Raw genomic sequence first — 52,967 nt, 5'->3', positions numbered from 1 at the left:
GTTTCAATCCACGCGCCCGCACGGGGCGCGACAGGCCGATGGCTACGATGCCGAGGGCCTGGACGAGTTTCAATCCACGCGCCCGCACGGGGCGCGACGAGCGGTGCACCATGACGGACCCGGGTGTGGTGATGTTTCAATCCACGCGCCCGCACGGGGCGCGACGATCCCTTCGCCCCGGCCCCCCAGACCGCGGCGTTTCAATCCACGCGCCCGCACGGGGCGCGACGCACACCCGCCACCAGGAGCATGCCGCCGTAGTAGCCGTTTCAATCCACGCGCCCGCACGGGGCGCGACCGGATCGCTTCTACCAAGGCATGCGCGCACTGGTGTTTCAATCCACGCGCCCGCACGGGGCGCGACAGGCCGATGGCTACGATGCCGAGGGCCTGGACGAGTTTCAATCCACGCGCCCGCACGGGGCGCGACGAGCGGTGCACCATGACGGACCCGGGTGTGGTGATGTTTCAATCCACGCGCCCGCACGGGGCGCGACGATCCCTTCGCCCCGGCCCCCCAGACCGCGGCGTTTCAATCCACGCGCCCGCACGGGGCGCGACGCGCGGGTGAAGGCGGTGTAGGCAGCGAGCGAGCTGTTTCAATCCACGCGCCCGCACGGGGCGCGACGCACCAGCATGTCGGAGCGGTCGCTGCGCGTGAGTTTCAATCCACGCGCCCGCACGGGGCGCGACATTCAGTTGGGTAGGCCACCAGCACTTCGAAGTTGCTGTTTCAATCCACGCGCCCGCACGGGGCGCGACGTGGGGCGTTGCGTCGTGCTGCGGCTCGGCGATGCGGTTTCAATCCACGCGCCCGCACGGGGCGCGACCCACGAATCCAAGCGCCCCCACGGTGGCCAGGTAGTTTCAATCCACGCGCCCGCACGGGGCGCGACGTGCAGAGGCCGAGCAAGCGAGGGAGCCGTCATGTTTCAATCCACGCGCCCGCACGGGGCGCGACTTCCAAAGTCCTGCTCGCAACCATGCCGCCAGCAGTTTCAATCCACGCGCCCGCACGGGGCGCGACCGACACCATCGCCAGCGGCGCCCGCCGGTTGCTGTTTCAATCCACGCGCCCGCACGGGGCGCGACCGAGGGCCAAGACGGCGCCCACGGGCAGCATGGCGTTTCAATCCACGCGCCCGCACGGGGCGCGACGGCCACGCAACCCGCGCATGCGCAGGACAGCTATCGGGTTTCAATCCACGCGCCCGCACGGGGCGCGACCTATTTGTGGGAAGCAGCCTACGAGGAAGGCGTGTTTCAATCCACGCGCCCGCACGGGGCGCGACTGTGGTCGGCGCAGGAGTGGGACGTCTTCGGGGCGTTTCAATCCACGCGCCCGCACGGGGCGCGACCACCAAGCCGGCATCGATGGCCTGCTGACCCATGTTTCAATCCACGCGCCCGCACGGGGCGCGACCAGCGACTGTCGGCGCATCCGTCATCGTTTAAGGTTTCAATCCACGCGCCCGCACGGGGCGCGACCAGTCCATGCCGGGGTAGCCGCTAGCCGCGATGTAGTTTCAATCCACGCGCCCGCACGGGGCGCGACGCCCTCAACAAGACACTTGAAAGGCTGTTTTCATGTTTCAATCCACGCGCCCGCACGGGGCGCGACCAGTTCGGAACCCCGGAGGCTACACGTTTGGTTGTTTCAATCCACGCGCCCGCACGGGGCGCGACCGCGTGACTTGGGCGCCTTCGATTCGCTGGAATGGTTTCAATCCACGCGCCCGCACGGGGCGCGACCGGCTGTGATGGCGCGCGGCTGTGCCAGGCAACGTTTCAATCCACGCGCCCGCACGGGGCGCGACTCGGGTAGATGTTGCGGTGCCGGCGCGGCTGGGTGTTTCAATCCACGCGCCCGCACGGGGCGCGACCTATGGTTCGTTCAGCAACCGAGGACCGAACCATGTTTCAATCCACGCGCCCGCACGGGGCGCGACCCGTGAGCGCTACAAGTTCTTCGAGGTCGCCGAGTTTCAATCCACGCGCCCGCACGGGGCGCGACCCATGACCGGCGCAGCGATGCCGAGGACCACATCGTTTCAATCCACGCGCCCGCACGGGGCGCGACCTGGATCAGGGTGGAGAAGTCGATGACGGTGGAGTTTCAATCCACGCGCCCGCACGGGGCGCGACACGGCGGCGGGGTCCACCTCGAACACGTCGCTCACGTTTCAATCCACGCGCCCGCACGGGGCGCGACGTCAGGCGGTAGGTGTACTCGGCCGAGTAGGTCTCGTTTCAATCCACGCGCCCGCACGGGGCGCGACAATGGTTGCGCGCTGGCAGATGGAGGCTCGCATGTTTCAATCCACGCGCCCGCACGGGGCGCGACGCCAGGCCCGCGCCACCCGCGCCCGCTTCGCGCAGTTTCAATCCACGCGCCCGCACGGGGCGCGACCTGGTCGGCGCTCAGGGTTTCCCATCCCTGTTTGTTTCAATCCACGCGCCCGCACGGGGCGCGACATCGAGTAACCGAACCGGTCGGCAAGCAACGCGTAGTTTCAATCCACGCGCCCGCACGGGGCGCGACCGCGGCAGAGGCCCCGGCATTCGACGCCGTAGGCGTTTCAATCCACGCGCCCGCACGGGGCGCGACCAGTAACAAGCATGGGAATGGCCATGCACCTAAGGTTTCAATCCACGCGCCCGCACGGGGCGCGACTGGGCGCTTGAGCAATCGTGCCGCTGAAGCTAGCGTTTCAATCCACGCGCCCGCACGGGGCGCGACCTGCGCAGCCACCTGTACCGGCCCCCCCTCACGCAGTTTCAATCCACGCGCCCGCACGGGGCGCGACGCGGCCTACCTGGACAAGGGCGTGCAGCTCAAGTTTCAATCCACGCGCCCGCACGGGGCGCGACGCGCACGCCCCGGTGGTAGATCACGATGCGCTCGTTTCAATCCACGCGCCCGCACGGGGCGCGACGCTGGTGTTCGCCCTGGGCCTGCAGAGCCAGCTGGTGTTTCAATCCACGCGCCCGCACGGGGCGCGACGTTGTTGTCCTGGTCACGGAACAGGGCGGTGTCCATGTTTCAATCCACGCGCCCGCACGGGGCGCGACCCTCAAACGTGGCCTTGGAAAGATCGTTCTTCGTGTTTCAATCCACGCGCCCGCACGGGGCGCGACACGGCGGCTGAGGTTCTGGCCGGCATCATCACGGTGTTTCAATCCACGCGCCCGCACGGGGCGCGACACCGTCACCGGGGAATCCGCCTGCGCATCGCCGGTTTCAATCCACGCGCCCGCACGGGGCGCGACTCAGTCTTGGTCTGGCATTCCGCCTGCAAGCAAAGTTTCAATCCACGCGCCCGCACGGGGCGCGACGTTCTTAGCCGCGTCTTTGGCCTGAGCGAACTGTGTGTTTCAATCCACGCGCCCGCACGGGGCGCGACGCTCCCACTTGTCGCAGGAATGCCGCGCCGGGATGTTTCAATCCACGCGCCCGCACGGGGCGCGACCTGAGGGATTTTCCGTCTCTAAATTTCTGTTCGGGTTTCAATCCACGCGCCCGCACGGGGCGCGACGTGGTCTTCTCATCTACTACCCACACAGCACCAGTTTCAATCCACGCGCCCGCACGGGGCGCGACACGACGCATCAGCTCGTTCGCCAGCACATACTGGTTTCAATCCACGCGCCCGCACGGGGCGCGACTAGGTCCATCGGCTCGACTATAGGGATTAAGACTGGGTTTCAATCCACGCGCCCGCACGGGGCGCGACTAGTCTTGGGTTGTAGATATCCGCGTGTATTGGATTGTTTCAATCCACGCGCCCGCACGGGGCGCGACGAAGAGGAAGGAGAAAGAAGAAGAGAAGTAAGAGTAGTTTCAATCCACGCGCCCGCACGGGGCGCGACATGTCGAATCGGGCAGTCATCTCGGCCAGCCACGTTTCAATCCACGCGCCCGCACGGGGCGCGACCGCACGTTTATAACTCCGTGTGCCACAAGCAAAAAATGCCTGATTTCAGCGAACCGGAGACGGAGCACTGACCACAACGCGGGAGAGTTTCCGCTTGAGTCAATAAATCAATACAAATCAATGGGTTGGAGTTCTGCGAACCGCAAAGGCAACGGCCGATCGCTTGAGTTTCGCAAGATCAGAAGATCAGCGGGCCGTTCATATCGACAGCCGGTTTGGCGCCTATATGTTCCACTTTGGACTGCCAGTTCTTGCCAAGGTGGTAGAACCGCAAGCTGTCGGTCGCCGGGTTGATCAGTTGGTCAAGGCGTGCCCGCAGCAGCGTCCACTGCGCGGGGTCGACCTCAATCTCGAACACTGAGAACTGCACTCGCTGGCCATGGTCCTGGCAGGCCTTGGCAACTTGGCGTAGCCGGCGTGCACCGGCCTTGTCCATGGTGCTCACATCGTAGCTGACCAGCACCATCATGGCGGCGACCTCATTTCCACAGAAACGGCGGGTAGGCGTCCAGGTCGCCGCGCAGATGGCGTGCGAGCAGTTGCGCCTGGATGAAAGGAAACAGGCCGATCGGCGCCTTTTCCTCCAGGAACGCGTGGCGTAACTCCTCGCGCTTGCGCTCCTGGTAAGCGGTCAGAACGGTTTTGCGCGAATCCTCTCGCAGCAGGACCGCCCCGCCTTCCATGACCTGAAAATCGCGCTCATTCAACTGCTTGCGGTTGATGAGCGACAACGCCAGGCGATCAGCGAGCAGTGGCCGGAACTCCTCCAGCAGGTCCAGTGCCAGGCTCGGTCGTCCCGGTCGATCGCGGTGCAGAAAGCCGACGGCGGGGTCCAGGCCCACTCCTTCCAGGGCCGAACGGCAGTCGTGCGTGACCAGGGTGTAGAGGAAGGACAGCAGCGCGTTGACTGCATCTCGCGGCGGCCGGCGGCTGCGGCCGCCAAAGCGAAGCGCTGGCTCGTCGACTCGGATCAGATGGTCGAACACGCCGAAATACGATTGCGCCGCCTCGCCTTCCAGCCCGCGCAGCAGATCAACCGATGTCTCCTGAGGCAGTTTGTCGGCGATGCGCTCCAACCGATGGTGGGCCTGTGTCAATGCCTTTGCTTCGTCTTCCTTCAGTTTCTCTGCGTGGTCGCGCAAAGCACGCCCCAGCACGACGCGCTGGTTGTACAGCTTGCCCTGCAACAGGTTCCGCACGATGGCGGCGCATCGCGCGGCGTCGTCGCTGCAGCGGTACTGCTGTCGCCGCAACAGCACGTTGCCTGACACGGGCCCTTCCACGCGCGCCAGGAATTTTCCGTTGGGTGTCAGAAAGCTCACGGTGATGCCCTGCTCCGCGCAGTAGCCTAGCAAGGGTGGGGAAGCCATCACACGGCCGAAGCACACCAAACTTTCCAGCATGTGTACCGGCAGCCGTGCGCGGATTTCGCCATCCACCTCCATGACGATGTTGGCGCCATCCTTGCGAAGCCAGGCACCATCGGTGGTCACATACAGTGTGTTGAGCTGGCGGCGCACGTCAGTCTTCCTTCAATTGTCGAGCCAACCATGCATCGACTGTCCCGCGTCGGCCAAGCAGACGGGGCTGACAAAGGTCGAGTAGCGAGCACCCGTCGCAGCGACGGGGCTGGTAGTCGGCCGTGGGTGTGGTGCCTGCGCTCAGCATGGCGCGCACTGCCGTCACGGTGTTGAACGTCAGCTGGCGCAACTCGTCATCGAATGCCACATCCGTTCGGCGCCGTGCTTCGCCGTAGAAGAGCGCGCCGGCAGGGATGGACTTCCCGGTCATCGCCTCCAGGCACAGCGCCTGTGCGCAGAGCTGCACCTCGTCCGCCCGATGCGCCTTGGGCCGGCCCCGCTTGTACTCCACCGGAACGATGCGTTCGCCCTCGGGCGTCTGATGAAACTCCACCACGTCGGCTACGCCGGCGATGCCCAAGGCCTGATGGGCCAGTGGCATCGCCGTTACCGCCCGTACGCCTCGCCGCCGCTCGGAGCGCGGCTGGTCTGCCCGTTCGTGCAGCAGGCGCCCCTCGGCCGTGCGCACGTTCTCGGCCCAGAGCTGCTCGACGTGGATCAGGGCGCACTGACGCGGGCAATAAAGGTAGTGCTGTAGCGCCGAAAGGGCGATGAAGTGATCGTCTTCCATGCGGTCGGCACGGCGTGCGTTGAGGCTGCGTCGGTCAGAGCATTTCGTGCACGGTCACTCCGGCGGGAATGGTGGCGTGGTCGACGGCAACCCGGTAGTCCGCAAAGCCGCGCGGAGCCTGGGCGGCGTCGGCCTGCGCAGGGCTGACCTTGACCGCGTCGAACAAGAGGTGCGCTGGCGCATTGCCCATCGCGCTGTCGTGCTTGAACACGATGAGCTTGCGGGCCGACATCTCGCCCCGCGCGGCCGAGCGGTCATGCTCGAACATGTTGATCAGCGCGCGCCAGAGCAGTTCCAGGTCGTCGTTCGAAAAGCCCGTGCGTTCTGCCAGCTTGGCGGAGACGAAGCCATGGGCGCGGTACAGGCCATAGGGAATGATGTGCTTGCGGCCCATGGTGCGGTTGTCGCCGCTTTGCGCCTCGGCTTCTTTTTCCGTCGTCACCGCCATGCGGGTGATCGAGATTTCCAGCGGCACCACGGGGTCGATGGAGGTAGCGAAGGCCATTTGCACCGGCCCACGCACCTGGCCCGCGTTTACCCCCGTGGTCATCACGGCGCCGAAGGTGCGCACGTCGAAAAAGTTATTGCACATCCAACTTGTGATCGCCCGCGCCTTTTCTTCTTCCTTGGGCAGCTTCTTGTCTTCGGGCTTAAGCGAGTTCGCGTCGTATGCCTTGCGATGCTGGTTGTTGAGAACGGCCTTTTCCTGCATGTAGATCGCATAGCTAGAAGCGTCTTCTTTGTCCAAGCTCACGAAGTTTCGTATCTTGCGCTTGAGGCACACGTCCGTGACCAGCCCGCGGTTGGTTTCTGGGTCCAGGCGCGGCAGGTTGCCTGCGTCGGGGTCGCCATTGGGGTTGCCGTTGGTGATGTCGAACAGGTAGACGAACTCGTAGCGGTGGGCGATGGCGGTCATGCGGTGGCTCCCTCGGGGGTGTCGGCGGTGGAATCGGTGTCGTCGTCGGATGCGTCGGTCTTGGCGAAGCGGCTTTGCGACTGGTGGTAGTAGCCGATGGCGAAGCGGCCCTGGTCCTCGATGCGCAGGCTGCGCGGGAAGCTGTCGGACAGGCCCTCCACGATCTCTCGGATGTCCTTTTCCAGCATCACGGCCAGGCCCGGCTTCTCCTTGCGCAGCTTGCCCAGGTGGTTCTGCGTGTTGCGCAGCAGCACCGGGAATACAGATGCTGGCGTAGCCGATGCCGCGCCGTAATAGCGGTCACGGATGGTTGCATTGACCTGTCCGCCCAAGGCGCTGCGCTGTGCGGCCTCCAGCACAGCGAACAGGCGACCCAGCCGATAGCCGGGATGCGCGGATTGCTTGTCAAGACTCACGGGTACCTCCTCGTTTTGGATGTTGATGCCCAGGCGCCGCTCCCGCGCCAGGATGCCCTTGCAGATCGCCGCGCGCAGGCCCGAAAGATTGCCGTCCGTGCGGATGCGCATGAGGGTGTTGGCCAGCAGGCTGCGCGGGTAGGGCGCGCCGCTCAGCACCGCACGCATGAATTCGCCCACCAGGTTGTTGAAGGCGTCGTCCATCTTCGGCGCGGTACGTTCGCGGTTGGGCACCGTGGCCAGTACCACTCGGCGCGCGGCGGGCGCAGTTCTCCATGGCAAGGGCTCGATGCGGAAGTCGCGTTCGTGTTGGGCCAGACGTTGTGCAAACAGCCCCAGGGTTCCGGTTTCCCAGAAGCGGATGGAGATACGCGAGGCGTTGGGCGCCAGCCCGAGCACGAACATGCGTGTGCTGTCTTGCAGCTTCGGGCTCAGTTCGCTCAAGGGGCGGCCCTTGGCCACTTGATCCAGCACGTCGCGCACACGTGCGGCTTCCTGAGAATCATCGGGCGGGGCATTGAGCAGAAGCTCGAAAGTCAATTCGGCTTCTTGCGCCTGCTCCGCATCCACCGCTTCGGCCCAGAACACCACGCTCGCATCGCCGATCTGGATGCGCTGGCGGTTGTGCTCGCTGCGACGCAGAAGGTGGTTGAGCACGGTGGTGTAGGCGAACGCTGCCTGCTCCGACACGGGGGCGTTTTCGCCCTGAACCTTGCCGTAGGAGGCGAACGATTCGAGGTTGAACGACACGATGGAGGCGCCTGAGCTTTGCGCACCGGTTACGCCCTTGATGGCCGGGTGCAATCGCGCCATGGGCGTGCGATCGCCGGTGACGAGGCAGTCGGCCAACAGGGTGGATTCATCTTCGCCGCCCAGCAACTGGGCGCGCACGCGCTGCGCCGCTGGTCGTTCGTGCAGGTAATGCGTTTCGCCATCCAGGCGGAAGACGACATTCGCATCCAGCATTTCTTGCTTGAAGGGGGCTGACGCAAAGCGCTCCGGCGTCCAGGCCGCCAGAAAGGCCAGCAGGGCCTTCAGGCCCGCATCAGTGGTGCCGGTCAAGCAGTGCTGATGCAAGGCCTTGAAGGCCTCATGCTCCTTGTCGGCGCGCTTGCTGCTGGCGCTAACGCCGAGCACGTAGCTGGTCTTGTCCCAGAGGAAATTGGACTTGATTCCTACTGTGCGCTTCTCGGGTTGCGGCACGTTCATCACGCGCGGCGTGGGCTTCTTGCCAGAGGTGTCGCGGATGTCGTTCACATCCACCACCCGGCCATCGGGCGCCAGCAGGATTTCGTAGCTGATCTTCTCGGGGCTGTAACCAAAGGGCGAGAGCCCTTCCTCGCCCCGTTCCAGAAGGCGCTGGTAGTAGCTGTTAAGTGCCTGGAGGATCATGCCTTGACCTCCTCGCTGTGCCAAGGTGGCACCTCGATCACGCCGCTGGCCATCCGGGCGCGGAAGAAGCGCGGCGTCATGTTCTTTTCGAAGTCGATGTCGTGCAGCATCCAGCCCAGGTCACGCAGGTCCAAAAGGCTGTCGTGCTTATCGGGGAGGGCCTCACCGTCCTCCAGCAACTGGAAGTTCGCCGGGAATTCGCGCACGCCCATGCAAGGCATCTGGAAGCACTGTCCCTTGCGAGCGCGGCGGTTGAAGATGTCCAGGTGCTTGCCGATCGAATCGTCCGGACCAGCCTTGGGCGTGAGGTCGAAGTGCGCCTCGATCACATAGGCCACGTCGCGCAGGATGGTGGCGGCGCGCTGCTGCCGGTCTTCGTCGACGTAGTTCGCGAGCCCCGCTGTCGAGTTGGCCTTCATGGCCTTGGCGACGCTGGCCGGCGAGAGCTTGCCGCCGACCTCGTTGCGGCGGACGGACTCGAAGCGAATCGGCTTGAGAACATGAATGCGGTCCACATGCCAGCGGATGGCTGGTTTCCAGTGGATTGCCTCGAGGATGCCGCGCGCGGCGGAAGGGGTGATGACGTCGTAGGAGACGCGCTCCACTTTCATCTCGGGGCGCGTGAAGCAGGCGCGTTCGCCCCACACCGAGATACGGACTCCGAATGTCATTGTCTATTTCTCCCTATCTTTTATGTTGTTCTCGGATGCCGGAGCCTTTTGCCGAAATGCAGGCCATCGGTTGTAACCGATGGACGGGTCATTCGACCGCCAAGCCGTGATCAATTCCACTTCTTTTCGACTGACTTCTTTGGGGGTGGCGTCCTCAGACTCCCAGAGAATTGTTCTCCGGATGCTGAAGTCCTGGCGTTGTGCATCGTCAAAATCCAGCGAGATCAACCGGCTGTCCGCGCTACCGAAGTAGTTGATGCTGTTGGTCAGATCCTTGCCGATATAGATCTTGCCGTTGGGGTACGTGATCATGTAGATGACCTTCTTCATGGCTGTTCCCGCCGCGCTCCTACCATGTCAGACGCTCAGAATGAACAAAACTCGGGTTGTCCCAGTGCAGCCCAAGCCGACTGTCATACAAGTCGATGTGCATCAGTTCCATGAACTGCTCCCCCCACTTCTCCGGCGCCACTGGCTGAACGGCGCCTGCACTGCGTAGTGCACCAAAACCCTGACGTGGCAGTTGCACCAGATAGGGTTGCAGGCGGCGAGCGATGCCAACGCTGCCCTCAGCGTAGCGCAGCTCTTCCAGGGCTTTGCGGGCAGTATCGTCATACGGCACGATTACCGGCATCTGCATACTGTCGATCATGCGAAACTTCGTGGCCAGGGTTTCCATGGGCAGGCTGTCCTGGCGGCTGTCCTTGAGCAGGCCCATCAGGTTTGGCACGTCGAGCTGCTGGCGGCCCTTTTGCCAGTACAGCAACCCGAAATAGCGGCGGATGGCTTCGGGCGACAGCGGGTCACCATTGAACTGGCGCAGCACTTCGCGTGCGGCCTGGGCGTATTGCTTGAGTTCGGGCGGCGGTGCCCAGTCCTCGTTCTCAGTGGCGAATACCAGTACTTCGCTGGAATCGACGGGCCATTCGGCATTTCGATTGCAGCGTCCCGCAGCTTGTGCGATGGAGTCCAGACCGGCCTCGGCCCGTAAAACGGCAGGCAGGCTGATGTCGACGCCTGCCTCGATCAAACTCGTGCTGACGAGTCGGCATGGCTTCCTGTCCAGAAGCATCTGCCTCACCTCGGTCAGAACCTCGCTGCGATGCTTGGCGCACATCAATGTTGTCAGATGCCGCGCGCCGGGCAAGTCGGCCATGGCCTGGTACACCGCGCGGGCGTGGCGCCGGTTGTTGACGATGCACAGCACCTGTTCGCGCGAGCGCATTTCGGTAGCCAGAGCCTCGTCGCTCAAGGTGCCCGCGTGCCGTATGCGCACCCGTTCGAGTTGCTTGAAGAGCTGAGACGGTTCGGGCGCAAGTTCGCGCACGCCCGTTAGTCCGCCCTCGAAGGCGGGCGCCTCCAGCGCAGGCTGCGTGGCCGTGCATAGCACCACGCTGGCGCGGTAGTTGCGGGCCAGCTCGTCGATGCTGGCCACACAGGGGCGCAACAGCTTGAGCGGCATGGTCTGCGCCTCGTCCAGGATCACCACGCTGCCCGCGATGTTGTGCAGCTTGCGGCACAGTGAGGGCTTGGCCGCGAACAGGCTTTCGAAGAACTGCACGGCGGTGGTGACGACGATGGGCGCGTCCCAGTTCTCCATGGCCAGCCGCAGCTTCTGTACCGACTGGTATTTCTCCGGGTCGTCGCGCGGGGGCGGTTGCTCCACGAAGGCGCTGTGGTGCTCCAGCACGGCGGCGTCGCCCAGCGGCCCCAGCGCGCGGCGGAACACGGCCGCGTTCTGCTCGACGATGCTGGTGAAAGGGATCACGAAGATCACGCGCCGCAGACCGTGGTGGATGGCGTGGTCGAGCGCGAAGGCCAGCGATGCAAGCGTCTTGCCGCCACCCGTGGGTACCGTAAGCGAGAACAGGCCAGGCGCATGATCAGCTTGGCTGCGCACATGGCGCAGGATGTCGGCGCGCAGGCGGTTCACATCGCTGTCGGAGCTGAAACCGCCGAGGTGGCGGTCGAGTTGCTCACGCATCATGGATAGGCTGGGCGCCGGCACGCTGGCATTGCGGTGATCCGGACGGTTTCCGACCGCGTTGTAAAAACGCTCCGTGTCCAGAAAATCCGCATCCACCAAGCAAGAGAACAGCATGCGGGTCAGGAAAGCCAGTTGGAAGGGCTGGCGATCCTTGGCCTGTTGGCGATCCTGGCTATAGAGCCTGAAATCCTTGGGGGGTGCGAGCCGTTCGGGCAGTGCGATGTCGCTTTCCCATGCGGCCTGGAGGTCGGGTAGCTCCGCGACCAGCCGCTCATTCAACGGCGTGCGCTCACCTTCACCTTGCCCATTGGCCAAGCCTGCATGGTGGCCTGCGATGCCGTAGGCCAATAGTTCGCCCATGGGACCCAGGCGCTCATGGGCGATGCGCGCACCCCAGGTCGAATGGTCAACCCGGTGTGGATCACCATTCAGCCTGGCTTGAAAGGAGAGGGTGTACTTGCCCAAGTCGTGCAGCAGGCCGGCGGTGCGGGCCAACGGCGCGGCATTGAAGACGGCGGCGCATGCTGCGGCGATGTCGCCGACAGCATGCAGGTGGTCGGGCAGGCGCTGCCAGTCGCTGCGGTCCTGGCGCTCGGTCGAATGCGCGTAGTAAATGCTCGCGGCCGATGCTGGCGGCGCAGCGGTGTCCAACTGCATGTGCTTGCACCTTCATTATTTTTTTGAAGGCCCTCCCCTGTGAGAGCAGCTTAGATTGCAGTTGGTTACATGTCAATGGAATGGGTCGAGTGCCTCAATACGGGTTGGCGTAGCCCAGGGCGCCCATCAGCAGCACTTCCAGGGCCTCCATCTCGAGCGCGTCGCGTTCGTTGGTCTCGTGGTCGTAGCCCTGGGCGTGCAGGGTGCCGTGCACCAGCAGGTGGGCGTAGTGCGCCTCTAGCGACTTGCCCTGCTCGCGTGCCTCGCGCTCGACCACCGGGGCGCACAGCACCAGGTCGGCCGCGACCACGGGCTCGCGCGCGTAGTCGAAGGTCAGCACGTTGGTCGCGTAGTCCTTGTGCCGGTAGGCGCGGTTGAGCGCCCGGCCTTCCTCGGCGTCGACGATGCGCACCGTGATCTCGGCGTCGCTCCTGAGCGCGTGGCGTATCCAGCGCGCGACCTTGTGGCGGGGCAGGGCGGCGCGGTGGCGCGCCGCGTCATCGAGCGCGCCGAACTGTAGCGAGAGCTGCAGCTGATGGAGTTCCATGGGCAGGTCCCGGCTCAGTCGGCGCTCTTGCGCGCGGCGCTGGCGCGTCCGCGCGCGTCGTAGGCGTCGACGATGCGCGCCACCAGCGGGTGGCGCACCACGTCGGCGCTGGTGAAATGGCTGATGGCGATGCCCTTCACGCGCCTGAGCACGCGCTCGGCGTCGATCAGGCCGCTCGGATTGCCCTTGGGCAGGTCGATCTGGCTCACGTCGCCGGTCACCACGCACTTGGCGCCGAAGCCGATGCGGGTGAGGAACATCTTCATCTGCTCGGGCGTGGTGTTCTGCGCCTCGTCCAGGATCACGAAGGCGTTGTTCAGCGTGCGCCCGCGCATGAAGGCCAGCGGCGCGATCTCGAGCGCGTTGCGCTCGAAGGCCTTCTGCACGCGGTCGAAGCCCATCAGCTCGTACAGCGCGTCGTAGAGCGGGCGCAGGTAGGGGTCGACCTTCTGCGTGAGGTCGCCGGGCAGGAAGCCCAGGCGCTCGCCGGCCTCCACCGCCGGGCGCGTCAGCACGATGCGCTGCACGCTGCTGCGCTCCAGCGCGTCGACCGCGCAGGCCACGGCCAGGTAGGTCTTGCCGGTGCCGGCCGGGCCGATGCCGAAGGTGATGTCGTGGTGCGCGATGTTGTCCAGGTAGAGCGACTGGTTGGGCGTGCGCGCGCGCAGGTCGGCGCGGCGCGTGTGCAGCACCATGCGGCCCTCCTCGTCCTCGCTGATCGAGGCGTCGCCGGCCAGCATGAGCTGCACCGTCTCGGCCTTGATCGGACGCTCGGCCATCTCGTACAGCGCCTGCAGCACCTCCATGGCGCGCGTGGCCGCTGCCTTGGGGCCGTCGACCTTGAACTGCTCGTGGCGGTGCGCGATGCCGACCTGCAGCGCGACCTCGATGCTGCGCAGGTGCTCGTCGGTGGGGCCGCACAGGTGCGACAGCCGCAGGTTGTTGTGGGGGGTGAAGTTGTGTCTGAGAATCAAGCTGATAATTCCGTCGCGCGGTTTCAAAGTGAAACCGCATCCCCCAATGATAGGCACACAGAGAGACTGTTCCCCATGATCGGACGACTGCAGGGCATCCTGGCCGAGAAGAACCCGCCGCAGGTGCTGCTGGACTGCCATGGCGTGGGCTACGAGGTCGACGTGCCCATGAGCACCTTCTACAACCTGCCGAACACCGGCGAGCCGGCGACGCTGCTGACCCATTTCGTGGTGCGCGAGGACGCCCAGGTGCTGTTCGGCTTCGGCACGGCGGCCGAGCGCGACGCCTTCCGCCAGCTGATCAAGATCTCGGGCGTGGGCCCGCGCACCGCGCTGTCCGTGCTCTCGGGCATGAGCGTGGCCGAGCTGTCGCAGGCCATCACGGCGCAGCAGGCTGGGCGCCTGGTCAAGGTGCCAGGCATAGGCAAGAAAACCGCCGAGCGCCTGCTGCTCGAGCTCAAGGGCAAGCTCGGCGCCGACCTGGGCGCGCCGGTGACGGCGGCCAGCGACGCCCAGGCCGACATCCTGCAGGCCCTGGTCGCGCTGGGTTACAGCGACAAGGAAGCCGCCGCGGCGCTCAAGGCCCTGCCGGCCGAGGTGGGCGTGAGCGAGGGCATCAAGCTGGCGCTCAAGGCCCTGGCGAAATGATATGACCATCCGTACCGACGATTTCCTGCCCGACCCGCCGCCGCCGCCGCGCGTGGTCTCGGCCGCGCCCGCCTCGCCCAACGAGGAGGCGATCGAGCGCGCCCTGCGCCCCAAGCTGCTGGACGAGTACGTGGGCCAGACCAAGGTGCGCGAGCAGCTCGAGATCTTCATCGGCGCGGCCAGGAAGCGCGAGGAGGCGCTGGACCATGTGCTGCTGTTCGGCCCGCCGGGCCTGGGCAAGACCACGCTCTCGCACATCATCGCGGCCGAGCTCGGCGTGAACCTGCGCCAGACCTCGGGCCCGGTGCTGGAAAAGCCCAAGGACCTGGCGGCGCTCTTGACCAACCTCGAAAAGAACGACGTGCTGTTCATCGACGAGATACACCGCCTCTCGCCGGTGGTCGAGGAAATCCTCTACCCGGCGCTCGAGGACTACCAGATCGACATCATGATCGGCGAGGGGCCGGCCGCACGCAGCATCAAGCTGGACCTGCAGCCCTTCACCCTGGTCGGCGCGACCACGCGCGCCGGCATGCTGACCAACCCGCTGCGCGACCGCTTCGGCATCGTCTCGCGGCTGGAGTTCTACACGCACGAGGAACTGGGGCGCATCGTCACGCGCAGCGCCGGCCTGCTGAAGGCGCCGACCGATCCCGAAGGCGCCTTCGAGATCGCGCGCCGCTCGCGCGGCACGCCGCGCATTGCCAACCGCCTGCTGCGCCGCGTGCGCGACTACGCCGACGTCAAGGGCACGGGCCGCATCACCCAGGCCATCGCCCAGGCGGCCCTGACCATGCTCGACGTCGACCCGGAAGGCTTCGACCTGATGGACCGCAAGCTGCTGGAGGCCGTGATCCACCGCTTCGACGGCGGGCCGGTGGGCCTGGACAACATCGCGGCCAGCATAGGCGAGGAGGCGGGAACGATCGAGGACGTGATCGAGCCCTACCTGATCCAGCAGGGCTACTTGCAGCGCACGCCGCGTGGCCGCATCGCCACGCTGGCGGCCTTCCGCCATCTCGGCGTGACGCCGCCCAGGAACGCAGGCGAACTGTTCGACTGAAGCCTGTCGCTGCGCCTCAGGGCTCGGTCTCGTCCAGCGAGCCGTCCTCGAGGTGCGTGGTGTCGGCCCAGCCGACCAGGGTCAGGCCCTGGGGCGTCCAGAGCAGGCGGTTGACCGCCGTGTTGGCCACCTGCCAGGTGCGCGGCGACTGCAGGTCCTGACCGGTGGCGGTGCGGTAGAGCAGGTCCATCACGCCGCCGTGGGCGACCACCAGGATCTGCTCGCCGGGATGGCGCGTGGCCAGCGACTGCAAGGTCCGGATCACGCGCTCGCGCATCTGCAGCAGCGATTCGCCGCCGGGCGGCGCCCAGCCGGGCTCGCGGCGGCGCCAGCGCCGCGCGTCCTCGGGCCAGGCGGCCTCGATCTCGCCGAAGGTCTTGCCCTCGAACACGCCGAAACCGCGCTCGCGCAGGCCGTCATGCGTGACCGCGCGCTTGCCGAGCGCCTGGCTGACCGACAGGGCCGTGTCCCAGGCGCGCAGCAGGTCGCTGGTGTAGATGGCGTGGATGGGGTCGCGCGTGGCCAGCGAGCGCGCCAGGCGCTGGGCCTGCTGGCGTCCGGTCTCGTTGAGCGGGATGTCGAGCTGGCCCTGGATGCGGGCGTCCACGTTCCAGGCGGTTTCGCCGTGGCGGATGGCGATGATGCGGGTCGCGTCCATGGTTCTCGGCCCTTTCAGCGCGGAATCTCGACGTTGACCCGCCGCACGCCGGCCGGCGGGTGCGGGAAGTCCTTGAGCGCGGCGTCGAACATGGCGCCCAGCACCGGCTCGCTGTCGTGCCAGGGGCCGTCGTGCACCGCGTGGGTCTCGTAGACCACCTGGCCGCTGCGCAGCTCGCGCAGGATCAGGCTGACTTCGCGCTTGTAGGCGGTGGAGGGCGGGTAGCGCATGCCGAAGCCCCAGAACGGCGGGCCGCCGCCGTACATGACGTGGCCGTAACTGCCCGGCCACCAGGGGTCGGCCCAGGGGCTGCCCCAGCGGTCGACCAGGAAGGATTCGACCCGTGCGCCGACCTGCACGCTGAGCTTGGCGCCGGCCTCGTCGCGCACCAGGCCGGCGCGCGCCAGCGCGGCCTCGGCCAGCGCCTCGATACGCGGGTACTGCTTCTGCGTGGCCTGCGAGGGCAGGCGCTCGAAGCGGTAATGGGCTCCGGCCAGGTTGGCGGCGCCGGCCGGCAGGGTGCTGATGGCCTGCACATCCGAGTCGACCAGGCGCACGCTGCCGCACCCCGCGAGCAGGGAGAGCGTGACGAACAGGGCGACGAGCGGTTTCCTCATGGAACTCCGTTGAGCCTGCGGCTCAGAGCTGGATGATCTGCAGCCCGGGCGGGCTGGCGGAGGAGAAGCTTTCTTCGTCGAAGGCCTTGTCGCCGTCCTCGCTGGCAACACCCGTCATTTTCAGACCCTTGAAATCGTGCAGCGTTCCGTCCATCAGGTGAGAGGGAACGATATTTTGTAACGCCGAGAGCATGTTTTCAAGCCGCCCAGGCTGCTTTTTCTCCCACTCGCGCAGCATGGCGCCGACCTGCTTGCGCTGCAGGTTCTCCTGGCTGCCGCACAGCGTGCAGGGAATGATGGGGAACTGCTTGTGCTCGGCCCAGCGGATCAGGTCCTTCTCGGCCACGTAGGCCAGCGGGCGGATCACCATGTGGCGGCCGTCGTCGCTGACCAGCTTGGGCGGCATGCCCTTGAGCTTGCCGCCGAAGAACATGTTGAGGAAGAAGGTCTGCAGCATGTCGTCGCGGTGGTGGCCCAGCGCTATTCTTGTTGCACCGAGCTCGTCGGCCACGCGGTACAGGATGCCGCGGCGCAGCCGGCTGCACAGGCTGCACATGGTCTTGCCCTCGGGGATCTTGTCCTTGACGATGGAATAGGTGTCCTGGTTCTCGATGTGAAAGGGCACGCCGAGCTGTGTCAGGTACTCGGGCAGCACATGCTCGGGAAAGCCCGGCTGCTTCTGGTCCAGGTTGACCGCGATCAGCTCGAAGGGCACGGGCGCGCGCGCCTTGAGCTTGAGCAGGATGTCGAGCAGGCCGTAGCTGTCCTTGCCGCCCGAGAGGCAGACCATGACCTTGTCGCCGGCCTCGACCATGTTGTAGTCGGCGATGGCCTGGCCGACCTGGCGGCACAGGCGTTTCTCGAGCTTGTGCGTCTCACGCTCGATCTTCGGTTCCTTGGTGAGGGGAACCACCTCGTTGTCCATCCATGGGGCGCTCATCGCTGTTCTCTCTTTCCACGCGGGCCGCGGGCCTGCGTCATTCGTCACCTTGGCTCACCACTGGCCGGTCTCGACCCGGATCGCGACCTCGCAGTCGTCGAAGATCTCGAGCTTGGCGATCTTCACCCGCACCCCCACCACGCCGGGCAGCTGCATGAGCCGGTAGGCCAGCTTGCCGATCAGGCTCTCGAGCAGGTTCACATGCTCGGCCGTGCACTCGTCGATGATGATCTTGCGCACCTTGCGGTAGTCCAGCACATGGCCGATGTCGTCGTCGCGCGGCAGCAGGGGCTGGGGGCCGAGGTTGAGCTCGGCGTCGACCTGGATCGGCTGGGGCGCGGTCTTCTCGTGCTCCAGGATGCCCAGGTTGGCGTCGAAGCGCAGGCCGGTCAGCGTGAGGATCTGGGTACCGGGGGTCTTGGACATGGGGGCACGGGTGTTCACATCAGCGAGAAGTCGCGCTCGAACTTCATCAGGTGCTGGCCGCCGTCGACCAGCAGCGTGGTGCCGGTGATGGCCGGGTTGGCCAGCGCGAAGACCACGGCGGCCGCCACGTCGGCGGGCGCGGACGAGCGGCCGAGCGGGCTGAGGCGGTGCAGCTCGCTGAACTTCTCGTCGCTGATCAGGTGGCTGGTCAGCGTGAGCCCGGGCGCCACGCCGACCACGCGCAGGCGCGGCGCCAGGGCCTGGGCCAGCAGGGTGTTGGCGGCTTCCAGCGCGGCCTTGGACAGGGTGTAGCTGAGGAAATCGGGGTTCGGGTTCCAGAGCTTCTGGTCCAGCAGGTTGACCACCGCGCCGCTGGCGTCGCGCGCGGCCAGGTGGGCGTGCAGGGCCTGGGCCAGCACGATGGGCGCGGCGGTGTTGCTGCGCAGGTGCTGCTCCAGCGCGGCGTAGCCGAAGCTGGCCGCGTCGTCGTGCTCGAAGCGCGAGGCGCTGTTGACCACGGCGTCGAGCTGGCCGAAATGCTGGACCACGCGCGGCAGCAGGCCGCGCACCGCAGCCTCGTCGTCCAGCTCGGCGTCAAACGCGGCCGCGTCGCCCGCCAGGCGGGCGCAGTCGGCCGCGGTCTGCAGGGCCTCCTGCTGCGAGTGGCGGTAATGCACGGCCACCTGCCAGCCCGCGCCGGCCAGCGCCAGCGCGATCTCCCGCCCCAGCCGGCGGGCGGCGCCGGTGACGAGCACCGTGCGGGGGCGAGTGGCCGCGGGGGCGGAGGCAGACATTCGGGGACAATCCGGGGGTGAGCAAAGAACCGGATAGTTTAACGACCGCCCTGCACAAGCTGGTGCTGAGGGCCATTGAGGGCGCCGGCGGCTGGCTGCCGTTCGACCGCTTCATGGCCCTGGCGCTGTACGCGCCGGGCCTGGGCTATTACGCCAACCCGCTTCCGAAGTTCGGCCTCCTGCCCGAGTCGGGCAGCGATTTCGTGACCGCCCCCGAGCTGAGCCCGCTGTTCGGCCGCACCCTGGCCGCCCAGGTCGGCGAGGCCTTGCAGGCCACCGGCACGGACGAGGTCTGGGAGTTCGGCGCGGGATCGGGCGCGCTGGCGCTGCAGCTGCTCGACGCGCTGGGCCCCCAGGTGCGGCGCTACACCATCGTCGACCTCTCGGGCAGCCTGCGCGCGCGCCAGCAGGCGAGCCTGGCAGCCCATGCCGGCAAGCTGGCCTGGGTCGACCAGCTCCCCGAGGCCATGCAGGGCGTGGTGGTCGGCAACGAGGTGCTGGACGCCATGCCGGTCAAGCTGCTGGCGCGCCACGGCGGCGCGGCTGGCGGCGTCTGGCACCAGCGCGGCGTCGCCCTGCAGGACGGCGCCCTGGCCTGGGCCGACCGACCCACGGACCTGCGCCCGCCGATCGCCGTTCCGGGCCCGCACGACTACCTGACCGAGATCCACCCGCAGGCCGAGGCCTTCGTCGCCACGCTGGCCGAGCGCCTGCTGGCCAGCCAGGCTTCAGGCGGGAAGGGCGGTGCGGCCTTCTTCATCGACTACGGCTTCCCCGAGCGCGAGTACTACCACCCCCAGCGCCACATGGGCACGGTGATGTGCCACCAGGGCCACCGGGTCGACGGCGATCCGCTGGCCGAGCTGGGGCACAAGGACATCACGGCCCATGTCAACTTCAGCGGCATCGCCCTGGCCGGCCAGGACAGCGGGCTCAACGTGCTGGGCTACACCAGCCAGGCGCGCTTCCTGCTCAACTGCGGCCTGGTCGCCGGCATGGACGAGGCCTCGACGGCGCAGCGCGCGAACGCGCTCAAGCTGGTCAACGAGCACGAGATGGGCGAGCTGTTCAAGGTGATCGGCTTCTGCACCGGCCAGCCCTGGGACGCCCAGGGCTTTGCCGCGGGCGACCGCAGCCACCGGCTCTGATATGGCCCCCACGCTTGTCACTTCGTGTACCACGCTGCCCCCCGAGGGGGCCGAAGTCGCCTTGGGGCGGCCCGGCGGCGACTGAGCGAGGACGTCCCATGCTGCGCTGGCTGATCGTGGTGTTACTGGCCCTGGTGCTGATCAGCGGCCTGACGCCGCTGCTGAACAAGCTGGGCTTCGGCCGGCTGCCCGGCGACTTCCGCTTCCGGCTGTTCGGCCGCGAGTGGTTCATTCCGCTGACCACCACGCTGCTGCTGAGCGCTTTCGCGGCCCTGGTTGCGAAGTGGCTTTGACGGGCCGGGCTTGAAGCGCGGCGCCTCAGCCTCAAGTGCTGCTGCAAGAGGAACCCCGGCCATGAACCCCCTTCACATCGTCTGTCCGCATTGCCACACCACCAACCGCGTCCAGGCCGCGGACCTGTCGCACGCGCCCGACTGCGGCCAATGCCACCGGCCGCTGTTCACCGGCCAGCCGCTGGCGCTGGACGAGGCCGGCTTCGAGCGCCATGTGGGGCGCAGCCAGATCCCGCTGCTGGTCGATTTCTGGGCGCCCTGGTGCGGCCCCTGCCGCATGATGGCGCCGGCCTTCGAGCAGGCGGCGGCCCAGCTCGAGCCGCGGCTGCGTCTGGCCAAGGTCAACACCGAGGACGAGCAGGGCCTGGCGGCGCGTTTCAACATCCGCAGCATTCCCACGCTGGCGCTGTTCCAGGGCGGGCGCGAGCTCGCGCGCCAAGCCGGCGCGATGCGCTCGGCTGCCGACATCGCGCGCTGGGTGCAGTCGGTGCTCGGTTGAAGGCTTAAGTGTCGGCCGGCGGCAGCAGCTCTGGCCTGGCCGCGATGGCCGCGGCTCGCGCGGCGTGGATCAGCTCGCCGACCTTGGGGCCGGCGAGGCCGCGCGCCTGGGCCTGCGCCGCCACCTCGGCGGTGGCCACCGAGCGGGCGGCCGCCAGGGCCTGCTCAAGGCGCGCGCGCTGCGGGTAGGGCTGCTCGGCGAATCCCAGGCGGCCGCGCGCGTCGCATTCGCAGGCCTGCAGTACTTCGTCCAGGCGCTCGGGCTTGCGGAAGGCGTCGCAGCGCTCGAGCAGGCGCACCAGGGCCGCCGGACCCAGGCTGGCGCTGCGGTGGATGTTGCCGTGCTCGCGCGCCACCACCTCGGCCAGCTCGCGGCATTCCAGCGGGACGCGCAGGCGTTCGCAGAGCTTGCGCAGCAGGCGCACGCTGCGCTCTTCGTGGCCGATGTGGCGCGGCAGCAGCTCGGCCGGCGTCGTGCCCTTGCCCAGGTCATGCGTCAGGCAGGCAAAGCGCACCGGCAGCGTGGCCGAGAGGTGGGCACTCATCTCCAGCACCATCATCAGGTGCACGCCGGTGTCGACCTCGGGGTGGTACTCGGCGCGCTGCGGCACGCCCCATAGCCGGTCCACCTCGGGCAGCAGGCGGGCCAGGGCGCCGCAGTCGCGCAGCACCTCGAACATGCGCGCCGGGGCGGCTTCCATCAGGCCGCGCGCCAGCTCCTGCCAGACCCGCTCGGCCACCAGGTGGTCGGCCTCGCCCTCGTCCACCATCTCGCGCATCAGCTGCCGGGTCTCCGGGGCCACGCCGAAATCGGGAAAGCGCGCCGCAAAGCGCGCCACGCGCAGGATGCGCACCGGGTCCTCGCGGAAGGCCTCGGTCACGTGGCGCAGCACCCGCGCCGCCAGGTCGCGCTGGCCGCCGTAGGGGTCGACCAGCTGCGGAGCCCCGGACCCGCCGGGGGCCTCGGCCAAGGCCATGGCGTTGATGGTGAGGTCGCGCCGCGCCAGGTCCTGCTCCAACGTGACCTCGGGCGCGGCGTGCACCACGAAGCCGCGGTAGCCGCGCCCGCTCTTGCGCTCGGTGCGCGCCAGCGCGTATTCCTCGCGCGTCCCGGGGTGCAGGAACACCGGAAAGTCGCGGCCCACGGCCACGAAGCCCTGGGCCAGCATCTGCTCGGGCGTGGCGCCCACCACCACCCAGTCGCGGTCCTGCACCGGCCGCCCCAGCAAGGCGTCCCGTACCGAGCCGCCGACCCTGTAGATTTGCATGGCTGCAGTGTAGTGGCTGCGCCCAGGGCGACTTGTCCTGCCTGCCCGTTTCGCAGGCAGTCTAGACAAGTCATTGATTTGTCATATGAAATTCCGATTGCCTAGGGGATCTCAACAAACTTGTCCACAGAAAGGCTGGACGGATCTTAGTTTTGTTTTAGGCGATACGGCTCGTCGAACTCGATGAAGTCGTGCTCGGCCAAGGCGCCCTCGACCCAGGCCTTCACGCCGGGCAGGGCGCACAGGCGCTCGAGGTAGGCGGCTATGCGCGGCGGCACGGGCAGGGCATAGGTCTGGATGCGCATGGCCACCGGCGCGAAGAAGGCGTCGGCGACGCTGAAGGCACCGCACAGCAGGGGGCCGCCCGACAGGTCGAGCAGGTCTCCCCAGAGTGCCACCAGGCGGTCCAGGTCGGCGCGCACGGCGGGTTGGTCGCGCAGCACCAGGGCGCCGATCTCGGGCAGCCTGGCCTCGATGCTCATCGGGCAGGCGCTGCGCAGCGCGGCGAAGCCGCTGTGCATCTCGGCGCAGGCGCTGCGCGCGCGGGCGCGCAGCCGGGCCTCGGCCGGCCAGAGCTGGTGCTGCGGAAATTTTTCGGCCAGGTACTCGGCGATGGCCAGCGAGTCCCAGACCGCCCAGCCATCGTCGACCAGCACCGGCACCTTGCCCGTGGGGCTGACCGCGCCCACGGTGCGCTTGAAGGCCGATCCGGCGTCGAAGCCGTCGAAGCGCACAGCGACTTCCTCGAACGGGATGCCAGCCTGTCGCATCAGCACCCAGGGGCGCATGGACCAGGTCGAGTAGTTCTTGTTGCCTATGTAGAGCTTGAGCATGGCACCTCCTGTAGAAAGGGGCGATGCTAGCGCGAGGCGCGGCCTGGATTGATGAGAATTCTGCCGGCCATTGATGCACCACCCGCCCGCCGGCCTTCAGCGTCCGGCAGACTTGCGCAGCTCCGTCAGGTGCTCGTGCGGCCCGCCATGGCCCAGGTAGCCGGGCGCGATGCTGGCCAGCGGCGCGGCGTGGATGCCCAGGTCCGCCAGGCCCGGCAGGCTGCCCGAGGCCACGTTGTCGACCTGCAGCGAGGCCAGGTTGTCGCGGCTCATCAGCGGCTGGCCCGGCGCCAGCTCCATCAGCAGGGCCTGCAGCTGGCCCAGTGGCCGGGGCAGCGGGATCACGGGCCGGCCCTTGCCCTCGTTGGCGCCGGACCACTGGCCGGCCAGGCTGACCAGCTGCTTGAGCGTGAACACCTCGGGGCCGCAGAGCTCGTAGGTCTGGCCCATGGTCTTGTCGTCCTGCAGGCAGCGCAACAGCGCCTCGGCCACGTCCTCGACCCAGACCGGCTGGAAGCGTGCGTCGGCGCCGGCCAGCGGCATGAACGGCAGGCTCTGCTGCAGCTTGGCGAACAGGTTGAGGAAATGGTCCTCGGCGCCGAACATCACGCTGGGCCTGAGCACGGTGAGGTCCAGGTCGGCCTCGCGCAGCACCGCTTCGCCCTCGGCCTTGGTGCGCTGGTAGTTCGAGGGGCCCTCCAGGCTGGCGCCCAGCGCGCTGATATGGACCACGCGGCGCACCCCCTGGGCCGCGCAGGCGCGCGCCAGCTTCTGAGGCAGCTCGACGTGGACATGCTGGAAGGCCGTCGGGCTGCCGTGCAGGATGGCCACCAGGTTGACCACCGCGTCCTGCCCCTCGACCAGGCGGCGCAGCGTGGGCTCGTCGTGCACGTCGGCTTTCACGGTCTCGACCAGGGGCAGGGTCAGCAGGTGGCGCGCGCTGTCCTCGTGGCGCGTGGGCACGGTGACCGGCCACTCGAGCAGCGAGACTTTTTCGCACAGATGGGTGCCGACGAAGCCGGAGCCACCGAGAACAAGGAGTTTGCGCATGGTCTCAATTTAATCGCTGGCGCGGTGCCGGTAAAGGGGGTGGCGCAGCTCTCAACGCATAATCCGGCCACATGGAAACCAAGTGGCTAGAGGACTTCGTCAGCCTCGCTGAAACCCGCAGCTTCAGCCGCTCGGCCCAGCTGCGCCATGTCACCCAGCCGGCGTTCTCGCGCCGCATCCAGGCGCTGGAGGCCTGGGCCGGGGTGGACCTGGTCGACCGCAGCTCCTACCCCACACGCCTGACGCCGGCCGGCGAAACCCTGTACGCCCAGTCGCTGGACATGCTGCAGGCGCTGCAGAGCACGCGCGCCATGCTGCGCGCGCATGCCTCGGCCGCGCAGGACGTGATCGAATTCGCGGTCCCGCACACCCTGGCCTTCACCTTTTTCCCGGCCTGGGTGTCGGGCCTGCGCGAGAGCTTCGGGCCGATCAAGAGCCGGCTGATCGCGCTCAACGTGCACGACGCGGCGATGCGCCTGGTGGAGGGCGGCTGCGATCTGCTGATCGCCTACCACCACGCCTCCCAACCGCTGCAGCTCGACGCCGACCGCTACGAGTTCGTGACGCTGGGCCAGGAGTCGCTGGCACCTTATGTCAAGGCCGACGCGCATGGCCAGCCGCTGCTGCGCCTGCCCGGCAGTCCCGGTCAGCCGCTGCCCTATCTGGGCTACGCGCCGGGCGCCTACCTAGGGCGCGTGACCGAGCTGATCCTGAAGCAGTGCGGCCAGGCCATCCACCTGGACCGGGTCTACGAGACCGACATGGCCGAGGGCCTGAAGGTCATGGCCCTGGAGGGCCACGGCGTGGCCTTCCTGCCCAACAGCGCCGTCCGTAAGGAGTTGCGCGCGCGCAAGCTGGTGTCGGCCGCGCCGCCGGGCCTGCAAGGGCTGGAGCTGGCCATGGAGATCCGTGCCTACCGGCAAAAGCCGCAGGGACGGGAAGCGCCGCCGCGCCATGCGGCCCAGGCGCTGTGGGATTTCCTGGCAGCCCGGACCGCCGCCCGCACGGTTGTCAGGTAGTTTATAAATTTCCTGCATGGATTGGCCGAGAATCGGCATTGGCGTTTCACCGGTGTGACACGTACAGTCCAGCGCGCTGCGGGCACGAACACTGCTAGTGCCCGTTGCGGGAGGGCTGCCGGTGCCGCTTAGACGAGGGTTTTCCGGGTGCCCCGCGAAGAGCGGATGCCTAGAATGCCCCTACCCTTTCATTCCCATGCATGACTGCGAGGAACCTTAGTATGAAGAAACATCTGATCGCTTTCGCCGTCGCGGCCCTGGCTGCTGGCTCGGCCCTGGCCCAGGCCAACGACACGCTGGCCAAGATCAAGTCCAGCGGCAGCATCACGCTCGGCGTGCGCGAATCTTCGGGCGCCTTGTCCTATACGCTGGGCGGCGGCAGGTACGTGGGCTTTCATACCGAGATGGCCGAGCACATCGTCAGCGACATCCGCAAGTCGCTGGGCCTGTCGCAGCTGGAGGTGAAGTACCAGCCGGTGACCTCGCAGAACCGCATCCCGCTGGTGCAGAACGGCACCGTGGACCTGGAGTGCGGCTCCACCACCAACAACGCGACGCGCGCCAAGGACGTGGCTTTCGCCGTGACCACCTACCTCGAGGAGGTGCGCATCGCGGTCAAGGCCAATGCCAACATCAACTCGATCCGTGACCTCAACGGCAAGACCGTGGCCACCACCACCGGCACCACCTCGGTGCAGACCCTGCGTCGCAACGAGCGCGCCGGCGGCATTGACTTCAAGGAGGTGATGGGCAAGGACCACGCCGACAGCTTCCTGCTGCTCGAGTCCGGCCGCGCCGACGCCTTCGTGATGGACGGCTCCATCCTGGCCGGCAACATCTCCAAGGCCAAGAACCCGGCCGACTTCAAGATCGTCGGCGAGGTGCTTTCGGTCGAGCCCATCGCCTGCATGATGCGCAAGGACGACTCCGCGTTCAAGAAGGCGGTGGACGACAGCATCAAGCGCCAGATCAAGGACGGTTCGCTCGCCAAGCTCTACGACAAGTGGTTCATGCAACCCATCCCGCCGACCAACACCAAGGTCGGGCTGCCGCTGTCCGAGGGCACCAAGCAGGCCTGGGCCAACCCGAACGACAAGCCGATGGAAGAGTACAACAAGAAATGAGCCATCCGTAGGCGTGGGCGCCCGCCCTGGGGCGGGCGTTTTTATTGGACACAGTCCGCCAAGACAACAAGAGCAAAGGTTCCTCCATGGCAAACTGGGAATGGCAGGTGTTCTGCAAGGACACCATCGAGGGCGCGGTCGTCGAGCGCTGCTTCGGCAGCAACGGCGACATCACTTATCTGGACTGGCTGCTGTCGGCCTGGGGCTGGACCGTCTCGGTCTCGCTCAGCGGCCTGGTGCTGGCGCTGCTGGTCGGCTCGCTCATTGGCGTGATACGCACGCTGCCCGCCAGCCCCGGCTGGGTGCGCCTGGGCAACGCCTGGGTCGAGCTGTTCCGCAACGTCCCCCTGCTGGTGCAGATCTTCCTCTGGTACCACGTGGTGCCGGCGCTGGTGCCGCCCATGAAGGAGGTGCCCCCCTTCCTGCTGGTCGTGTTCGCGCTGGGCTTCTTCACCTCGGCGCGCATCGCCGAGCAGGTGCGCGCCGGCGTGCAGGCCCTGCCCAAGGGCCAGCGCTACGCGGGCATGGCCGTGGGCTTCACCACGGCGCAGACCTACCGCCATGTGATCCTGCCCATGGCCTACCGCATCATCATCCCGCCGCTGACCAGTGAGTCCATGAACATCTTCAAGAACTCGTCGGTGGCGTTCGCGGTGTCGATCGCCGAGCTCACCCAGTTCGCGATGCAGACCGGCGAGGAGACCTCGCGCCCGATCGAGATGTACCTGGCGGTGACGGGGCTCTACATCGTGTCGGCACTGGCGGTCAACCGCATCATGGCCTTCATAGAGAAGCGGGCCCGCGTGCCCGGTTTCGTCGCGGCGGGCGGCACCGGAGCGGGGCACTGAATGAAACGCCCCCACGCTCATCACTCCGTGTATTCGCTGCCCCCCGAGGGGGCCCAGGCCTCCCTTGGGGCGGCCCGGCGGGAGGCCTGACATGATCCAACTCGACTTTTCCTTCTACAACTGGGACGTCATCTCCAACTTCGTGCTCAAGGGCCTGGGTTTCAGCGTCTTCCTGACCTTCGTGGCCACGCTGGGCGGCATCTTCTTCGGCACGCTGCTGGCGCTGATGCGCCTGTCGGGTCGCAAGTGGCTGGATCTGCCGGCCGCGATCTACGTCAACGGCATGCGCAGCATCCCGCTGGTGATGGTGATCCTCTGGTTCTTCCTGCTCGTGCCCTTCGTGATCGGCCGCCCGATCGGCGCCGAGTATTCGGCCATCATCACCTTCGTCGCCTTCGAGGCCGCCTACTTCAGCGAGATCATGCGCGCCGGCATCCAGTCGATCCCGCGCGGCCAGGTCTTCGCGGGCCAGGCGGTGGGCATGAGCTACGGGCAGAACATGCGGCTGGTGATCCTGCCCCAGGCCTTCCGCAACATGCTGCCGGTGCTGCTGACCCAGACCATCATCCTGTTCCAGGACACCTCGCTGGTCTACGCGATCGGCGCCTACGACCTGCTCAAGGGCTTCGAGACGGCCGGCAAGAATTTCGGCCGCCCCATCGAGTCCTACCTGCTGGCCGCCCTGCTGTATTTCGTGATCTGCTACGCCCTGTCCTGGCTGGTCAAGCAACTGCACAAGAAGATCGCCATCATCCGTTGAGTGCTGGAGAGAACAAATGATCGAACTCAAGAACGTTTCCAAGTGGTATGGCCCGGTGCAGGTGCTGACCGATTGCTCCACCAGTATCCAGAAGGGCGAGGTGGTGGTGGTCTGCGGCCCCTCGGGCTCGGGCAAGTCCACGCTGATCAAGACCATCAACGCGCTCGAACCCTTCCAGAAAGGCGAGATCTACGTCGACGGCGTGCCGGTGCACGACCCCAAGACCAACCTGCCCCGGCTGCGCAGCCGCGTCGGCATGGTGTTCCAGCATTTCGAACTGTTCCCGCACCTGTCGGTGACCGAGAACCTGACCATCGCCCAGGTCAAGGTGCTGGGCCGCAGCGTCGACGAGGCCAGGACACGGGGCCTCAAGATGCTGGACCGGGTCGGCCTGATGGCCCACAAGGACAAGTTCCCGGGCCAGCTCTCGGGCGGCCAACAGCAGCGCGTGGCGATCGCGCGCGCCCTGTCCATGGACCCCATCGTCATGCTGTTCGACGAGCCGACCTCGGCGCTGGACCCCGAGATGGTCGGCGAGGTGCTCGACGTGATGGTCGGTCTCGCCAAGGAAGGCATGACCATGATGGTGGTCACGCACGAGATGGGCTTCGCGCGCAAGGTGGCCAGCCGCGTGATCTTCATGGACGTGGGCGGCCGCATCCTGGAGGACTGCAGCAAGGACGACTTCTTCGACCATCCGGAGAACCGCCAGCCGCGCACCAAGGAATTCCTCAACAAGATACTGCAGCACTGAGGCCAGTCCGCCAGCGCGGGCTGGCGGACTGGCGAGAAACCGGCGTGCGGTGGCGGATTGCGCGGTAGGCACTGGCGCGGCCGCGCGCTACGATAGCCGCCAGAGCCGCCTTGTCGGCGACCGTGGAGGATGGCCATGAACTCCGAAGCTCTGCCCGTCACGATCCTGGGTGCCGGCAAGATCGGCCTCGCCATCGCGCTGTTGCTGCAGCGCAGCGGCAGCTACCTGGTGCGCGTGGCCGACCGCGATCCGCAGCGCCTGGCCCTGCTGGCCGACCTGGGCTGCGAGGCGGTGCCGCTGGACCTCGCCAATGACGCGGCCCTGGGCGAGGCCCTGGCCGGGCGCTTCGCCGTGGTCAACGCCCTGCCGTACCACCGCTCGGTGGCGGTGGCGCGCCTCGCCGCGGGCCTGGGCGTGCATTACTTCGACCTGACCGAGGACGTCAAAAGCACCCGCGCCATCCAGGCCCTGGCGCCGACGGCGGACACGGTGCTGATGCCGCAATGCGGCCTGGCGCCGGGTTTCATAGGCATCGTGGGGCACGACCTGGCCAGCCGCTTCGACACCTTGCAGGACCTGCACCTGCGCGTGGGGGCCTTGCCGCGCTTTCCGGTCAACGCGCTGCGCTACAACCTGACCTGGAGCACCGAGGGCCTGATCAACCAGTACTGCAACCCCTGCGAGGCCCTGGTCGATGGCCAGCATGTGGAACTGCAGCCGCTGGAAGGCCGCGAGACCTTCGCCCTGGACGGCGTCGAGTACGAGGCCTTCAACACCTCGGGTGGCCTCGGCACGCTGACGCGCACCCTGCACGGCCGGGCGCGCAACGTGGACTACAAGTCGGTGCGCTACCCCGGCCATGGCGCCATAATGAAGCTGCTGCTCAACGAGCTGCGCCTGCGCGAGCGCCCCGAGCTGCTCAAGCAGATCCTGGAGGAGGCCGTGCCCTCGACCGATCAGGACGTGATCGTGATCTTTGCGACCGCCTCGGGCCAGCGCGGCGGCCGCCTGCTGCAGGCCTCCTACTCGGCGCGCATTCTGGGCACCAGCATAGGCGGCCAGCTGCTGACCGCGATCCAGCGCACCACGGCGGCCAGCCTGTGCGCGGTGCTGGACCTGGTGCGCGAGGGCCGGCTGCCGGCGTCCGGCTTCATCGCCCAGGAGCAGGTGCCGCTGCCGGCCTTCCTCGGCAACCGCTTCGGCCTGGTCTTTGCCGAAGCTTCCCTGGAGCATCTCCAATGACGAGCCTTCCCCATCCCCAAGTGAGCGCGCTGTTCCAGCGCCTGGGCGTCGCCTTGCCGGCCGCGGAAGGCGGCCCGCGCCAGCTCGGCAGCCGCTCGCCGATCGACGGGGCCGAGCTGGCGCAGCTGCCGCGCAGCACACCCCAGGCCATGGAGGACTCGGTGCAGCGGCTCAAGGCCGTGCAGGGCCGCTGGGCCGCCTTGCCCGCGCCGCAGCGCGGCGAGCTGCTGCGCCAGTACGGCCTGCTCCTGCGCCAGCACAAGCAGGCCCTGGGGGAACTGGTCACGCTGGAGACCGGCAAGATCGGGCAGGAGGGCCTGGGCGAGGTCCAGGAAATGATAGACATCTGCGACTACGCCCTGGGCCTGTCGCGCCAGCTGTTCGGCCTGGTCATCGCCTCCGAGCGCCCCGAGCACAAGATGCTCGAGACCTGGCACCCGTTCGGCATCTGCGGCGTGATCTCGGCCTTCAACTTCCCGGTGGCGGTCTGGGCCTGGAACGCGGCCCTGGCCCTGGTCTGCGGCAACGGCCTGGTCTGGAAGCCCTCGCCCAAGACGCCGCTGTGCGCGCTCGCCGTCCATGGCCTGCTGCGCCAGGCGCTCGAGGCGGGGGCGCCGGCCTTCGCCGAGATCAGCCAGCTCTGGCTGGGCCAGGGCGAGGAGGGGCAGGCGCTGGTCGATCACCCGGACATACGCCTGATCAGCGCCACCGGCTCCACGGCCATGGGTCGCGCCGTCGGCCAGGCCTGCGCGCTGCAGTTCAAGCGCGCCATCCTCGAGCTCGGCGGCAACAACGCCGCCGTGGTCTGCGCCAGCGCCGACCTGGACCTGGCGCTGCGCGCCATGGTGTTCGCGGCGGTCGGCACCGCCGGCCAGCGCTGCACCACGCTGCGCCGCGTCTTTGTCCACGAGTCGGTCTACGACGCGCTCGCCACCCGCCTCAAGCAGGCCTATGCGAGCGTGGCCATAGGCGATCCGCGCGAGGCCGGCACCCTGGTCGGTCCGCTGATCGACGCCCGCGCCGGCGAGGCCATGCAGGCGGCCCTCGCCGAATGCCGCATTTTCGGCAACACCGTGACCGGCGGCGAGCGCCTGCTGCAGCAGCGCTTCCCCGAGGCCTGCTACGTGCGGCCGGCGCTGGTGGAGACCGAGGCGCAGCACGCCACCATGCTGCGCGAGACCTTTGCGCCCATCCTCTACCTGTGCCGCTTCAAGGAGCTCGACCAGGCGATCGCGCTGAACAACGCCGCCAGCCACGGCCTGTCCTCCTGCATCTTCACCGACTCGCTGCGCGAGGCCGAACGCTTCACCTCGGCGCTGGGCAGCGACTGCGGCATCGTCAACGTCAACATCGGCACCAGCGGCGCCGAGATCGGCGGCGCCTTCGGCGGCGAGAAGGAGACCGGCGGCGGCCGCGAATCGGGCTCGGACGCCTGGAAGTCCTACATGCGGCGCGCCACCAACACCATCAACTATGGCCGGACCCTGCCGCTGGCGCAGGGCATACGCTTCGACGTCTGAGCACGGGCCTGCCGGCAGGGTGAGAAAATCCAGCCCATGAGCACAACCCTGACGATCACCCGCCCCGACGACTGGCACCTGCATGTGCGCGATGGCGCGCCGCTGGCCACCGTGGTGCCGCACACGGCCGCGCAGTTCGGCCGCGCCATCATCATGCCCAACCTCAAGCCGCCGGTGACGACGGCCGAGCAGGCCCTGGCCTACAAGCAGCGCATCCTGGCCGCCGTGCCGGCAGGCGTGAGCTTCGAGCCGCTGATGACGCTCTACCTCACCGACAAGCTGCCGCCCGAAGAGATCAAGCGCGCCAAGGCAGCCGGCGTGGTGGCCTGCAAGCTCTACCCGGCCGGCGCCACCACCAACAGCGACGCCGGCGTGACCGACATCCGCAAGACCTACCGGACGCTGGAGGCCATGCAGCGCGAGGGCCTGCTGCTGCTGGTGCACGGCGAGGTGACCTCGCCCGAGATCGACCTGTTCGACCGCGAGGCCGTGTTCATCGACCAGCAGCTGATCCCGCTGCGCCGCGACTTCCCCGAGCTCAGGATCGTGTTCGAGCACATCACGACCCGGGAGGCCGCGCAGTACGTGCAGGACGCGGACCGCTTCACCGGCGCCACGGTCACCGCGCACCACCTGCTCTACAACCGCAACGCCATCTTCACCGGCGGCATCCGCCCGCACTACTACTGCCTGCCGGTGCTCAAGCGCGAGACGCACCGCCTGGCCCTGGTGCAGGCCGCCACCAGCGGCAATGCCCGCTTCTTCCTGGGCACCGACAGCGCGCCGCATCCGGCCCACCTCAAGGAACACGCCACCGGCTGCGCCGGCTGCTACACGGCCCACGCAGCGATCGAGATGTACGCCGAGGCTTTCGAGGCCGCCGGCGCGCTGGACAAGCTGGAAGCCTTCGCAAGCTTTTACGGCGCCGACTTCTACGGTCTGCCGCGCAACCAGGGCACGATCACGCTGAGCAAGCAAAGCTGGACGCCGCCGGAGAGCTTTGCCTTCGGTGAGGCCGAGCTCAAGCCCTTGCGCGCGGGCGAAACCCTGCCGTGGCGCCTGGCCTGACCGACATCGACTGGTCCGTTCCCTGGCTCGCGCCCTGGCGTGCGCTCGGAGAGCCGGTCGCGCGCGAGGTGCTGGCGGGCTGGCCCCAGCACGAGGCGCTGAACCGGGCCGTCCGTGCGCCGCTGCGCTTCGTGCCACAGTCGGCCCTGCCAGCGGGCGTGGCCTACGAGCGCCATATCTTCGAGCAGGGCCAGGTGCCCACGCGCGAGGGCCTGCACGATTTCTACAACGGCCTGTGCTGGATGCTGTTTCCGCAGGCCAAGCGCCGGCTCAACCAACTGCAGGCGGCCGAGATCGTGGCCGCCGGCGTGGGCGCCGTGCGCGGGCCGGTGCGCGACGCGATCACGGTGTTCGACGAGAACGCGGCCCTGCTGCAGGCGCCCGAGGCCCTGTGGCAGGCGCTGGCCGCGCGCGACTGGGGCCGCTTGTTCGGCGAGCTGCGGCCGCTGTGGGGCCAGGCCAGGCTGCTGCTGTTCGGCCACGCCCTGCTCGAGAAACTGGTCGCGCCCTACAAGTCGGTCACGGCCCATGTCTGGCGCGTGGAGGCCGCAGTCGACGCGATGGCCGAGCTCGACACCTGGCTGGCGGCCGACCTCACGCCGGCCAAGCTCGCGGCCAAGCCCTTTGCGCCGCTGCCCGTGCTGGGCGTGCCCGGCTGGTGGCCGGCCAACGAGGCGCCGGGCTTCTACGAGGACGACCAGGTGTTCCGGCCTGCGCGCGGCCGGCGCACTGTGGCCCAATAACCGCAGGGACTGTCGGAATTCGGGGTGAGAATCTTGATTTGCGCATTGGCGACCCTAACATTCGCGCCATCGGCCTCCCGATCGCGGGGCCGCCTCTGAAGAAAGAGAAAACATGAAACGCATCGTCCTGTTCGTGCTGACCAACCTCGCCGTGGTGGTGGTGCTGGGCATCGTCGCCAGCCTGCTCGGCGTGAACCGCTTCCTCACGGCCAACGGCCTGAACCTGGGCGCGCTGCTCGGCTTTGCCCTGGTCATGGGCTTCGGTGGCGCCTTCATTTCCCTGCTGATCAGCAAGCCCGTCGCCAAGTGGAGCGCGGGGGTGCAGGTGATCGAGCAGCCGCGCAACGCCGACGAGGCCTGGATCGTCGACACCGTGCGCAAGTTCGCCGACCAGGCCGGCATAGGCATGCCCGAGGTCGGCATTTTCGAGGGCGACCCCAACGCCTTCGCCACCGGCGCCTTCAAGAACTCGGCCCTGGTCGCCGTCTCCACCGGCCTGCTGCGCGGCATGACGCGCGAGGAGGTCGAGGCCGTGATCGGCCACGAGGTGGCGCACATCGCCAACGGCGACATGGTGACCATGACCCTGATCCAGGGCGTGATGAACACCTTCGTGGTCTTCCTCTCGCGCGTGATCGGCTACGCGGTCGACAGCTTCCTGCGCAAGAACGACGAGCAGAGCTCGGGCCCCGGCATAGGCTACATGGTGACCACCATCGTGCTCGACATCGTGCTGGGCTTCCTGGCCGCCATCATCGTGGCCTGGTTCAGCCGCCAGCGCGAGTTCCGCGCCGACGCCGGCGCGGCCCGGTTGATGGGGCGTCGCCAGCCCATGATCAACGCCCTGGCCCGCCTGGGCGGCATGCACGCGGCCGAGCTGCCCAAGAGCATGGCTGCCATGGGCATCGCCGGCGGCATCGGCCAGTTGTTTTCCACCCACCCGCCGATCGAGCAGCGCATCGCGGCGCTGCAGAACGCCCAGGGCTGATCTCCGGGCGCTGTCTCCCGAGCAAGGCCGGACGCTGTCCGGCCTTTGCGTTTTCAGGCCTTGGGCGCCGCCTTGTCGAGCTGCTGCGTGGCCAGGCCCTTGAGGTGGCGGCGCAGGCGCACCAGGCCCATGTCGTGCTGGTAGAGGTGCTCGCGCCGGTTGGCGTCGGGCTCCATGTTCTCCACCGCCACGCGGTCCTGCTCCAGCACATGCCAGTGGCGCTCCTCCAGGCGGTTCTTGTAGAGGAAGCGCCAGGTGTCGCGCTGCCAGCCCGAGACCTTGCGGCAGCGCCAGTGGAACACCCCCGCCGCCTGCTTGCTGATCGGCGTGTAGCTGCCGATGATGGTGAAGTTGCCGCCCGGCCCGCCGGTCTTGGGATAGGGGATCTCCAGGCGCATGGTGTGTATGCCCGTGTCCATCCACTCGGTCCAGTCGAAGTTCACGTTGCGCTGGCCCTTTTTCTCGAAGAAGAAGCCGATGTCCGTGTCGCGGATCTGGAAGTCGGCGCTGATCTCGCCCTCGGCCATCGAATGCGACTGCTTGTGCAGGTAGGCCCCGTGCATCGGGTCCAGCACGTTGTCCAGCACATAGCGGTAGTCGCAGCCCCACTCGGTGTAGCACAGGAAGGCAGACCACTCGGGCGAAGTCAGCTGCTCGGGCAGGCGCAGCGGCGGCGGGCTGTCCACATGGGGCGCGGTGGCGTTGAACAGGAAGATCGCGCCCGCGCGCTCCTCGACGTGGAACATGCGCGCCGGGCGCGAGCCCTCGAGCTTGCAGCCCGGGCTGCCCGGCACGCGGGTCACGGTGCCGTCGCAGCGCACCTCCACGCCATGGTAGGCGCAGGCCAGGCGGTCGCCCAGGTTCACGCCGATCGACAGCGGCGCGCCGCGGTGCGGGCAATGGTCCTCCAGGGCATGGACCTTGCCGTCATGGTCGCGCCACAGCGCGATCTTGTAGCCCAGGCGGCGCAGCGAGACGGGGCTGTCCTTGACGAAGCCCGAGGGGCAGACCGGGTACCAGAGGTCCTTGAGGCCGACCTCGAGGACGGCGTCGACCGGGTCTTGCTGGAAATTGACGACGGATGTGTTCATGGGGAAATCTCCGCAAAAGGGTCAGGCGCCGAGGCGGGCCATTTCCTGCTGGTAGGACTCGGGCGTCCAGGCCTGGCCGTTGGGGCCCGAGGGGCCGGACTGGTTCAGGTAGGCCACCAGGCCTTCCAGCTCGTGTATGCCCTGGGCGTAGGCACGCTCTATCGAGTCGCCCAGCAGGCTTTCGTAGGCCGTGGGCGGCGCGCTGCGGGTCTGGTGGGTTTCGTTGTAAAGCTCTTTGGTGCGCATGGGGTCTCCGGTTCAGCGTTCGATCAGGGACAGGGGATGGTCGGGCGGGTAGCTGGGCGTGACCGGCTTTGGGTTGCCCACGATCACGCACATCAGCGCCTCTTCATCGCCGATGTTGATCACGCCGCGGTACACGCCCACGGGCCAGGAGACCAGGTCGCGTTCGCCGGCCTCCATCTCCCAGGTCTCGCCGTTGAGTTCGGCGATCAGCCTGACGCGCCCGCGCAGCACGAAGAACACCTCCTCGACGTCGGTGTGGATGTGCAGCGGCCCCTCGGCACCGGCCGGCAGGATCATGGTCGAGAAGGTGAAATGCTCGGCCGGCACGGTGTTGGCGTCGCTGGCCACGCCGGTGGCGCCCGTGCCCACGTAGCGCATCTGGGCGCGACGGTACTTGGGGTCATGGTCGGCCTGGAACTTCAGCGCCTCCCAGTCGTAGCGGCGCGTGGCGCGCATGGCCACGCGGGTCTTCATCCATTGGGCCAGGTTCATGCCCTGCGGCGGCCGGTAACGGGTCGGGGTCTGCGCAGCGGCGGTGGCGACGCTCATTTCGGATTCCTTTCAAGCAGTTGTCTACGGCGCACAGGTTCCACGCTCGGCGTTTCATTTGGCTCGTATATGAAACGTTGATTTATAAGTGGAACGTGTTCCTAGGTTAAACAACAGGAAAAGGCGGGAAATATGGGGTAAACCCTTGGTCTTGACCGTGATTGCGCGCTTGTTGATCTAGATCGGCCATCCCGCGCGTGCCGGCCAGGGGGGGCGAGGCGAGTGGACGGCGCAGGCGCAGGCCGGAGCCCCGCAGGTGGGCGCTCAGGCCGAGGCCAGCAGGTCCCGGGCCACGGCCTCGCCGACCCGGATGCCGTCCACGCCGGCCGAGAGGATGCCGCCGGCGTAGCCCGCGCCCTCGCCGGCCGGGAACAGGCCGCGCGTGTTCAGGCTCTGCAGGTCCTCGCCGCGGTCCATGCGCAGCGGCGAGGAGGTGCGGGTCTCCACGCCCGTCAGAACCGCGTCGTGGCGGTCGAAGCCGCGGATCTTGCGGCCGAAGGCCGGCAGGGCCTCGCGCAGGGCCTCGATCGCGTAGGGGGGCAGGGCGGGATGCAGGTCGCCCAGGCGCACGCCGGGCTTGTACGAGGGCAGGACCTCGCCGAAGTCGGTCGAGGGGCGTCCCGCGATGAAGTCGCCCACCAGTTGGCCGGGCGCGTCGTAGTTGCGGCCGCCCAGCTCGTAGGCGCCGGACTCGAGCTGGCGCTGCAGCACGATGCCGGCCAGCGGATGGGGGGCCTTGCCCTGCAGGGCCTCGACGCCGTGGCTGCTGCCCAGAGTGGCCTCGAAGGCGGCCGGATCGCTTGGGAAGTCGCTCGGTTCTATGCCCACCACCATGCCGGCGTTGGCGTTGCGCTCGTTGCGCGAGTACTGGCTCATGCCGTTGGTGACCACGCGCCCGGGCTCCGACGTGGCGGCGACCACGGTGCCGCCCGGACACATGCAGAAGCTGTAGACCGCGCGGCCGTTGGCCGCGTGGTGCACCAGCTTGTAGTCGGCCGCGCCGAGCAGCGGATGGCCGGCGTGCCGGCCCCAGCGCGCGCGGTCTATCAGGCCCTGCGGGTGCTCGATGCGAAAGCCGACCGAGAAGGGCTTGGCCTGCATCTGCACGCCGCGCTCGTGCAGCATGGCGAAGCTGTCGCGCGAGCTGTGGCCCAGGGCCAGCACCACATGGGAGGCGGCGAGCTCGCTGCTCTGGCCGCTGGCCAGGTCCAGCACGCGCAGGCCGCGCAGCCGGCGCAGGCCGCCCTCGTTCTCGACGATCACGTCGCTCACGCGCTGCTGGAAGCGGATCTCGCCGCCCAGGGCGATGATCTGCTCGCGCAGGTTCTCGACCACCTTGACCAGCTTGAAGGTGCCGATGTGGGGGTGGGCCACGTAGAGGATCTCGGGCGGGGCGCCGGCCTGAACGAATTCGCTCATGACCTTGCGGCCCAGGTGGCGCGGGTCCTTGATCTGGCTGTAGAGCTTGCCGTCGGAGAAGGTGCCGGCGCCGCCCTCGCCGAACTGCACGTTGCTCTCGGGATCGAGCTGGCGCTTGCGCCACAGGCCCCAGGTGTCCTGGGTGCGCTGGCGCACCGGCTTGCCGCGTTCGAGCACGATGGGCCTGAAACCCATCTGCGCCAGCACTAGGGCGGCGAAGATGCCGCAGGGCCCGAAGCCCACCACCACGGGGCGCTGCGCCAGGTCGGCGGGGGCCTGGCCGACCGGCTGCCAGGCCATGTCGGGCGTGGGCGCGATGTGGGGGTGTCCGGCGTGCCGGGTCAGCAGCGCGGCTTCCTGGGCAGGGTCGCGCAGCGACAGATCCAGAATGAAGACGGCCAGCAGCTCGACCTTGCGCGCGTCGAAGCTGCGCTTGTGCACCTGCAGGTGTGCGATCTCAGCGGGCGCTATGCCCAGCAGCTGCGCCGCCTGAGCGCGCAGCGCGGCCTCGGGCTGCTGTTCGGGGTCCGCCGGTAGGGCGGCCAGCGGCAATCGGAGTTCGGAAATACGGATCATGGGGGCGGCTCGTGGTGATCAAGCAGGGCCGCCATGATAAGGCCCTTGCGCTCTGAGGCAGGCGCCGGGGCGTCCCTGGGTCAGGGCGTTGGCAGGAAGCCTTCGACCGAGAGGTAGCGCTCGCCGGTGTCGTAGTTGAAGCCCAGCACGGTAGCGCCCGGCGCGAGCTCGGGCAGCTTCTGCGCGATCGCGGCCAGCGTGGCGCCGGAGGAGATGCCGACCAGCAGGCCTTCCTCGCGCGCGGCGCGGCGCGCCATCTCGCGCGCGGGCTCGGCCTCGACCTGGATCACGCCGTCGAGCAGGGCGGTGTCGAGGTTCCTGGGGATGAAGCCCGCACCTATGCCCTGGATCGGGTGCGGCGAGGGCTGGCCGCCCGAGATCACCGGCGAGGCCGTGGGCTCGACCGCGAACACCTTGAGCCTGGGCCATTTTTCCTTGAGCACGCGGGCGCAGCCGGTGATGTGGCCACCGGTGCCCACACCGGTGATCAGCACGTCGACGCCCTCGGGGAAGTCGGCCAGGATCTCCTGCGCCGTGGTGCGCGCGTGCACCTCGATGTTGGCCGGGTTCTCGAACTGCTGCGGGATCCAGGCGCCGGGAGTGGCCGCCTTGAGCTCCTCGGCGCGGGCGATGCAGCCCTTCATGCCCTTCTCGCGCGGCGTCAGTTCGAAGCTCGCGCCGTAGGCCAGCATCAGGCGGCGGCGCTCGATGGACATGCTGTCGGGCATGACCAGGATCAGCTTGTAGCCCTTGACGGCCGCGACCATGGCCAGGCCTATGCCGGTGTTGCCCGAGGTCGGCTCGATGATGGTGCCGCCGGGCTTGAGCTCGCCGGACTTCTCAGCGGCCTCGATCATGGACAGGGCGATGCGGTCCTTGATCGAGCCGCCAGGGTTGGAGCGCTCTGACTTGATCCAGACCTGGGCGTCGCCGAACAGGCGCTGGAGGCGGATATGCGGCGTGCCGCCTATGGTGTCGAGGATGGTGTTGGCCTTCATGGGGTCTCCGGTTCGTTGCGCAAGCACGTGCATTCTGCCCCGATTGCCGGAGCGTGGGCGGCGCCAAGGGTGCGGGGGCGGCGATAATGGCGGCGTGAAGCCCGCCAGACCGTCGCCGGTGCAAGTCCCGAAAGGGCGCACTGGAGGAACGTCCGGACTGCACAGGGCAGCGTAGGAGGTAACACCTCTCCACCGCGAGGTGAGGATCAGAGCAACAGAGACGAGTCGATGCGGCCTTTGCGGCGGCGCGAAAGCGACGCCGCAAAGGCCTTCGAAAGAAGGCCGGGGCCGCATCGGGTGAAACGGGCAATCTCTACGCGCAGCAATACCAAGTAGGCCAGCGTCGATGTGGCTCCGCAGAGCTGGCGGGTAGGTAGCACCGAGCCGGGTGGGCGACCCCCGGCCCAGAGTAATGACGGTCACGCCACGGGCAACCGTGGCGCACAGAATCCGGCGTATCGGCGGGCTTCACACTTTTTCTTTCCCCGGCCGGCCGCCTGGAGTGCCTCAGCGGCTGGCAGCCAGCTTGCCGGCCAGCGCGAACACCGAGTTGGGGGCGTTCACCCGCAGCGGCTGGGCCTTGGGCGCGGCGAACACGCCGCGCTTGGTGGCCGGTCGGCCCTCGACGCGCACGCCCTTGGCGCGCTGCTCCTCGGCCAGCATCTGCAGCGTGATCGCCTGCAGGTGCTCCATCATCTTGCTGTGCAGGCTGGCCCAGAGCTCCTGCGTCATCCAGCAGCTGGGCGAATCATCGCCGGCCGCCGCAGCGCCGGCGCCCGGCCCGCTCTCGACCGCGCCCAGGATGTCGGCCACGCTGATCGCCTCGGCGCGGCGCGCCAGGGTGTAGCCGCCGCCGGGGCCGCGCGTGCTCTCGACCAGGCCGCGCTGGCGCAGCTTGCTGAACAGTTGTTCCAGATAGGACAGCGAGATCTGGTGTCGCACGCTGATCGCGGCCAGCGAGACCGGCCCGAGCTGCTCGCGCAGCGCCAGGTCGATCATGGCGGTGACGGCAAAGCGGCCTTTTGTACTCAATCGCATGACATGCTCCTTTCAGCGTTGTGGTGCAGGCCGACTGCGCCTGCACATGCATCACTCTAGGTGCATTTTCACTTCGCGTAAATTCGAATTTATAAGAAAATAACTGCGAAAAAATCGAATGATTGAGTCGCTGTGAACTTCAAGCACCTGCACTATTTCTGGGTCACGGCGCGCGCCGGCGGGGTGATGCGCGCCGGCGAGCAGCTGCACACCACGCCGCAGACCCTGTCGGGCCAGATCAAGCTGCTGGAGGAGCGCTTCGGCCGCAAGCTGTTTCGCAAGAGTGGCCGGCGTCTCGAGCTCACCGACGACGGCCACCTGGCCCTGGGCTACGCCGACGAGATCTTCACGCTGGGCGCCGAGCTCGAGGGCGCGATGCGCCAGGCCGGCAGCGGCGCGCGCACATTGGAATTTCGCGTCGGCGTGGCGGACTCGGTGGCCAAGTCGGTGGCCTACCGCCTGCTCGAGCCGGCCCTGTCGCTGGCAGAGCCGGTGCGCCTGGTCTGCAGCGAGGGCAAGTTCCCGGATCTGCTGGGCCAGCTGGCGCTGCACCGCCTGGACTTGGTGATCGCCGACGAGCCGCTGTCGCGCCGTGTCAGCGTCAAGGCCTTCAACCATGCGCTGGGCAGCTCGCCCATGAGTTTCTTCTGCGCCCCGGCGCTGCGCGCCCAGCTCAAGGGGCCGTTCCCGCAATGTCTGCAGGGCATGCCCATGCTGATCCAGGGCGCGGCTTCCTCGGTGCGCCAGCAGCTCGACGGCTGGCTGGCGCGCCACCAGATCCAGCCGCGCGTGGTCGGCGAGTTCGACGACGGCGCGCTGATGACCGCTTTCGGCCGCGAGGGGCGCGGCGTTTTCATGTCGCCCACGGTGCTGGAGTCCGAGACCGTGTCGCAGTACGGCGTCGAGGTGATAGGGCGCAGCGAGGAGCTGGTCGAGGAGTTCTTTGCGGTGTCGGTGGAGCGCCGCATCACCCATCCCTGCGTGGCGGCCATCACCCAGGCGGCGCGCGGCCGCTTGTTCAGGGCCCTGGGCGCGCCGTCTCAAAACCGTTCATAGGGCAGCAGGTAGCGCCACTGGCCGGGGGGCAGGCCGGCCATGGGCAGGCGGCCGATGCGGATGCGCTTGATGCCGGTGACGGTCAGCCCGGCCGCCGCGCACATGGTCGCAATCTGTCCCGACCAATAGCCTTTCATGGCAAAGCGCAGGCCGGTGACGTCCGGCTGCTGCCGGCTGAGGCTGACCCGTGCTGCCAGCATGGCGCGTCCGTCGACCACCGGCGGCCGGTTGAGCTGCTGCAACTGCTCGGGCGTCACAGGGCCCTCCACGTCGACCATCACCTCGTGCTCGACCAGGGCGGCCTCCTCGATCAGCTTGCGCCGCACGCGGGCGTCCTGGGTGAACACCAGCAGGCCGCTGGCCGCGTCTTCCAGCGGCGTGACGCAGGTCAGCCCGCTGAAATGCCGCTGCAGCCGGCGCAGGCCGGAGCGGTCGCCGGCAAAGCGGGCCGACTCGGCCAGCAGCGCCTCGGCGGCCCCGGTCCGCACCCATGGGGGCTTGTGCAGCAGGAAGCTGACGGGCGGGATGGGTTCGGCGCGGGCCCCGGCGTCCACCTCGACCGTCTCGTCGTGCACGCGGAACTGTGGCGTCTCGACCACCTGGCCGGCCACGCGCACCCAGCCGCCCTCGATCAGCAGCTCGGCCTCGCGGCGCGAACAGCCGCGCAACTCGGCCACGCGCTTGGCCAGGCGCACGCCGTCGGCGGCGTCACTGGCGTCAGTCATTGCCGGGGGCCAGCGAGCGTATGCGCGCCACATGGGCCTGCAGCGAACGCGCGGCCACCGGCCACAGGCGCGGCGGCACGTCCTCGTAGGCCTGCTTGACCCAGTCGTCCAGCGTGCCCTCGGGCAGGGCCTGCATGGCCGCGAGGATCTTGGCCTCGCGCCTGAGCCGGTGCGCCTTGAGTTGGGCGATGGCTTCGCGCGCCGCACCCAGCGCATGGCCGTGCGCCGGCAGGATGAATTCGATGTCCAGCTCGGCGCAGGCAGCGCTGAGCCGGTCCAGCGAATCGAGGTAGGCCGTCATGTCGCCGTCGGGCGGGTCGATCACGGTGGTGCTGCCGTTGAGGATATGGTCGCCCGAGAACAGCAGGCCGTCCTGCTCCAGCACCAGGCAGACATGGTTGGCCGCATGGCCGGGCGTGTGGATCACGCGCAGCGTGTGCTGGATCTGGCCGTCCGCGCTGCCGAGCGCCAGGCGCTCGCCGTCGGCCAGCGCCCGGTCGGGGGTGAAGGCGCTGGCCGCGCGCGCGGTCGGCGCCGAGGGCAGGCCCAGGATGGGCGGCGGCGGGCTGCACAGGGCCTGCAGCGGCTTGGCGCCCGGCGAATGGTCGGGGTGCGAGTGGGTGCAGACGATCATGCGGATCTGGCCACCGGCGGCGCGCCACAGGCGCTCCAGATGCTCGGCGTCGGCCGGCCCGGGGTCGATCGCGATGTAGCCGGTGCGCGGGTCGCCGACCAGGTAGCTGTTGGTGCCGGGGCCGGTCATCACGCCGGGGTTGGGCGCCGTCAGGCGCTGCAGGTTCTTCAAGAGCGGCACAGGCTGGTCGGCCTGCCAGTCCAGTGCGTGCACGATCTGGCCGTCCGGGCTGACCAGGGCCAGCTCGCCGTAGGGCGATTCATGCTCCATGTAGCGCGCCTCCTTGCCGGCCAGCAGGCCGGCGCGCGGGCAGCTGGTCCACAGCGGCTGCTCGGTCGCGGCGCAGGCGGCCAGCACCGCGTCCACGCGGTCGTAGGCCGCCAGCCGCTGCAGCGTGCGTATGGTCGGGAAGATCATGAAGAACTGGCCGGCCTCGTGGCGCGCCAGCGCGTCGGCGGGCCGCACCCAGACCGGCTCGAACTGCTCGGCCTCGTCGGCCTGCGGCTGCTGGCCCTCGGGCATGCGCGCGACCAGGAAGGGCACGTCGAAGCGGCGCGGCAGGTCGCGGTCGGTGATCCAGTGCGCGAGCACGAAGACCTCGGCCGCGGCCAGGGTCAGGCCGCGTGCCGCGCATTGGGGCAGGAAGGGCGCCTGGCGGTCCAGCGCCGCGACCTCGGCCGCGCCGGCCATGGCGCCGTCGGCGCGGCGTGCGAGCAGGATGCCGAGCTCCTCGAAGCTCTCGCGGATCGCGGCGATGGCCTGGGTGAGGTGCAGGGCGCTCTGCGTGGGGCGGCGCGTGGCCTGTGCATGCGCCTGGGCGTCGGCCGCGTCGATGCCGCCGCCGGGAAACACATAGGCGCCGGGGGCGAAGCTGGCGCTCATGGAGCGGCGCGTCATCAGCACCTCGAGGCCGCCGGGCGCGTCGCGCAGCAGCAGCACGGTGGCGGCGGGCCGCAGCGGGGCGGGCTCGCGCTGGGGGTGTAGCAGTTGGGTGGGTCGGACCATGGCCGCATTATCGGCAGGATTGCCGGGCGGCCCATAATGCTGGCCATGCGAATCCGCTTCACCAAAATGCAGGGTGCGGGCAACGACTTCGTCGTGCTCGACGAGACGCGCGGCCGCCTGAACCTCTCGGCGGCGCAGTACCGCTTCCTGGCCGACCGCCATTTCGGCGTCGGCGCCGACCAGATCCTCAGCGTGCGGCCCTCGCCCGGCGCGGGCCTGGACTTCGAATACGTGATCCACAACGCCGACGGCGGCGAGGTCGAACAATGCGGCAATGGCGCGCGCTGCTTCGTGCGCTATGTGCGCGAGAAGGCGCTCACGGCCAAGGAGCTGGTCAAGGTCAAGGTCGCGAACGGCGTGATCGAGCTGCGCATGAATCCCGACGGCCGCGTGACGGTGGACATGGGCACGCCGGTGTTCGAGCTGCCCAGCGTGCCCTTCGACCCGGCAGGCCTGAGCCCCGAGCCGGCCGGCCCCCATGGCGAGTGGCAGCTCTGGCCGCTGGTGCTCGCGCCCGGCCAGGCCCCGGTGCGCGTGGCCGTGCTGTCCATGGGCAACCCGCACGCGGTGCAGCTCGTGGACGACGTGGACCGCGCGCCGGTGGCCGAGCAGGGCCCGCTGATCGAGCGCCACCCGGCCTTTGCGCGCCGCGTCAACGCCGGCTTCATGCAGGTGCTGGACCGCTCGCGCATCCGCTTGCGCGTGTTCGAGCGCGGCAGCGGCGAGACGCTGGCCTGCGGCACAGGGGCCTGCGCGGCCGTGGCGGCGGGCATCAGGCAGGGCCTGCTCGACGCGCGGGTCGACGTGGACACGCGCGGCGGGCGGCTGACCATCGAATGGGCGGGCGAGGGCAGCGCGGTGCGCATGACCGGTCCGGCCACCACCGTTTTCGAGGGCGAGATCGAGATTCCGGACCTGACATGAACATGAACCCCCTGACCGAAGACGACATCGCCGACTTCCTGCTCAATACGCCGGATTTCTTCGAGCGCCACGCCGAGCTGCTGGCCGCGGTGCAGCTGACCAGCCCGCACGGCCAGCGTGCCGTGAGCCTGCAGGAGCGCCAGGCCGAGATGCTGCGCGAGAAGATCCGGGCGCTGGAGCTGCGCATCATGGACATGATCCGCCACGGCAACGAGAACATGATCATCGCCGACAAGCTGCAGCGCTGGGCGCGCCAGCTGTTCCTGGTCGAGCGGCCGGCCGAGCTGCCGGCCGTGATGGTGCGCGAGATCCAGAGCCAGTTCGGCGTGCCCCAGGTCGCGCTGCGTGTCTGGGGCGTGGCCCCGGCCTTCGCCGGCGAGCCCTTCGCCCAGGGCGCGAGCGAGGAAATGAAGATCCTGGCCGCCTCGCTGGCCTCGCCCTACTGCGGCGTCAATGCCGGCTTCGACGCCGTGAGCTGGCTGGCCGATGCCGAGCGCGCCGCCTCGGTGGCGCTGATCGCCCTGCGCAGCGGCGCCGCCGATCCGCAGGCCTTCGGCCTGTTGGTGCTGGCCTCGCCCGACGCCCAGCGCTTCCACGCCGGCATGGGCACGGATTTCCTCGAGCGCATGGCCGAGCTCGGCAGTGCGGCCCTGTCGCGCCTGACCCGGGGCTGAGCCGGGGAAGGGCATGGCCGATCGCGCGCCGCTGCCCGCCGACCCCGAGGGTGCTGCGCTGGTCGCGCGCTATCTCGAGCATGTGCGCGTCGAGCGGCGCTTGGCGGCGCGCACCGTGAACCTGTACGCGCAGGAACTCGAGAAGCTGCAGGAACTGGCGGCGCGCACCGGGGTGGCGCTGACCTCGGCGCGCAGCGGCCATGTGCGCCAGTGGGCGGCCCAGCTGCACGCGGCCGGCCGCCAGGGGCGCAGCATCGCGCTGGCCCTGTCGGCCTGGCGCGGCTTCTACGCCTGGCTGGGGCGCGAGGGAAGGATAGGCGGCAACCCGGTGCAGGACGCGCGCGCGCCGCGTGCGCCGCGCCCGCTGCCCAAGGCCCTGGGCGTCGACGAGGCCATGCAGCTGGCCGACCATGCGCAGTCCGAGGACAACCCCTGGCTGGAGGCGCGCGACGCGGCCATGGTCGAGCTGCTGTACGGCTGCGGCCTGCGTGTGTCCGAGCTGGCCGGGCTGGACCGGTCGGCCAGCGCCGCGGCGCAGCGCGAGGGCCGGGGCTGGCTGGACCTGCAGGCGGCCGAGGTCCATGTGCTGGGCAAGGGCGGCAAGCGGCGCAGCGTGCCGCTGGGCGCCCAGGCGCTGGCGGCGCTCGAGCGCTGGCTGGCCCTGCGCCCGGTCGTTCCCGGTGCCGGCGGCGAAGGGGCCGCGGCCCTGTTCCCAGGCCAGCGCGGCACGCGCCTGACGCCGCAGGCGATCTGGCAGCGCCTGCGCCGGCGCGGCCAAGGCGCCGGCCTGGCCGCGCCGGTCCATCCCCACATGCTGCGCCACTCCTTCGCCAGCCACCTGCTGCAGTCCAGCGGCGATCTGCGCGCGGTGCAGGAGCTGCTCGGTCACGCCAGCATCGCGAGCACCCAGGTCTACACCCGGCTCGACTTCCAGCATTTGGCCCGCGCCTACGACGCGGCCCATCCGCGCGCGCACAAGACACACAAGAAGAAGGCAGGTTGAGGCCGGCGCCGGCCGGGCCTGCCGCGACAATACGGCGCATGAAGACGATCAGACTCAAAGAAGGCAAGGAGCGCTCGCTGCAGCGCCGTCACCCCTGGGTGTTCGACTCGGCGATCGCCAAGGGCGGGGCCGACCCGGGCGAGACCGTGCGCGTGACCGCGCAAGACGGCCAGTTCCTGGGCTGGGCGGCGTTCAGCCCGAGCTCGCGCATACGCGCCCGGGTCTGGAGCTTCGACGAGGACCAGTGCATCGATGCCGCGTTCTTCGAGGCGGCCATCGCGCGCGCCATCCGGGCGCGCAGCCTGTTCGAGATCCAGAGCGACGGCCTGCGGCTGGTCCATGGCGAGTCCGACGGCCTGCCAGGGCTGATCGTGGACCGCTACGGCGACACCCTGGTGGCCCAGTTCACCAGCTGCGGCACCGAGCGCTGGAAGGCCCAGATCGCCGACGCCCTGCTGCGCCAGACCGGCCTGACCCGCCTGTACGAGCGCTCGGACGCCAGCGTGCGCGCGCTCGAGGACCTGCCCGAGGCCACGGGCTGGCTGCGCGGCGAGGGGGCGACCGAGCTGACGATAAGCGAGCACGACTGGCGCCTTACGCTGGACATCGCCCAGGGCCACAAGACCGGCTTCTACCTGGATCAGCGCGACAGCCGCCAGCGCTTCGCCCAGCACGCGCGCCGGCGCGGCTTCGCGCGCGTGCTCAACTGCTATTGCTACACCGGTGGCTTCACGGTGGCAGCGTTGGCCGGTGGTGCCGGCCATGTGACTTCGATCGACTCGTCGGGCCCGGCCCTGGCGCGCGCCCGCGCCAACGTGGCGCTGAACGGCTTCGACGAGGCACGCGCCACGTTCCTCGACGCCGACGTGAACGCCTCGCTGCGCCGCTTCATCGAGGCCGGCGAGCGCTTCGACGCCATCGTCCTCGATCCGCCGAAGTTCGCGCCCACGGCGGCCCATGCCGAGCGCGCTGCGCGCGCCTACAAGGACATCAACCGCCTGGCCTTCAAGCTGCTCGCGCCGGGCGGCGAGCTGTTCACCTATTCCTGCTCGGGCGGCATCAGCGCCGAGCTGTTTCACAAGATCGTGGCCTCGGCCGGCATAGACGCCGGGGTGGACGGCTACATCAGCGAGCGCCTGCAGGGCGCGCCGGACCACCCGATGACCGTGCAGTTCCCCGAGGGCGAGTACCTCAAGGGCCTGGTCGTGGTACGCAAGCCCGACTGACGCCCCCGCCGGCGGCACGGCCTTGAGCTCGCCGCTACACTCCCCATTTCCTCATTCCCAAGACCATGTCCCTGATCCCCGCCACCATCCTCACGGGCTTCCTAGGCTCCGGCAAGACCACCCTGCTCAAGCGCGTGCTGACCGAGGCGCACGGCCAGAAGATCGCCGTGATCGAGAACGAGTTCGGCGAGGAGAACATCGACAACGACATCCTGGTGGCCGACACCGAGGAGCAGATCATCCAGATGAGCAACGGCTGCATCTGCTGCTCGATCCGCGAGGACCTGCGGGCCACGTTGCAGCTGCTGGCGGCCAAGAAGCGCAAGGGCCTGCTGGACTTCGAGCGCGTGGTGATCGAGACCACCGGCCTGGCCGACCCCGGCCCGGTGGCCCAGACCTTCTTCATGGACGACGAGATCGCCGAGAGCTTCCTGCTCGACTCCATCCTGACCCTGGTCGACGCCAAGCACGCGGCCCAGCAGCTGAACGACCGCCAGGAGGCGCGGCGCCAGGTCGGCTTCGCCGACCAGCTCTTCATCAGCAAGACCGATCTGGTCTCGCCCGACGAGGTCCAGTCCCTGCAGCACCGCCTGACCCACATGAACCCGCGCGCGCCCCAGCAGCTGGTGCATTTCGGTGAGGTGGCGCTGGACCAGGTGTTCGACCTGCGCGGCTTCAACCTCAACAGCAAGCTCGAGATCGATCCGGACTTCCTCAAGGAAGAGGACGAGCACCACCACCACGACCATGCGCACGGCGAGCACTGCGACCACCCCTCGCACCAGCACGACCATGAGCACGGCCACCACCACCATCACGAGGACGACGTCAAGAGCTTCGTGTTCCGCTCCGAGCGCGCCTTCGACCCGGCCCGGTTGGAGGACTTCCTGGGCGCCATCGTCAACATCTACGGCCCGCGCATGCTGCGCTACAAGGGCGTGCTCAACATGAAGGGTACCGAGCGCAAGGTGATCTTCCAGGGCGTGCACCAGCTGATGGGCAGCGACCTCGGGCCGGCCTGGGCGCCGGACGAGCCACGCACCAGCAAGATGGTGTTCATCGGCATCGACTTGCCCAAGGATATCCTGCTGCAAGGCTTGGAGCAGTCCCTCATCTGAGCTGGGGACGCGGTCCGGGGTCGCGAAAATTCCCGTTTGTTGCAATTTGGCAACGGATGGGCGGGCTGGCGGTTCAGCCTTTACAATCGCGGCCCAATTCCGGCCCCTCGGGGCCGGCCCAGTAACAAAGGGCCCGAATCAGGGTATAACGCAGGTGAAGGACGCCCCCTCATGGTGACAGCCCTTTCCGGCAAGACCCGGCCGCGTGCCCAGGCGAAGAAGGCCGAGGCCCCGGCCCCCAAGGCGACGCGAGCGGTCGCCCGGCCGGGTGCATCCCGCGCCGCGCCCAAGCCCGCGCCCAAGAAGCCGGCCCCCAAGGCCGTCAAGCCCGCCAGCGCCGCCAAGGGCGCGCCGGCCAAGCCCACGGGGACGGCCAAGCCGCGTGCCGCGGTGGCCGAGGCGGCGCCGGCCGCCCGTTCCCCTGTCGCCAGCCCCGTGCCGGCGACGCCCGCCCGGGCCAGTCGCGCGTCTGCGCGACCGGCCCCACTGACCGCGCCTTCCATGGCGCCTGCGGTGGCCTCCACGGCCGCCAAAGCTAGCTACCTGAATACCATGAGCACTCCCGTCCTGACCCCTCCGCCCCTCGCGTCGATCAAGAAGGATCCCAAGCTGGCCAACAACTGGAAAACCAAGGCGCTGGAGGCCCTGTCCGACGCCGAGGTGCTGGCCATGCCCGACAGCGAGTACATGAACGACACCCAGATGGCGTTCTTCCGCCGCAAGCTCTCCCAGCTCAAGCAGGACATCCTGGCCAATGCCGGCGAGACCACCGAGCACCTGCGCGAGGACACGGTGATCGTGCCGGACCCGGCCGATCGCGCCACCATCGAGGAAGAACACGCGCTGGAGCTGCGCACGCGCGACCGCGAGCGCAAGCTGCTCAAGAAGATCGAGCAGTCGATCGCGCGCATCGACGCCGGCGACTATGGCTACTGCGACGAGACCGGCGAGCCGATCGGCGTCGGCCGCCTGCTGGCGCGCCCGACCGCGACGCTGTCGCTGGAGGCCCAGCAGCGCCGCGAGCTCAAGCAGAAGATGTTCGGCGACTAAGGTGTTGCCACGCGAGAAGCACGGAGTGCGGGACCCGAGGCCATGAGCAAAGACAACGGCGGCCTGCTGTCCAAGGTCGTCCGCTTCGTTCGCCATCCGACGGTCAGCTGGTCCGAACTGGACCACCAGGACACGGTGCGCGATGACGAGCAGAGCCGGCAGCGGCTCAAGGAAATGATCGAGCGCAAGAAGCGCAACGATTTCGTGCGCGGCCGCGAGTTCGACATGCTGCGCAAGATCCGCCAGCGCGAGCTGCTGGGCGGGCCTGACGCGGGGGTGCGCCCCTCCTTCTTCCAGAGCAGCCTGCTGTCCACGCCGGACGGCCGGGCGCGCACGCTCAAGAAGATCGACGAGATCGAGGCCCAGATGTCGATGCAGTGGTGGAAATCCAAGCGCGGCGATCTGGGCAGCGGCAGCAGCGCGTTTTCCTCCTCGGGGGAATCCTCGTCGCAGGGCAGCAGTTCCCAGGGGTCTTCCTCGCAAGGCAGCGCCTCGCGGGGCTTTTCCTCTCAGGGCGCGTCGGCGCCGCAGCCGCTGCGCACGGCGCCTGCGCCGCTGCTGGGCGAGCCGACCCAGCGCTCGGCCTTCGCGTCCACGGCCCGGTCGGACCTGGCGCCTCTGGCCGAGCCGGCGCCGCCGTCCGAAGGTTTCTCGGTCTCCAAGTCCGACGCGATCGAGGTCGGCGAGCTCGCCCACGACCAGGAGCTGGAGGAGGCGTCGATCCGCTTTGCCAGCGGCGACGAGGCGGGTGCAGAGGCCGGCCTGCTCAAGGCCCTGGGCAGCACCGGAACACGCGGCCAGCATCTGGAGAGCTGGCTGGCCCTGTTCGACCTGTACCGCGCCACCGGCTGGCAGGACCGGTTCGAGCGCGCGGCCCTGGATTTCGCGCTGCGCTTCCAGCGCTCGGCGCCGCAGTGGTTCTCCATGTCGGAGCGCGCTGGCCAGGCGGCGCCTGCTCGTGCGCAGCCTGCCGGCAGTGCGCACGCCCACTGGACCTGCCCGGCGACGCTGGGGGTGGGCTCGCTCACCGCGCTGCAGGAGGTGCTGGCACGCACGGCCAGTCCCTGGCGCCTGGACTGGCGCAAGCTTCAGGCCCTGGGCGGTGACGAGGTGCTGCAGGCCCTGCGCAAGGTGCTGGCGTCCTGGGCGGCGCGTCCGGTGCAGATCGGCTTCGTCGGCGGCGAGATGCTCGAGCAGTGGCTGGCCGCGCGCACGCCCGCCGGCGACGCCACGGCCGCGCCCGAGGCCTGGCTGGCGCGCCTGGCCTTGCTGCGCGTCATGGGGCGCATGGAAGAGTTCGACGAGGTCGCGCTGAACTACTGCGTGACCTACGAGGTGTCGCCGCCGGCCTGGGAGGCCCCGGCCTGCACGTTCCTGGCCGCTGGCGCCGCCGCGCCGGCCGAGGCTGCCGCGCCGGCCCAGGAGCCGATCGCGCCGAGCGACGAAGAGGCGCCGGCCCTGGTTGGCGGCATCGTCGGCGATGCCTCGGCGCAGCTGGCCGTGATCGAAGCCAAGTCCCCGCCTGGGGACAGGCTGAGCGTGGACTGCGCCTGCCTGGCCCGGGTCGACTTTGCCGCGGCAGGCACCCTGCTCAACTGGGTCGTCGCGCAACAGGCGCAGGGGCGGCAGGTCGAGTTTCTGAACGTCCACCGCCTAGTGGCCGCATTCTTCCACGTGATCGGCATCAGCGAGCAGGCGCGGGTCGTGCTGCGCACCGACTGAAGGCCTGCCGCATCGCGCCAGGGTGCGCCGGCAGTCCGGCGGCCCCATTCACATTTCCGCAGAGGACATCATGGATCAATTTCACGGCACCACCATCGTGAGCGTGCGTCGTCAGACGCCGCAGGGCTGGCAGGTCGCGATCGGCGGCGACGGCCAGGTGACCCTGGGCAACGTCGTCATCAAGGGCACGGCGCGCAAGGTGCGCAAGCTCTACCACGGCAAGGTGCTGGCCGGTTTTGCCGGTGCCACGGCCGACGCCTTCACCTTGTTCGAGCGCTTCGAGGCCAAGCTCGAGAAGCACCAGGGCCACCTGGCGCGCGCGGCCATCGAGCTCACGCGCGACTGGCGCACCGACCGCGTGCTGCGCCGGCTCGAGGCCATGCTGGCCGTGGCCGACCGGGATGCCTCGCTGATCATCACCGGCAACGGCGACGTGCTCGAGCCTGAGCACGGCATCGTCTCCATAGGCGCGGGCGGCTCCTATGCCCAGGCCGCGGCGCGCGCCCTGCTGGAGCACAGCGAGCTGTCGGCGCGCGACATCGTCAAGAAGTCGCTGGAGATCGCCGGCGAGCTGTGCATCTACACCAACATGAACCACACCCTGGAAACCCTGGACTGAGACCGAGCCATGTCATCGATGACCCCGCAGGAAATAGTCTCCGAACTCGACCGCCACATCGTGGGCCAGGCCGAGGCCAAGCGTGCCGTCGCCATCGCGCTGCGCAACCGCTGGCGCCGCCAGCAGGTCCAGGGCCCGCTGCGCGCCGAAATCACGCCCAAGAACATCCTGATGATCGGCCCCACTGGCGTGGGCAAGACCGAGATCGCGCGCCGCCTGGCCCGCCTGGCCGACGCGCCCTTCATCAAGGTCGAGGCCACCAAGTTCACCGAGGTCGGCTATGTGGGCAAGGACGTGGACGCCATCGTGCGTGACCTGGCCGAGATCGCGGTCAAGCAGACGCGCGAGGCCGAGATGCGCAAGATGCGCACGCGCGCCGAGGACGCGGCGGAGGACCGCATCCTCGACTGCCTGATTCCGCCGCCGCGGCCCAGCGGCGCTGATCTGGCGGCCACCCCGGCCACCGACGGGGCGGCGCGCCAGGCCTTCCGCAAGAAGCTGCGCGAGGGCCAGCTGGACGACAAGGAGATCGAGATTGACCTGGCCGAGTCCCGGCCCGCGCTCGAGATCATGGGGCCGGCCGGCATGGAAGACATGGCCGAGCAGCTGCGCGGCATGTTCGGCCAGCTCGGCCAGGGCAAGCGCAAGACGCGCCGGCTCAAGATCGCCGAGGCCATGAAGCTGCTGGTCGACGAGGAGGCGGCCAAGCTCGTCAATGAGGAAGAGATCAAGACCCGCGCCATCCACAACGCCGAGCAGAACGGCATCGTGTTCATCGACGAGATCGACAAGGTGGCCTCGCGCGCCGAGGCCGGCGGCGCCGACGTCTCGCGCCAGGGCGTGCAGCGCGACCTGCTGCCCCTGGTCGAGGGCACGACGGTGTCGACCAAGTACGGCATGGTCAGGACCGACCACATCCTGTTCATCGCCTCGGGCGCCTTCCACCTGAGCAAGCCCAGCGACCTGATCCCCGAGCTGCAGGGGCGCTTTCCGATCCGGGTCGAGCTGGCCTCGCTCTCGGTGCAGGACTTCGAGGCCATCCTGACCCAGACCCATGCCTCGCTGGTGCGGCAGTACCAGGCGCTGCTGGCCACCGAGGGGGTGACGCTCAGCTTCGCCCCCGAGGGCATCACTCGGCTGGCCCAGATCGCGTTCGAGGTCAACGAGCGCACTGAGAACATAGGCGCACGCCGCCTGTCCACCGTGATGGAGCGGCTGCTCGACGAGGTGAGTTTCGAGGCCAGCCACCGCAGCGGCCAGACGGTGGAGGTCGACGGGCCCTATGTGGACGCCCGGCTCAAGGCGCTGAGCCAGAACGAGGACCTGTCGCGCTACATCCTTTGAGG

51 protein-coding genes, 1 other RNA gene and 1 CRISPR repeat array are annotated in these 52,967 nt (G+C 68.5%); of the genes, 26 read left to right on the top strand and 26 right to left on the bottom strand.

Going from position 1 to position 52,967, the window contains the following annotated elements; genetic code table 11:
* Positions 1-3,935: direct repeats of the CRISPR family, unit length 32 nt; unit sequence GTTTCAATCCACGCGCCCGCACGGGGCGCGAC.
* Between the two features lie 178 nt (positions 3,936-4,113).
* From cas2 to FFS10_RS15630, 10 genes are all read right to left on the bottom strand, one after another.
* A complete protein-coding gene (cas2, locus tag FFS10_RS15675; RefSeq protein WP_137895409.1) occupies positions 4,114-4,404 on the bottom strand; it encodes a CRISPR-associated endonuclease Cas2 in 291 nt (96 codons plus the stop codon).
* Positions 4,405-4,414: 10 nt separating this feature from the next.
* Entirely contained in the window at positions 4,415-5,455 is a 1,041-nt protein-coding gene (gene cas1c / locus FFS10_RS15670) for a type I-C CRISPR-associated endonuclease Cas1c (protein WP_137895408.1), read from the bottom strand.
* A 1-nt stretch (position 5,456) separates the two neighbouring features.
* Entirely contained in the window at positions 5,457-6,086 is a 630-nt protein-coding gene (cas4, locus tag FFS10_RS15665) for a CRISPR-associated protein Cas4 (protein ID WP_137895407.1), read from the bottom strand.
* Positions 6,087-6,120: 34 nt separating this feature from the next.
* The gene (gene cas7c, locus FFS10_RS15660; protein WP_137895406.1) at positions 6,121-7,002 is read right to left on the bottom strand and encodes a type I-C CRISPR-associated protein Cas7/Csd2; all 882 of its coding nucleotides are present in this window, start codon (positions 7,000-7,002) and stop codon (positions 6,121-6,123) included.
* Entirely contained in the window at positions 6,999-8,810 is a 1,812-nt protein-coding gene (gene cas8c / locus FFS10_RS15655) for a type I-C CRISPR-associated protein Cas8c/Csd1 (RefSeq protein ID WP_137895405.1), read from the bottom strand. The genes cas7c and cas8c overlap by 4 nt, the downstream gene beginning before the upstream one ends.
* The gene (gene cas5c, locus FFS10_RS15650; protein ID WP_137895404.1) at positions 8,807-9,481 is read right to left on the bottom strand and encodes a type I-C CRISPR-associated protein Cas5c; all 675 of its coding nucleotides are present in this window, start codon (positions 9,479-9,481) and stop codon (positions 8,807-8,809) included. The genes cas8c and cas5c overlap by 4 nt, the downstream gene beginning before the upstream one ends.
* 3 nt (positions 9,482-9,484) lie before the next feature.
* Positions 9,485-9,811 carry a GIY-YIG nuclease family protein gene (locus FFS10_RS15645; protein WP_137895403.1) on the bottom strand — a complete coding sequence of 109 codons (327 nt, stop codon included), beginning with the start codon at positions 9,809-9,811 and terminating at the stop codon, positions 9,485-9,487.
* Between the two features lie 19 nt (positions 9,812-9,830).
* Positions 9,831-12,125, bottom strand: a complete 2,295-nt coding sequence (locus FFS10_RS15640; protein ID WP_137895402.1) for a CRISPR-associated endonuclease Cas3'' — start codon at positions 12,123-12,125, stop codon at positions 9,831-9,833.
* A gap of 94 nt (positions 12,126-12,219) precedes the next feature.
* Positions 12,220-12,672 (bottom strand): rRNA maturation RNase YbeY, encoded by a 453-nt coding sequence (gene ybeY / locus FFS10_RS15635; RefSeq protein ID WP_137895401.1) that lies wholly within the window; start codon positions 12,670-12,672, stop codon positions 12,220-12,222.
* Between the two features lie 14 nt (positions 12,673-12,686).
* Entirely contained in the window at positions 12,687-13,646 is a 960-nt protein-coding gene (locus FFS10_RS15630; protein ID WP_137895400.1) for a PhoH family protein, read from the bottom strand.
* A 75-nt stretch (positions 13,647-13,721) separates the two neighbouring features.
* Here FFS10_RS15630 and ruvA point away from each other — a divergent pair, with 75 nt between their 5' ends.
* Both ruvA and ruvB read left to right on the top strand, forming a co-directional pair.
* Complete coding sequence (ruvA, locus tag FFS10_RS15625) at positions 13,722-14,294, top strand: Holliday junction branch migration protein RuvA (protein WP_137895399.1); 573 nt, start codon at positions 13,722-13,724, stop codon at positions 14,292-14,294.
* Position 14,295: 1 nt separating this feature from the next.
* Positions 14,296-15,357 carry a Holliday junction branch migration DNA helicase RuvB gene (gene ruvB / locus FFS10_RS15620; protein ID WP_137895398.1) on the top strand — a complete coding sequence of 354 codons (1,062 nt, stop codon included), beginning with the start codon at positions 14,296-14,298 and terminating at the stop codon, positions 15,355-15,357.
* Between the two features lie 16 nt (positions 15,358-15,373).
* Here ruvB and FFS10_RS15615 read toward each other — a convergent pair whose 3' ends face one another.
* From FFS10_RS15615 to FFS10_RS15595, 5 genes are read right to left on the bottom strand one after another with little or no spacing between them, the layout of a single operon-like run.
* The gene (locus tag FFS10_RS15615; RefSeq protein WP_137895397.1) at positions 15,374-16,015 is read right to left on the bottom strand and encodes a histidine phosphatase family protein; all 642 of its coding nucleotides are present in this window, start codon (positions 16,013-16,015) and stop codon (positions 15,374-15,376) included.
* 14 nt (positions 16,016-16,029) lie between these two features.
* Positions 16,030-16,632: a DUF4136 domain-containing protein gene (locus tag FFS10_RS15610; RefSeq protein ID WP_137895396.1), complete on the bottom strand. Its 603-nt coding sequence runs from the start codon at positions 16,630-16,632 to the stop codon at positions 16,030-16,032.
* Positions 16,633-16,654: 22 nt separating this feature from the next.
* Complete coding sequence (gene ttcA / locus FFS10_RS15605) at positions 16,655-17,572, bottom strand: tRNA 2-thiocytidine(32) synthetase TtcA (RefSeq protein WP_137895395.1); 918 nt, start codon at positions 17,570-17,572, stop codon at positions 16,655-16,657.
* Positions 17,573-17,626: 54 nt separating this feature from the next.
* Positions 17,627-17,998: a dihydroneopterin aldolase gene (locus FFS10_RS15600; protein WP_137895394.1), complete on the bottom strand. Its 372-nt coding sequence runs from the start codon at positions 17,996-17,998 to the stop codon at positions 17,627-17,629.
* Between the two features lie 14 nt (positions 17,999-18,012).
* Positions 18,013-18,792, bottom strand: coding sequence for an SDR family oxidoreductase (locus FFS10_RS15595; RefSeq protein ID WP_137895393.1), 780 nt, complete (start codon positions 18,790-18,792; stop codon positions 18,013-18,015).
* A gap of 17 nt (positions 18,793-18,809) precedes the next feature.
* On the opposite strand from FFS10_RS15595, the gene FFS10_RS15590 reads away from it, so the two are divergent.
* The 3 genes from FFS10_RS15590 (at position 18,810) to trxC (ending at position 20,732) form a co-directional block, all read left to right on the top strand.
* Positions 18,810-19,940: a class I SAM-dependent methyltransferase gene (locus FFS10_RS15590; RefSeq protein WP_171016094.1), complete on the top strand. Its 1,131-nt coding sequence runs from the start codon at positions 18,810-18,812 to the stop codon at positions 19,938-19,940.
* Between the two features lie 98 nt (positions 19,941-20,038).
* A complete protein-coding gene (locus FFS10_RS15585; RefSeq protein ID WP_137895392.1) occupies positions 20,039-20,233 on the top strand; it encodes a DUF2905 domain-containing protein in 195 nt (64 codons plus the stop codon).
* 61 nt (positions 20,234-20,294) lie between these two features.
* Positions 20,295-20,732, top strand: a complete 438-nt coding sequence (gene trxC / locus FFS10_RS15580; protein WP_137895391.1) for a thioredoxin TrxC — start codon at positions 20,295-20,297, stop codon at positions 20,730-20,732.
* A gap of 4 nt (positions 20,733-20,736) precedes the next feature.
* On the opposite strand, the gene FFS10_RS15575 is transcribed toward trxC, so the two are convergent.
* The 3 genes from FFS10_RS15575 to FFS10_RS15565 form a co-directional block, all read right to left on the bottom strand.
* Entirely contained in the window at positions 20,737-21,999 is a 1,263-nt protein-coding gene (locus tag FFS10_RS15575; protein WP_137895390.1) for a multifunctional CCA addition/repair protein, read from the bottom strand.
* A gap of 146 nt (positions 22,000-22,145) precedes the next feature.
* Entirely contained in the window at positions 22,146-22,832 is a 687-nt protein-coding gene (locus FFS10_RS15570) for a glutathione S-transferase family protein (protein WP_137895389.1), read from the bottom strand.
* 96 nt (positions 22,833-22,928) lie between these two features.
* A complete protein-coding gene (locus tag FFS10_RS15565; protein WP_137895388.1) occupies positions 22,929-23,882 on the bottom strand; it encodes a complex I NDUFA9 subunit family protein in 954 nt (317 codons plus the stop codon).
* Positions 23,883-23,953: 71 nt separating this feature from the next.
* Between FFS10_RS15565 and FFS10_RS15560 the strand changes: the two genes are divergently transcribed.
* From FFS10_RS15560 to htpX, 10 genes are all read left to right on the top strand, one after another.
* Positions 23,954-24,901: a LysR family transcriptional regulator gene (locus FFS10_RS15560; RefSeq protein ID WP_137895387.1), complete on the top strand. Its 948-nt coding sequence runs from the start codon at positions 23,954-23,956 to the stop codon at positions 24,899-24,901.
* Positions 24,902-25,122: 221 nt separating this feature from the next.
* Complete coding sequence (locus FFS10_RS15555; RefSeq protein WP_137895386.1) at positions 25,123-26,025, top strand: amino acid ABC transporter substrate-binding protein; 903 nt, start codon at positions 25,123-25,125, stop codon at positions 26,023-26,025.
* Positions 26,026-26,111: 86 nt separating this feature from the next.
* Positions 26,112-26,873 (top strand): amino acid ABC transporter permease, encoded by a 762-nt coding sequence (locus tag FFS10_RS15550; protein ID WP_137895385.1) that lies wholly within the window; start codon positions 26,112-26,114, stop codon positions 26,871-26,873.
* Between the two features lie 91 nt (positions 26,874-26,964).
* A complete protein-coding gene (locus tag FFS10_RS15545; protein WP_137895384.1) occupies positions 26,965-27,633 on the top strand; it encodes an amino acid ABC transporter permease in 669 nt (222 codons plus the stop codon).
* A gap of 16 nt (positions 27,634-27,649) precedes the next feature.
* Positions 27,650-28,387 carry an amino acid ABC transporter ATP-binding protein gene (locus FFS10_RS15540; RefSeq protein ID WP_137895383.1) on the top strand — a complete coding sequence of 246 codons (738 nt, stop codon included), beginning with the start codon at positions 27,650-27,652 and terminating at the stop codon, positions 28,385-28,387.
* 135 nt (positions 28,388-28,522) lie between these two features.
* Positions 28,523-29,629: a saccharopine dehydrogenase family protein gene (locus tag FFS10_RS15535; protein WP_137895382.1), complete on the top strand. Its 1,107-nt coding sequence runs from the start codon at positions 28,523-28,525 to the stop codon at positions 29,627-29,629.
* Positions 29,626-31,149, top strand: a complete 1,524-nt coding sequence (gene amaB, locus FFS10_RS15530; RefSeq protein WP_137895381.1) for an L-piperidine-6-carboxylate dehydrogenase — start codon at positions 29,626-29,628, stop codon at positions 31,147-31,149. The genes FFS10_RS15535 and amaB overlap by 4 nt, the downstream gene beginning before the upstream one ends.
* 36 nt (positions 31,150-31,185) lie before the next feature.
* The gene (gene pyrC, locus FFS10_RS15525; RefSeq protein WP_137895380.1) at positions 31,186-32,217 is read left to right on the top strand and encodes a dihydroorotase; all 1,032 of its coding nucleotides are present in this window, start codon (positions 31,186-31,188) and stop codon (positions 32,215-32,217) included.
* Positions 32,202-32,960 carry a DUF3025 domain-containing protein gene (locus tag FFS10_RS15520; RefSeq protein WP_249931316.1) on the top strand — a complete coding sequence of 253 codons (759 nt, stop codon included), beginning with the start codon at positions 32,202-32,204 and terminating at the stop codon, positions 32,958-32,960. The genes pyrC and FFS10_RS15520 overlap by 16 nt, the downstream gene beginning before the upstream one ends.
* A 112-nt stretch (positions 32,961-33,072) precedes the next feature.
* Entirely contained in the window at positions 33,073-33,948 is an 876-nt protein-coding gene (gene htpX, locus FFS10_RS15515) for a protease HtpX (RefSeq protein WP_137895379.1), read from the top strand.
* A 53-nt stretch (positions 33,949-34,001) separates the two neighbouring features.
* Here the strand turns inward: htpX and FFS10_RS15510 are convergent, their stop codons facing one another.
* From FFS10_RS15510 to cysK, 5 genes are all read right to left on the bottom strand, one after another.
* Positions 34,002-35,039 carry a Rieske 2Fe-2S domain-containing protein gene (locus FFS10_RS15510; protein ID WP_137895378.1) on the bottom strand — a complete coding sequence of 346 codons (1,038 nt, stop codon included), beginning with the start codon at positions 35,037-35,039 and terminating at the stop codon, positions 34,002-34,004.
* Between the two features lie 21 nt (positions 35,040-35,060).
* Positions 35,061-35,285, bottom strand: a complete 225-nt coding sequence (locus FFS10_RS15505) for a recombinase-like helix-turn-helix domain-containing protein (protein WP_137895377.1) — start codon at positions 35,283-35,285, stop codon at positions 35,061-35,063.
* A 12-nt stretch (positions 35,286-35,297) separates the two neighbouring features.
* Positions 35,298-35,777, bottom strand: a complete 480-nt coding sequence (locus FFS10_RS15500) for a cupin domain-containing protein (RefSeq protein WP_249931317.1) — start codon at positions 35,775-35,777, stop codon at positions 35,298-35,300.
* A gap of 321 nt (positions 35,778-36,098) precedes the next feature.
* Positions 36,099-37,829 (bottom strand): NAD(P)/FAD-dependent oxidoreductase, encoded by a 1,731-nt coding sequence (locus tag FFS10_RS15495; protein ID WP_137895375.1) that lies wholly within the window; start codon positions 37,827-37,829, stop codon positions 36,099-36,101.
* An 80-nt stretch (positions 37,830-37,909) separates the two neighbouring features.
* A complete protein-coding gene (gene cysK / locus FFS10_RS15490; RefSeq protein ID WP_137895374.1) occupies positions 37,910-38,827 on the bottom strand; it encodes a cysteine synthase A in 918 nt (305 codons plus the stop codon).
* A gap of 96 nt (positions 38,828-38,923) precedes the next feature.
* Here cysK and rnpB point away from each other — a divergent pair.
* Positions 38,924-39,301, top strand: an RNA gene (gene rnpB, locus FFS10_RS15485) — RNase P RNA component class A.
* 33 nt (positions 39,302-39,334) lie between these two features.
* Here the strand turns inward: rnpB and FFS10_RS15480 are convergent.
* Positions 39,335-39,865: an Rrf2 family transcriptional regulator gene (locus FFS10_RS15480; RefSeq protein WP_137895373.1), complete on the bottom strand. Its 531-nt coding sequence runs from the start codon at positions 39,863-39,865 to the stop codon at positions 39,335-39,337.
* A 132-nt stretch (positions 39,866-39,997) separates the two neighbouring features.
* Between FFS10_RS15480 and nhaR the strand changes: the two genes are divergently transcribed.
* Positions 39,998-40,921: a transcriptional activator NhaR gene (nhaR, locus tag FFS10_RS15475; RefSeq protein WP_137895372.1), complete on the top strand. Its 924-nt coding sequence runs from the start codon at positions 39,998-40,000 to the stop codon at positions 40,919-40,921.
* On the opposite strand, the gene FFS10_RS15470 is transcribed toward nhaR, so the two are convergent.
* Complete coding sequence (locus FFS10_RS15470) at positions 40,906-41,646, bottom strand: RNA pseudouridine synthase (protein ID WP_137895371.1); 741 nt, start codon at positions 41,644-41,646, stop codon at positions 40,906-40,908. The two genes, nhaR and FFS10_RS15470, sit on opposite strands and share 16 nt — an antisense overlap.
* Positions 41,639-43,285: an MBL fold metallo-hydrolase gene (locus tag FFS10_RS15465; RefSeq protein ID WP_137895370.1), complete on the bottom strand. Its 1,647-nt coding sequence runs from the start codon at positions 43,283-43,285 to the stop codon at positions 41,639-41,641. Before FFS10_RS15465 ends, FFS10_RS15470 begins: the two co-directional genes overlap by 8 nt.
* 45 nt (positions 43,286-43,330) lie before the next feature.
* On the opposite strand from FFS10_RS15465, the gene dapF reads away from it, so the two are divergent.
* The 9 genes from dapF to hslU all read left to right on the top strand — a co-directional run bounded on the left by dapF (position 43,331) and on the right by hslU (position 52,965).
* Positions 43,331-44,209 carry a diaminopimelate epimerase gene (dapF, locus tag FFS10_RS15460; RefSeq protein ID WP_137895369.1) on the top strand — a complete coding sequence of 293 codons (879 nt, stop codon included), beginning with the start codon at positions 43,331-43,333 and terminating at the stop codon, positions 44,207-44,209.
* Positions 44,206-44,883, top strand: a complete 678-nt coding sequence (locus FFS10_RS15455) for a DUF484 family protein (protein WP_137895368.1) — start codon at positions 44,206-44,208, stop codon at positions 44,881-44,883. The genes dapF and FFS10_RS15455 overlap by 4 nt, the downstream gene beginning before the upstream one ends.
* Before the next feature lie 13 nt (positions 44,884-44,896).
* A complete protein-coding gene (locus tag FFS10_RS15450; RefSeq protein ID WP_137895367.1) occupies positions 44,897-45,886 on the top strand; it encodes a tyrosine recombinase XerC in 990 nt (329 codons plus the stop codon).
* Positions 45,887-45,924: 38 nt separating this feature from the next.
* Positions 45,925-47,112: a class I SAM-dependent rRNA methyltransferase gene (locus tag FFS10_RS15445; RefSeq protein WP_137895366.1), complete on the top strand. Its 1,188-nt coding sequence runs from the start codon at positions 45,925-45,927 to the stop codon at positions 47,110-47,112.
* 65 nt (positions 47,113-47,177) lie between these two features.
* Complete coding sequence (locus FFS10_RS15440) at positions 47,178-48,230, top strand: CobW family GTP-binding protein (protein WP_137895365.1); 1,053 nt, start codon at positions 47,178-47,180, stop codon at positions 48,228-48,230.
* Positions 48,231-48,401: 171 nt separating this feature from the next.
* The gene (gene dksA, locus FFS10_RS15435; protein ID WP_171016095.1) at positions 48,402-49,280 is read left to right on the top strand and encodes an RNA polymerase-binding protein DksA; all 879 of its coding nucleotides are present in this window, start codon (positions 48,402-48,404) and stop codon (positions 49,278-49,280) included.
* 42 nt (positions 49,281-49,322) lie between these two features.
* A complete protein-coding gene (locus FFS10_RS15430) occupies positions 49,323-51,002 on the top strand; it encodes an STAS domain-containing protein (RefSeq protein ID WP_137895364.1) in 1,680 nt (559 codons plus the stop codon).
* Positions 51,003-51,072: 70 nt separating this feature from the next.
* Complete coding sequence (gene hslV, locus FFS10_RS15425) at positions 51,073-51,621, top strand: ATP-dependent protease subunit HslV (RefSeq protein WP_137895363.1); 549 nt, start codon at positions 51,073-51,075, stop codon at positions 51,619-51,621.
* A 9-nt stretch (positions 51,622-51,630) separates the two neighbouring features.
* A complete protein-coding gene (gene hslU / locus FFS10_RS15420; protein WP_137895362.1) occupies positions 51,631-52,965 on the top strand; it encodes an ATP-dependent protease ATPase subunit HslU in 1,335 nt (444 codons plus the stop codon).
* Positions 52,966-52,967 lie beyond the last annotated feature (2 nt).

It is taken from the genome of Ramlibacter sp. 2FC (genome assembly GCF_005503345.1).
Taxonomy (GTDB): Bacteria; Pseudomonadota; Gammaproteobacteria; order Burkholderiales; family Burkholderiaceae_C; genus SCMQ01.
The sequence above is the reverse complement of the archived record's forward strand: the minus strand, read 5'-3'. Positions and strand labels throughout refer to the sequence as shown.

Coding starts and splice junctions, on each gene's coding strand:
- FFS10_RS15570 (WP_137895389.1), bottom strand. CDS start 22,832: ATGCTCAAGCTCTACATAGGCAACAAGAACTACTCGACCTGGTCCATG.
- cas7c (WP_137895406.1), bottom strand. CDS start 7,002: ATGACCGCCATCGCCCACCGCTACGAGTTCGTCTACCTGTTCGACATC.
- FFS10_RS15445 (WP_137895366.1), top strand. CDS start 45,925: ATGAAGACGATCAGACTCAAAGAAGGCAAGGAGCGCTCGCTGCAGCGC.
- FFS10_RS15565 (WP_137895388.1), bottom strand. CDS start 23,882: ATGCGCAAACTCCTTGTTCTCGGTGGCTCCGGCTTCGTCGGCACCCAT.
- FFS10_RS15640 (WP_137895402.1), bottom strand. CDS start 12,125: ATGCAGTTGGACACCGCTGCGCCGCCAGCATCGGCCGCGAGCATTTAC.
- ruvB (WP_137895398.1), top strand. CDS start 14,296: ATGACCATCCGTACCGACGATTTCCTGCCCGACCCGCCGCCGCCGCCG.
- pyrC (WP_137895380.1), top strand. CDS start 31,186: ATGAGCACAACCCTGACGATCACCCGCCCCGACGACTGGCACCTGCAT.
- FFS10_RS15430 (WP_137895364.1), top strand. CDS start 49,323: ATGAGCAAAGACAACGGCGGCCTGCTGTCCAAGGTCGTCCGCTTCGTT.
- FFS10_RS15540 (WP_137895383.1), top strand. CDS start 27,650: ATGATCGAACTCAAGAACGTTTCCAAGTGGTATGGCCCGGTGCAGGTG.
- FFS10_RS15615 (WP_137895397.1), bottom strand. CDS start 16,015: ATGGACGCGACCCGCATCATCGCCATCCGCCACGGCGAAACCGCCTGG.
- FFS10_RS15480 (WP_137895373.1), bottom strand. CDS start 39,865: ATGCGATTGAGTACAAAAGGCCGCTTTGCCGTCACCGCCATGATCGAC.
- FFS10_RS15505 (WP_137895377.1), bottom strand. CDS start 35,285: ATGCGCACCAAAGAGCTTTACAACGAAACCCACCAGACCCGCAGCGCG.
- ybeY (WP_137895401.1), bottom strand. CDS start 12,672: ATGGAACTCCATCAGCTGCAGCTCTCGCTACAGTTCGGCGCGCTCGAT.
- hslV (WP_137895363.1), top strand. CDS start 51,073: ATGGATCAATTTCACGGCACCACCATCGTGAGCGTGCGTCGTCAGACG.
- FFS10_RS15455 (WP_137895368.1), top strand. CDS start 44,206: ATGAACATGAACCCCCTGACCGAAGACGACATCGCCGACTTCCTGCTC.
- cas5c (WP_137895404.1), bottom strand. CDS start 9,481: ATGACATTCGGAGTCCGTATCTCGGTGTGGGGCGAACGCGCCTGCTTC.
- ruvA (WP_137895399.1), top strand. CDS start 13,722: ATGATCGGACGACTGCAGGGCATCCTGGCCGAGAAGAACCCGCCGCAG.
- FFS10_RS15555 (WP_137895386.1), top strand. CDS start 25,123: ATGAAGAAACATCTGATCGCTTTCGCCGTCGCGGCCCTGGCTGCTGGC.
- hslU (WP_137895362.1), top strand. CDS start 51,631: ATGTCATCGATGACCCCGCAGGAAATAGTCTCCGAACTCGACCGCCAC.
- FFS10_RS15465 (WP_137895370.1), bottom strand. CDS start 43,285: ATGGTCCGACCCACCCAACTGCTACACCCCCAGCGCGAGCCCGCCCCG.
- FFS10_RS15585 (WP_137895392.1), top strand. CDS start 20,039: ATGCTGCGCTGGCTGATCGTGGTGTTACTGGCCCTGGTGCTGATCAGC.
- FFS10_RS15500 (WP_249931317.1), bottom strand. CDS start 35,777: ATGAACCTGGCCCAATGGATGAAGACCCGCGTGGCCATGCGCGCCACG.
- FFS10_RS15595 (WP_137895393.1), bottom strand. CDS start 18,792: ATGTCTGCCTCCGCCCCCGCGGCCACTCGCCCCCGCACGGTGCTCGTC.
- FFS10_RS15470 (WP_137895371.1), bottom strand. CDS start 41,646: ATGACTGACGCCAGTGACGCCGCCGACGGCGTGCGCCTGGCCAAGCGC.
- cas4 (WP_137895407.1), bottom strand. CDS start 6,086: ATGGAAGACGATCACTTCATCGCCCTTTCGGCGCTACAGCACTACCTT.
- FFS10_RS15440 (WP_137895365.1), top strand. CDS start 47,178: ATGTCCCTGATCCCCGCCACCATCCTCACGGGCTTCCTAGGCTCCGGC.
- ttcA (WP_137895395.1), bottom strand. CDS start 17,572: ATGAGCGCCCCATGGATGGACAACGAGGTGGTTCCCCTCACCAAGGAA.
- FFS10_RS15550 (WP_137895385.1), top strand. CDS start 26,112: ATGGCAAACTGGGAATGGCAGGTGTTCTGCAAGGACACCATCGAGGGC.
- FFS10_RS15560 (WP_137895387.1), top strand. CDS start 23,954: ATGGAAACCAAGTGGCTAGAGGACTTCGTCAGCCTCGCTGAAACCCGC.
- FFS10_RS15510 (WP_137895378.1), bottom strand. CDS start 35,039: ATGAACACATCCGTCGTCAATTTCCAGCAAGACCCGGTCGACGCCGTC.
- FFS10_RS15645 (WP_137895403.1), bottom strand. CDS start 9,811: ATGAAGAAGGTCATCTACATGATCACGTACCCCAACGGCAAGATCTAT.
- cysK (WP_137895374.1), bottom strand. CDS start 38,827: ATGAAGGCCAACACCATCCTCGACACCATAGGCGGCACGCCGCATATC.
- htpX (WP_137895379.1), top strand. CDS start 33,073: ATGAAACGCATCGTCCTGTTCGTGCTGACCAACCTCGCCGTGGTGGTG.
- FFS10_RS15450 (WP_137895367.1), top strand. CDS start 44,897: ATGGCCGATCGCGCGCCGCTGCCCGCCGACCCCGAGGGTGCTGCGCTG.
- FFS10_RS15545 (WP_137895384.1), top strand. CDS start 26,965: ATGATCCAACTCGACTTTTCCTTCTACAACTGGGACGTCATCTCCAAC.
- FFS10_RS15575 (WP_137895390.1), bottom strand. CDS start 21,999: ATGCAAATCTACAGGGTCGGCGGCTCGGTACGGGACGCCTTGCTGGGG.
- cas2 (WP_137895409.1), bottom strand. CDS start 4,404: ATGATGGTGCTGGTCAGCTACGATGTGAGCACCATGGACAAGGCCGGT.
- FFS10_RS15495 (WP_137895375.1), bottom strand. CDS start 37,829: ATGATCCGTATTTCCGAACTCCGATTGCCGCTGGCCGCCCTACCGGCG.
- dksA (WP_171016095.1), top strand. CDS start 48,402: ATGGTGACAGCCCTTTCCGGCAAGACCCGGCCGCGTGCCCAGGCGAAG.
- cas8c (WP_137895405.1), bottom strand. CDS start 8,810: ATGATCCTCCAGGCACTTAACAGCTACTACCAGCGCCTTCTGGAACGG.
- FFS10_RS15535 (WP_137895382.1), top strand. CDS start 28,523: ATGAACTCCGAAGCTCTGCCCGTCACGATCCTGGGTGCCGGCAAGATC.
- dapF (WP_137895369.1), top strand. CDS start 43,331: ATGCGAATCCGCTTCACCAAAATGCAGGGTGCGGGCAACGACTTCGTC.
- FFS10_RS15610 (WP_137895396.1), bottom strand. CDS start 16,632: ATGAGGAAACCGCTCGTCGCCCTGTTCGTCACGCTCTCCCTGCTCGCG.
- amaB (WP_137895381.1), top strand. CDS start 29,626: ATGACGAGCCTTCCCCATCCCCAAGTGAGCGCGCTGTTCCAGCGCCTG.
- FFS10_RS15600 (WP_137895394.1), bottom strand. CDS start 17,998: ATGTCCAAGACCCCCGGTACCCAGATCCTCACGCTGACCGGCCTGCGC.
- trxC (WP_137895391.1), top strand. CDS start 20,295: ATGAACCCCCTTCACATCGTCTGTCCGCATTGCCACACCACCAACCGC.